Origin of the sequence: Kitasatospora sp. NPDC056184, assembly GCF_042268405.1 — a bacterium.
Taxonomy (GTDB): domain Bacteria; phylum Actinomycetota; class Actinomycetes; order Streptomycetales; family Streptomycetaceae; genus Kitasatospora.
Genome location: NZ_JBHJUI010000006.1, coordinates 97970 through 152516, shown reverse-complemented (window position 1 = coordinate 152516; position 54547 = coordinate 97970). Strand labels below are relative to the sequence as shown.

Here is a 54547-nt window from a genome sequence, read left to right as displayed (position 1 = left end):
GGCGATCCACCCCAGCCCGACCCGCTCCACGGCCTCCGCCGAGGGCTCGGACTCCTGGGCCACCCGCACCGCCCGGGCCAGCGCCTGCACCGTCTCCTTCGAGGCCGGCCACTCCCTGGTCTGCTCCACCGTCTCGCCGACCGCCGCCCAGGGCTCCGTCCCGGCCGCCAGCCGCTCCACCAGCGCCGCGAACGCGCCCGCCGCCAGATAGCCGGTCGGGTGCCCGTGGGTCAGCTGCGCGCACTGCGCGGCCAGGCCGAACGACTGCTCCGCGCCCAGCCGGCCCAGCCCGAACGGCGCCGAGCGCATCACCGTGCCGCAGCCCTTTGAGTGCGCGTTGATCGGCCCGGGCTGCCCCAGCGCCACCGGCGGCTCGAACACCGGGTGGTACTGCACCCCGGTCAGGCAGGCGTTGCCCGGCGCCCGCCGCGCGTACAGGAACGGCTCGCGCAGCAGCCAGCCGTCGTACGGGCGGGCCGGCGGCTCGCGGTCCGGCGCGCCCTGCTGCTGGGTGAGCAGCCACCGCCGGTACGCGCCGTGCACCGCCTCCGGCACCGAACCGCCACCGCCCGACCAGCCGCGGACGAAGCCGCGGATCAGGCCCTCGGCGGTGAACAGCGTCATCTGGGTGTCGTCGGTGACCTCGGCCACCAGTCCGCCGCCCGGCAGGCCGGTCACACCGTCCGGGCCGAAGCGCTCGCGGATCTGGTCCAGCTGGAGGAACTCCACCGGCCAGCCCAGCGCGTCCCCGACCGCCCCGCCGAGCAGCGCCCCGCGCACCCGGTCCCGGTAGCCCGTCTCCGTACTCACATCGCCCACCCCTCGTAGTCCCCGCGACCTGTTCTACCAGGCGTCCGGGCCGCCGCCGCGGACCTCAGCGCCGGATCTCCCCGGAACGTCCGCGCAGCGACGCCCGGTCCGCGGCCGCGCGGCCCGCCGCCCAGCCCTCGCCGTCGCTCACCCGCACGCGCTGGGAGACCAGCTTGGGGAACATCCGGTCCACCTCCTGGTCCACCGCCTCGGTGCGGGCCTTCAGGGCCGGCAGCAGCCGCGTGTCCGGGACCAGCTGCTCCGCCGTGCCGTCCTCGCGCAGGTGCCGGCCGGCGGCGGCTTCGCTGGTCGTCCGCTCGGTCGCCTCGGCCAGCCGCTCGCGGATCCGGGCGGCGTACGCCACCAGGAAGGACTGCCGGAACGCCTTGGTGCGCGAGGCGCCGTCCAGGTGCTGGCGGGCGCCGGCCTGCTGCATCGCGTGGGTCGCCTGCACCAGGAGCGAGGTGTAGAGCAGCTCGACGCCGTCCAGGTCCGCGTCGAAGCCGATCACGGTGCAGAAGCCGAACTCCTTCGCCCAGACCACCCGGCAGCGGTTGGCGGCCGCGACCGCGTCCAGCAGCATCGTCTTCGGGCTCTCGTACGGGTTGTCCACGCCGATCCGCAGCGCGCCCGGCGCGTGCGGGTCGGCGCCGTCGACGGCGAGCAGGGCCTCGTCGATGCTGTGCTGGGCCATCAGCTGCTGGGCCTTGGCGGTCAGCGCCTCGGCCTCCTCGGCGAAGTCGGTGGACTCGGCCTTCGCCAGCAGCGCGCGGATCCGCGACAGCATCCGCGGCTCACCGGCCACCGGGCCGCGCGGCCGGCTCCCGGCGCGCGGTGCCTGGCCCGGGGCGGGGCCCACCGGCGCGATCGGGGGCAGCCGCCCCCAGCTGCGCAGCAGCTCCAGCAGCGCGGTGGCCAGGGCGAAGCGGTCCAGCCGGTGGCGCTCGGCGAACGCGGGCAGGTACGCCTCGTCGGAGGGCCACCAGACGGCGGCCTCCAGTTCACGCAGCTGCTCCTGCCACCGCCGGTCGGGGGCGGAGGCGGGATGGCGGCGGTTCTCGGCGGCGATCAGGTCGACGGCGAGGGCCAGGTGGACCGGCTTCAGGTCGCGGCGCACCACCCGCGCCAGGTCGGCGGGGCGCCAGCCGGCGGACCAGCACCGGCCGACCGCGGTGTCGGCGTACCCGAGGACGGCCCGGCTCACGGCCGGCCACTGCCCGGCGGAGGCGGCCAGCAGCGAGGCGCCGGTGTCCAGCGCGAGGTCGAGGGCCTCCTCGGAGGCGGTCACCGCGCCGCGTACGGCGGTCTCCAGCAGCGGACCGACGTCCCCGCCCCCGCCGCCCTGTTTCTGCCTGCCCACGCCGTGCACCTCCGGTCCCGTACCTCCCACCCATGATGCCGGACCGGCCCGTAGGGGCCGTGCCGGAGCGGAGGGGAGCGGGGACGGGGGACTCCGGTCCCACAGCGCCCGCGGGAAACCCCGCAGGTCGGGGCGGCGGGCGGCCGACAACCCGGTCGCCGTCGTCTGGGCCGTCTTCTGCGGTGAGGGCCGCGACTGGCCGCGCGATCCCGAGCAGTACCGCCGGGACGCGGTCCGCGACCGGGCGGCGAACCCGCTGGCCGGCGACCTCGGGGCCACCGTCACGCCGTGCGCGTTCTGGAAGTCCGCCGCCGGTGAGCCCGCCGCGGTGGTGGACAACGACGGCGGCGCGCTGATCCTGCAGAACGAGTGGGACGCCCAGGCGACGCTGCCGATGGCCCGGGGCATGCACCGGGCGCTGCGCGGCTCGCGGATGGTCACGGTGGCCGGCGGTGAGGGCCACGGCGTGCTGGTCGCCGGCCCGTCCTGCGCCGACGCGACCGCCGCGCGGTACCTGGTCACCGGACGGCTGCCGGCGAGGGACGTGACCTGCGGCGGCTGACGCCCCGTCGGGAGGCCGGAGCGTCCGGCCTCCCGCGCGGCCCCGCGGCCGTCAGCGTTCGACGGCCTTGGCGAGGATCTCGGGGAGGCGCTCCAGCAGCCGGCCGGCCGCCAGGCGCAGGCCCAGGGTGGCGACGAGGGCGCCGTAGAGGGGGCCGGCGAGCAGCAGCGGCCAGGTGGGGGCGTCGGCGGCGAGCGCCCAGGCGAGGTAGCCGATGGCGGGGGACGCCACGACGGCGCTGCCGAACATCGAGCCGAAGCTGTTCAGCATCACCAGCCCGCCCTGGCCGGGGGCGGCGTTGCGCATCGGGTTGTTGTCGGCGGGCATGGTGTACGGCGCGAGCACGCTGAGCACGGCGCCGACGGCGATGCCGCTGCCGAGCAGGGCGAAGGCGGCGCCGAGGGCCGCGGGCAGGCCGGACCACTCGCCGGTGGCGGCGGCGAGCACGAGGGAGAGCACCAGGGTGACCGGGACGGCGTAGGAGAGCAGGGCGAACGCGCGGCCGCGCAGTTCGTCGCGGGCGTCGGCGGGGGTGAGCAGGGTGGCGGCGACCATCCAGAACGCGGAGCCGTCCATGCCGAACAGATTGAGCATCTGCAGGCCGAGGAACATCCCGGTCATCGCCACCAGGTAGACCGTGGACCAGCCCTGGACGATCGACAGCACGCAGACCACCAGCGTCATGCCGATGCTGGTGAAGACGGCGGCCTTGGCCCGCGGCTCGCGCCAGGCGTACCGCAGGTGGCGCTGCATCACGGCGCCGACCCGGCCGTCCGGGAGGAAGCGCCGGCCGCGCCGCGACTCCTGGACACCGCGCACCACCTCCACCGTCGAGGCGTCGGCGGTCACCATCAACTGCTGGAGACTGGCCCGCCACCAGCGCAGCAGCAGGAGGAGCAGCGCGGCGGTCGCGGCCAGCTGGAGCAGCGCGAGCGGGTACCGGCCCTCGCCGGCGGTGCGGACGGCGTCGACGGCGGAGACCGGCGGGATCCAGCGCAGCACGGAGGCGATCGGGGCGAGCGGTTCGAGGTCGAGGCCGTTGGCTCCGGGCTTGCCGAGGACGCTCTGCGAGCCGACGTTGGCGATCTGCACCAGCAGCGCGAAGAACAGGCCGCCGAAGATGGCGAAGTCCTTGCCGCGCCGGCTGGAGAGCAGCCGGGCGTTGCCGGCGGCGACGGCGCGGGAGAGGACGACGACGGTGAGCACGGCGAGCGGCACCCCGACCACCCCGGCCGCCGCCGAGGCGCCGCCGGCGGCACCGGAGAGCGCGGCGCCGGTGAACAGGACCAGGCTGACCAGCGGACCGGGCCCGATCAGGGCGGCCAGCACCGAGCCGCGCAGCAGCGGCGCGGGCCGCAGCGGCAGCATGGTGAGCCGGGTCGGATCGGCGCTCTCGTCGCTGGCGAAGAGGAAGAGCGGGAGCGCGGCCCAGCCGAGGGCCAGCGCGCCGGTGAGGACGACGCCCGCGTCACCGGCGGATCCGCCGTCGGTGGCGTGCTCCAGCATCGCCATGGCGAGCGCGATCCCGGCGGCGAACAGCACTCCGAGCACGGTGCCGAGCGCGTAGAGGGCGGCGCGGCCGCGGCTGCGCCGCAGGCCGTTGCGCAGCAGCCGGACCTTGAGCGAGACGAGGGTGCGCACGACGGTGCGGTCGTCGGGCAGTCCGGTGGGCGTGAGCGCGGCGGGGGAGGAGCTCACCGCTCGCCACCGCCGAGCCAGCCGAGCGCACGGCCGTCGTCCTCGCGGACGCCGATCAGCTCCAGGAACGCCTCGTGCAGGCTGCGCCCGCCGCGGACGGTGTCCAGCGGGCCCCGGGCGACGACCCGGCCGGCGCTGACGACCGCGACCCAGTCGCAGAGCTGCTCGACGAGCTCCATGACGTGGCTGGAGAAGACGACGGTGGAGCCGGCCGCCGCGTACCGCTTGAGCACGCCGCGGATGGTCTGGGCGGAGACCGGGTCGACGCCCTCGAAGGGCTCGTCGAGGAACAGCACGTCGGGGTTGTGCAGCAGCGCCGCGGCGAGGCCGATCTTCTTGCGCATGCCGGTGGAGTAGTCGGCGACCAGCTTGTCGGCGTGGCCGGCGAGGTCGAGGACGTCGAGCAGCTCCTCGGCGCGGCGGTCGACCTCGGCGCCGGGCAGGCCGCGCAGCCGGCCGTTGTACTGGAGCAGTTCGCGCCCGCTGAGCCGCTCGAACATCCGCAGGCCCTCGGGGAGGATGCCGATCCGGGCCTTGGCGGCGACCGGGTCGGCCCAGACGTCGGCGCCGTGGATGAGCACGCTGCCCTGGTCCGGCCGGAGCAGGCCGGTGACCATCGACAGGGTGGTGGTCTTGCCGGCGCCGTTGGGGCCGACCAGTCCGACGAACGCCCCGGCCGGCAGCTCCAGGCTGAGACCGGCGACGGCGGCCTGGGTGCCGAAGTGCTTCCACAGGCCCCGGATGGACACGGCCGAGGGCGCGGGGGCGGGGGACGGCGGCGGCGCTGACGCCTGCATGGCGGCTCTTTCTGCTGGTGGTCGGACCGGTCGGGACCGGTGCAGGTTCCATGATCGACACGGGCCCGACGACAGCCTGCCACCGTCCGGCCGGGCCTGTCTCCTGTGGCGATGCCCCGGGTGTGTCTGCGCCAAACGGGTGAGACCGGCGGCCCGCGGGGCCGGGCGCGGGCCCGGTCGCCGCGGGTTTTCGGGAAAAGACCGAACAGCAGCCGGAATTGGCAACTACTCAGGGCGCCCGTTCGTCCTGCACTATGAGAGTCGAGTGAACGGGGAGGGACCGTGGTCGCGCGGGGGTACCGGGAGGTGGCGGATGGCCGTCCAGCCGTGGGGTGACCAGGGCCACGGGATGGCCAAGCCTCCCGCGTCCGTGCCGCCGGTGCCGGGGATGCCGCCCGCCGCGCCGCCGCACGGCGCGATGCCGCACGCCGCACCGCCGCACGTCGCGATGCCGCAGTCGGCGATGCGCGCGGCGACCGCCGACCGCGAGCGGACGGTGGACGTGCTGAAGGCCGCGTTCGCCGAGGGCCGGCTGAGCGCGGCCGAGTACGGCGACCGGTTCGACGCGGCGAGCACCGCGCAGACCTACGGCCAGCTCGCCCGGCTGGTCGCCGACCTGCCGTCCGGCCCGATGGTGGCGCCGCAGATGATGGCGCCGATGATGGCCGGGCCGGTCGCCGTCCCGGTGCCGCCGACCTTCCTGGCCCCGCCGCCGGCCCGCCGGACCAACGCCCTCGCGGTGACCTCGCTGGTGCTCGGCCTGCTCTGCGTGCCGACCGGCGGCATGCTGGGGGTGCCGGCCGTGATCACCGGCCACATCGGCCGCAGGCAGGCGGCGGAGCGCAACGAGGACGGTGACGGCATGGCCGTCACCGGGATCGTCTTCGGCTGGCTGTCGATCGCCTTCTGGGCGCTGATCCTGACCACGGCGGTCCTGTTCGGCTGACCGCCCGACGCCCGCGCGGAGGCCGCCACCGGGTGGCGGCGGCCTCCCCGGTGTGGTAGGGCGGTAGGAGGGCGGTCGGACACCGGGCGGCCGCGCGCGGGACACCCGGGCGACACCCGGCCGACGGCCCCCACCTGCGGCGTTGCATTTGTTTTGACCGCGCCCGATGCGCTAGGTACGCTCTGACCTTGTGCCTGGGGTGTCCCCGGGTCCTTGTGCGTGCATGCACACCGGTCGCCGCGCCGAGCCGGAGCGCCTCCCAGCGCGCCGCGCGTAGAGCGCCGTCGCTGTACATCAGCCCACGGGATTCCGTGCCGGAAAAAACCCAACACACCCGACCGCGTGGGTCGACCACGGGGCCGTGTGCGAGGGAATCACCGCAGGTTAGTTCCACCAAGCCTTGGCACACAGAAAACGGAGAAACGGTGCCTACGATCCAGCAGCTGGTCCGAAAGGGCCGGCAGGACAAGGTCGAGAAGAACAAGACTCCCGCGCTGAAGGGCTCCCCGCAGCGCCGTGGGGTCTGCACGCGTGTGTACACGACCACCCCGAAGAAGCCGAACTCGGCGCTTCGTAAGGTCGCCCGTGTGCGCCTCACCAGCGGGATCGAGGTCACCGCTTACATTCCGGGCGAGGGCCACAACCTGCAGGAGCACTCCATCGTGCTGGTTCGCGGTGGTCGTGTGAAGGACCTTCCTGGTGTCCGCTACAAGATCATCCGCGGTTCGCTCGACACCCAGGGTGTCAAGAACCGCAAGCAGGCTCGCAGCCGCTACGGCGCCAAGAAGGAGAAGTAAGAATGCCTCGTAAGGGCCCCGCCCCGAAGCGCCCGGTCATCATCGACCCGGTCTACGGCTCCCCGGTCGTCACCCAGCTGGTCAACAAGATCCTGCTGCACGGCAAGCGCTCCACCGCCGAGCGGATCGTCTACGGCGCCCTTGAGGGCGTCCGTGAGAAGAGCGGCGCAGACCCGGTCGTCACGCTGAAGCGTGCGCTGGAGAACGTCAAGCCGGCCCTCGAGGTCAAGTCCCGCCGTGTCGGTGGCGCGACCTACCAGGTTCCGGTCGAGGTCCGTCCGGGCCGCGCCAGCACCCTGGCGCTGCGCTGGATGGTCGGCTACTCGCGCGCCCGTCGCGAGAAGACCATGACCGAGCGCCTGATGAACGAGATCCTCGACGCCAGCAACGGCCTGGGCGCTTCCGTGAAGCGTCGCGAGGACACCCACAAGATGGCCGAGTCCAACAAGGCCTTCGCGCACTACCGCTGGTAGTCCCTACCCCGTCACTAGACAGAGAGAGAACGAGCCACCATGGCTGCAACCTCCCTTGACCTCGCCAGGGTCCGCAACATCGGGATCATGGCGCACATCGACGCGGGCAAGACCACCACCACCGAGCGGATCCTGTTCTACACCGGCGTCTCGTACAAGATCGGTGAGGTCCACGACGGCGCTGCCACGATGGACTGGATGGAGCAGGAGCAGGAGCGCGGCATCACGATCACGTCGGCCGCGACGACCTGTCACTGGACCGTCGACGATGCCGACCACACCATCAACATCATCGACACCCCGGGTCACGTCGACTTCACCGTCGAGGTGGAGCGTTCGCTGCGCGTCCTCGACGGTGCCGTGACGGTGTTCGACGGTGTCGCCGGTGTCGAGCCCCAGTCCGAGACCGTGTGGCGGCAGGCTGACCGCTACGGCGTCCCGCGCATCTGCTTCATCAACAAGCTGGACCGCACGGGCGCCAACTTCTTCTTCTGCGTCCAGACCATCGTGGACCGCCTCGGCGCGACCCCGCTGGTCATGCAGCTGCCGATCGGTGCCGAGGCGGACTTCCAGGGCGTTGTCGACCTGGTCCGCATGAAGGCGCTGGTCTGGTCGGCCGAGGCCGCCAAGGGCGAGATGTACGACATCGTCGACATCCCGGCCGAGCTGCAGGAGCAGGCGGACGAGTACCGCGAGGCCCTGATCGACACCGTGTCGAACGTCAGCGACGAGATCATGGAGCTCGCCCTCGAGGGCGAGGACATCCCGGTCGAGCTGCTGCAGGACGCGATCCGCAAGGGCACGCTGAACTCGGACTTCACCCCGATCTTCTGCGGCACCGCGTTCAAGAACAAGGGCGTCCAGCCCCTGCTCGACGCCGTCGTCAAGTACCTGCCGTCCCCGCTGGACATCGAGTCCATCGAGGGCACCAAGCCGGGCGACGACACCGTCAAGATCTCCCGCAAGGCCTCGGACGACGAGCCGCTCGCCGCGCTCGCGTTCAAGATCATGTCGGACCCGCACCTCGGCAAGCTCACCTTCGTCCGGGTCTACTCGGGCCGCCTGGAGTCCGGCACCTCGGTGCTGAACGCCGTGAAGGGCAAGAAGGAGCGCATCGGCAAGATCTACCGCATGCACGCGAACAAGCGTGAGGAGATCGAGTCGGTGGGCGCCGGCGACATCATCGCCGTCATGGGCCTGAAGCAGACCACCACCGGTGAGACGCTGTCCGACGAGAAGAACCCGGTCATCCTGGAGTCCATGGACTTCCCGGCCCCGGTCATCCGCGTCGCGATCGAGCCCAAGTCCAAGGGCGACCAGGAGAAGCTGGGTGTCGCCATCCAGCGTCTCGCGGAGGAGGACCCCTCCTTCCAGGTCAACACGGACGAGGAGACCGGCCAGACCATCATCGCGGGTATGGGCGAGCTGCACCTCGAGGTGCTCGTCGACCGTATGCGCCGTGAGTTCAAGGTCGAGGCCAACGTCGGCAAGCCGCAGGTCGCGTACCGCGAGACGATCCGTCAGGCCGTCGAGCGCATCGACTACACCCACAAGAAGCAGACCGGTGGTTCCGGTCAGTTCGCCAAGGTGCAGATCGCGATCGAGCCGCTCGAGCAGGCCGAGGGCTACGAGTTCGTCAACCTGGTCACCGGTGGCCGCGTGCCGCGCGAGTACATCCCGTCGGTCGACGCCGGCTGCCAGGAGGCCATGGAGTTCGGCATCCTCGCCGGCTACCCGCTGCAGGGTGTCCGCGTGAAGCTGCTCGACGGTGCCGCGCACGACGTCGACTCCTCCGAGCTCGCGTTCAAGATCGCCGGCTCGATGGCCTTCAAGGAAGGCGCCAGGAAGGCCAAGCCGGTCCTCCTGGAGCCGATGATGGCCGTCGAGGTCACCACGCCCGAGGACTACATGGGCGACGTGATCGGCGACATCAACTCTCGCCGTGGCCAGATCCGGTCCATGGACGAGCGTCACGGTGCCCGCGTCGTCACGGCGCTGGTGCCCCTCTCCGAGATGTTCGGCTACGTCGGTGACCTGCGCAGCAAGACCTCCGGTCGCGCCAGCTACTCGATGCAGTTCGACTCGTACGCCGAGGTTCCCCGGAACGTCGCGGACGACATCATCGCGAAGGCCAAGGGCGAGTGACGTCCCGATTTTCGGGACGATAACCACCCCTTAGGCTATTAGGAGGCAACCCGGGAGGATCCGGTCGGATCCTCCCGGGGCCTCCGGCCCCCCCACCAGCGGGACGGCACGGGATGTCCTCCGGACAACCCGCACCACAACCGATCAAAGACCAACTGACGTCACCACGGCGTACAGAACTGTCCTCAGGAGGACTCAGTGGCGAAGGCGAAGTTCGAGCGGACGAAGCCCCACGTCAACATCGGCACCATCGGTCACATCGACCACGGTAAGACCACGCTGACCGCGGCCATCACCAAGGTGCTGCACGACGCGTACCCGGAGATCAACCCCTTCACGCCGTTCGACCAGATCGACAAGGCGCCGGAGGAGCGGCAGCGCGGTATCACCATCTCCATCGCGCACGTCGAGTACCAGACCGAGGCGCGCCACTACGCCCACGTCGACTGCCCGGGTCACGCGGACTACATCAAGAACATGATCACCGGTGCCGCCCAGATGGACGGCGCCATCCTGGTGGTCGCCGCCACCGACGGCCCGATGCCGCAGACCAAGGAGCACGTCCTCCTGGCCCGCCAGGTCGGCGTTCCGTACATCGTTGTCGCCCTGAACAAGGCCGACATGGTGGACGACGAGGAGATCCTGGAGCTCGTCGAGCTCGAGGTCCGCGAGCTGCTCTCCGAGTACGAGTTCCCGGGCGACGACCTGCCGGTCGTCCGCGTCTCCGCCCTGAAGGCCCTGGAGGGCGACAAGGAGTGGGGCGAGAAGCTCCTCGGCCTCATGCACGCGGTCGACGAGAACATCCCCACCCCGGCCCGCGCCGTGGACCAGCCGTTCCTGATGCCGATCGAGGACGTCTTCACGATCACCGGTCGTGGCACCGTCGTCACCGGTCGTATCGAGCGCGGTATCCTCAAGGTCAACGAGACCGTCGACATCATCGGCATCAAGACCGAGAAGACCACCACCACGGTCACCGGCATCGAGATGTTCCGCAAGCTGCTCGACGAGGGCCAGGCCGGTGAGAACGTCGGTCTGCTGCTCCGTGGCATCAAGCGCGAGGACGTCGAGCGCGGCCAGGTCATCATCAAGCCGGGTTCGGTCACCCCGCACACCGACTTCGAGGCCCAGGCCTACATCCTGTCGAAGGACGAGGGTGGCCGCCACACCCCGTTCTTCAACAACTACCGCCCGCAGTTCTACTTCCGTACCACGGACGTGACCGGCGTCGTGACCCTCCCCGAGGGCACCGAGATGGTCATGCCGGGCGACAACACCGCCATGACGGTCGCGCTGATCCAGCCGATCGCCATGGAGGAGGGCCTGAAGTTCGCCATCCGTGAGGGTGGCCGCACCGTCGGCGCCGGCCAGGTCACCAAGATCATCAAGTAATTGGTGTTCTGACCTGCCTGGACCGCACAGGCGATCCGAAGGGCCCCGTACACCCTGGGTGTGCGGGGCCCTTCGGCGTTCCCGGCCGCGCCGGAGCGGAGCGGTCCAGGACGCCCGCATTCTGGATACACTGAGCGACCCCGCGGCCCTCCGCCGAGCAGGGCCGACCGGGGTTCCCCGAGCCACACTCGCCGAAAGCGCTCCGGAATGCACTCTCCTCCGCTCCTGACGAAGCCCTCGTTGCTCCGGCGCCGTGCCGCGGCTCGTGGGATAGGCGGGGCGGCCGAGGGCGGACCGGCCGGGCGGCCGCGCCTGTACGCCCTCGACGGGATGCGCCTGCTGGCCGCGCTGAGCGTGGTCTCCTTCCACTGGGCGGCGTACGTGGACATCTCCGGGGTGTGGGAGGGGGTGACGCCCCGGGATGCGCTGCCCCGGCTGAACCACGTGGCCTCCTACGGCTGGCTGGGCGTCGAACTCTTCTTCGTCATCAGCGGGTTCGTGATCTGCATGAGCTGCTGGGGCAAGCGGCCCGGCGAGTTCTTCGTCTCCCGGGTGGTCCGCCTCTACCCGGGGTACTGGGTGGCGGTCCTGCTCACCGGCGCCGTGGTGCTCACCTTCGGGCAGTACGCCCGGACCTTCGCGGCGAGGGGTCTGCACGTCGACACCGTCGTCGCCAACCTGACCATGCTTCAGGAGCCGCTCGGCATGAGGCACGTCGACGGCGTCTACTGGACGCTCTGGGTCGAGATGCGGTTCTACCTGCTGTTCGCCCTCGTGGTGGCGGCCGGTCTCAGCTACCGCAGGGTGGTGGCGTTCTGCGGGATCTGGACCGTCCTGGCCGTCCTCGCGCCGCAGGGCGGGTTCCCGCTGCTGGCCACGGTCGCCATGCCCGACGAGGCGCCGTTCTTCATCGCCGGCGTCGGGATGTTCCTGATGCACCGCTTCGGCCGGGACCCGCTGCTGTGGGGGATCGTCGGCTTCTCCTGGATCCTGGCGCTGTCCCGCCTGCGCCATCTGCGGGAGGTCTACGTCGACGTCCTCGGCCACGGGCTGTCCTGGTACGCGATGGCCGCCGGGGTGACCGCCGCCTTCGTCCTGGTGCTCGGCGCCGCGCTCGGCCTGTTCGACCGGATCCGGTGGAAGTGGCTGACCGTGGCGGGGGCGCTCACCTATCCGCTGTACCTGATCCACCAGGAGATCGGCTGGACGGTGATCCACGTCCTGCGGCTGAACCGGGTCGGGGTCGCGGAGGCCCTCGGGATCACGCTCGTCCTGATGCTGCTGACGGCCTGGACCGTTCACCGGGTGGTCGAACGGCCGGTCTCCGCACTGCTCAAGAAGGCGCTGGACCGTTCGATGACGACCCTCCGCAGGGCCTCGGACGAGCCGGCGGTGCTGCGGCCCTGAGGGAGCGGGGCAGGATGAGGACAACGCTCAAGAAGCCTTCATGCGGCGCTGAAAACCTGCTGTTAGCCTGGCCGCGATCACCCGGTCGGCACAGGCGGCTCACGTCATCTCCCACTCGCCGTCTCGATCGGCCGGGACCCGGGCGCGGGCTGCCGATGTCCGATCGATCGCTTTCGAGACCCAAGGGACGAGGCGACACCTGATGTTCAACGCAGCAGCCCACGACGCGGGAAAGGCGGCCGAGGGGCCGGCGCCGCTGTTGTCGGTCGTGATGCCGATCTACAACGAACAGGAGGCCCTGCCCCTGACCGTCGAGCGGTTGCGGCCGATCCTGGACGAGCTGGAGGTCGACTACGAGGTCGTCGGCGTCGACGACGGCAGCACCGACGCCACCCCGGCGATCATGCAGAAGGTGCGCCAGGACTGGCCGCAGTTCCGGGTCGTCCGCTTCGCCCGCAACTCCGGGCACCAGGCCGCGCTGACCGCCGGCATCCACCGCGCCTTCGGCGACTACGTGGTGTCGATCGACGCCGACCTGCAGGACCCGCCGGAGAAGATCCCCGAGATGCTCTCGCTCGCGCGGGAGGGGAACCTCGACGTCGTCTACGGTGTGCGCGGCGACCGCGGTACCGACACCGCCTTCAAGCGCCGCACCGCCGGCGCCTACTACTGGCTGATGCGCAAGCTGGTCGGCAAGAAGATGCCGAACCAGGCCGGCGACTTCCGGCTGCTCAGCCGCGCCGCGGTGAACGCCCTCAAGGCGATGCCCGAGCACCAGCCGGTCTACCGCCTGCTGGTGCCGTGGCTGGGCTTCCCCAGCGGCGAGGTCGTCTACGTGCGCGAGGAACGGGTCGCGGGTTCGACCCACTACCCGCTCTCCAAGATGGTCCGGCTCGCCCTCGACAGCATCACCAACTTCTCCGCCGCCCCGCTGCGGCTCGCCACCTGGCTCGGCATGCTGAGCTTCGTGCTCTGCGTCGCGCTCGGCATCTACACTGCGGTCGAGTACGTGCGCGGCGAGACCGTGCCCGGCTGGTCCTCGCTCTTCGTCGGCATGCTGTTCCTGGGCGCCGTCCAGCTGATCTGCATCGGCCTGCTCGGCGAGTACGTCGGCCGGATCTACTCGGCGGCCCAGGCCCGCCCGGCGTACTTCGTCGGTTACGACTCGGCCGAGGAAACCGACGAGGGGACGCGGAAGGTCTCCGCTTACGCGATGTGACCCCGGACCCGGCCGGGCCCCGGCGCCCCGCCGCGGGCCGAGCCGGCGGCCGGGGCCGGCCCGCCGGGCGACGCAGTGGCGCAGGAGAAGTGGACGATGGGCACGACTGACGGCACCGTACCCGCGCCGGGCGCGCGGGCCGCCGCGCCGGAGCGGTCCGGCGCGAGCGCCGTGTCGGGGACCGGCGCGGCCCCGTACGGACCGGGCACCCGGCTGCTCGGGTTCCTGCCCGCGGCCGCGGCCTACGCCCTGCTGGTCGCCCTGCTGTCGGCCGCCGACACCTCGTTCGGCGACATCGCCCGCTACACGGGCTACCTGCTCTGGGCCGTCCTGCTGCCCGGCACACTCGTCTTCCGCGCGCTCCGCCGCCGGCCGCACACGCTGCTGGAGGACCTCGCCCTCGGCGCGGTGGTCGGGCTGGCCCTGGAACTGCTCGCCTGGGCCGTGCTGGTCGGCCTCGGCCTGCAGGCGGCGGCCGCCGCCTGGCCGCTGGCCGTGGTGGTCCCGTTCCTCGCGGTGCCGGGGCTGCGGCGGCACTGGTTCCCGCGCGGCTACCGCCGGATGCCGGCCGGCTGGTCCTGGTCGGTCGCCGGCACGGTCGCGCTGACCGGCGGCTACCTGTACGCGGTCTTCCTGAGCCGGAACCCGGTGCTGCCGGACACCGAGACCACCCGGCAGTTCATCGACCTGCCGTACCTGCTCTCGCTCGCCGGCAACGCCAAGCACCACATGCCGCCGACCTTCCCGCAGGCCGCCGGGGAGCCGCTGCACTACCACTGGTTCACCTTCGCCCACATGGCCATGGGGGACCTGGTCGGGCGCATCGACCTGACGGTGATCCAGATGCGGCTGATGGTGCCCGCGCTGGCCGCGCTCGCCATGGTGGTCACCACCGCGGTGGCCCACCGGCTGACCGGCCGGGCGTGGGCCGGACCGGCCGCGGCCCTCCTGATCTTCGCGGTGGGCGAGTTCGGCGCGAGCTACCCGAGCGACTCGCCGAGCTGGCCCTTCGGGGCCCCGGCCGTGCCGCTGATGATGTGGGCGAGCCTGTCGCTGACCTACAGCCAGCCGCTGCTGATGGCCCTGGTGGGCGTGGTCGGCGACGCGCTGCGCGGCCGCGGCGGCCGGGAGCCCGGCGGGATCCCCGCGCTCGGCCGGGGCGCCTTCGTCCTGACCGCCCTGTTCGCGCTGGCCTCCAGCGCCGCCAAGGCGAGCTCGCTGCCGGTGACCCTGGCCGGCCTGGCGTTCGCCGGCCTGATGGTGCTGATCGGCACCCGGCGCGTCCCGTGGACCGTCATCGGGCTCGGCGCGATCGTCGGCGGCGCCCAACTCTTCGCCACCGCCGTGCTGTTCCGGTTCGAGAGCTACGGCCTCGACGTGGTGCCCTTCGGCAACATCGCCAGGTACTGGGCCGATCCGCAGCAGAGCCGTACCGCGGTGACGCGGAGCGCGGTGGTCGCCGTCACCCTGGTCGCGTTCCTGCTCAACCACCAGCTCCGGATGGCGGGGACGGTTCCGCTGTTCCTGCGCCGGCGGCTCCGGCCGGAGCCGGCCCAGTGGTTCCTGCTCGGCGGAGCCGTCGCCGGGCCGGCGGCCTATCTGGCGGTCAACGGCTTCAACTCCAGCTACTTCACGCTCGCCGGGCTCTCCTTCGGCGTGCTGCTGTCCGCCTGGGGCTACACCGAGGTCTTCGAGCGCGCCGCACTGCCGGCCCGCGGCAAGGCCGCGCTGGCCGCCGGCACGCTCGCCTTCGTCCTGCTGCTCACCCACGGCATCCACCGCCACGCCGACGACTGGGCGGCCTTCGCCCTGAACGCGGTCGGCGACGCCGGGGGCACGGCGTCCTACGCCGCGCTGGTGCCGGCGCTGGCCGCGGCCGCGGCGCTCGCGGGCATCGCGGCGGTGTGCGGCCTGCTGTGGCGGGCGGCGGGCCGGGCACTGCCCGCCCTGCGCCACCGCGGCGGCCTGGTCCTGCTCACCGCGGCGCTGGCGGCGGGCGCGCCCGCGCTGCTGCTCGACGTGCGGCAGGCGGGGGAGCGGTTGTGGGACGGCACCTGGCCGCTGCCCGCCAGCCAGGTGCAGGCCGCGCGCTGGGTGCGCGCGCACAGCGCACCCGAGGACGTGCTCGCCACCAACACCCACTGCCGCTCGGACACCGACTACGCCCACCCGGGGGCGGCGTGCACCAACGCGCTGTCGTTCTACCTGAGCGCCTACTCGGAACGCTCGGTGCTGGTGGAGGGCTGGGCCTACTCGCCGCGGCTGATGTCGGAGAAGTCCGGCAGCTTCTGGGACCAGCGGCTGCTCGCGCTGAACGACGACGCCGTCTACCGGCCGACCGCGGAGGTCCTCGGCCGGCTGCGCGCCGAGCACCGCGTCCGCTACGTCGTGGTGAACCGCAAGACCGGGCCGGAGTCGCCGGCCCTGAAGACCCTCAGTACGCAGGTCTTCGACAACGGCCGGATGGCCGTGTACGAGCTCTCCTGACCGACTCCGAAGCATTGGGCATCCAGATGGTCTCCACCGAAAAGCCTCCCGCGGCCACGCCGGACCAGCGGCCGGCGGCGCCGCCGGCCGGCACGGTCAAGCGCCAGCTCCCGTCGTTCGCGGTGATCGGCGTGCTGAGCACGCTGTTCTACCTGGGCCTGTACGTGGCCGCGCGGTGGTTCGTCGACGCGCAGGCGGCGAACCTGATCGCGCTCGCGGTGAGCGCGGTCGCCAACACCGCCGCCAACCGGCGCTTCACCTTCGGCATCACCGGCAGCGACGGCGCCGTCAAGCACCAACTGCAGGGCGCGGTGGCGTTCCTGATCGGCCTGGGGCTGAGCTCCGGGATGCTGGCCCTGCTGGACCGGGCCGTGCCGGACGCCTCCAAGGCGGTCGAGGTCGGCGGACTGATCGTGGCCAACGGCCTGGCCACGGTGGTGCGCTTCCTGCTGCTGAAGGTCTGGGTCTTCAAGGACTGAGCCCCGGGGGCCCCGGGGCTCTCAGGCCCCTTCGGGGGCCGCCGCGCGGGCGGAGCAGAGGGTGGCGCTGGGGGCGCGTGCTCATGGCTTCCCGACGGAGGGGGGAGGGAACGCGACGGGGGCGGGCCGCACGGCCCGCCCCCGTCGCGCGGAGAGCCCGGTGTCAGGCGGTCTGCGCCTGCCACAGGGCGCGGACGGACTGGCGCAGCGAGCGCTTCGGCACCCAGCCCAGGTGGTCGCGGGCGGCGAGGACGTCCATCTGCTGCCACTCGGTCTCCGGGCCGGTGCCCTCCGGGGCGGGGACCTCGGTGACCGCGGTCGGCACACCGCTCTCCTCGATCAGGAGGTCGACCAGCTGCCGGGCGGCGGCGGCCGAGCCGCTGCCGATGTTGAGCACCGGCGGGACGCGGCGGCCGGCGGCCAGGAACTCGGCGGCGAGCTGCACGGAGTCCAGGACGTCGATCAGGTCGACGAAGTCGCGCTGGGCGGAGAGCGGCTGGAGCGACAGCTCGGCGGTGGTGCCGGCCAGGCGGGCGGCGTCGAGCTTGCCGGCCATCACGCCGAGCAGGCTGTGGCCGGGCTGGCCGGCGCCGACGACGTTGCCGAGCCGCAGCACGACCGCGTCCAGCCGGCCGCCCTCGGTGGCGCGCACGACGGCCTCGGTGGCGAGGAGCTTGAGCCGGCCGTACTCCATCACCGGGGCCGGGGTGTCCTGCTCGTGCTGGCTGACGCCGACCGGCGCCATGCCGTACTCGTGCACGCTGCCGAGGTGGACCAGCCGGGCCGGGGCGGCCATCGCGGCGACGGCCTCGATCAGCCGCTCGGTGAGCACGACGTTGGCCTCGTGCATCTGCTCGTCGGTGAGGCCCCACATGCCGCCGGCGGCGTTGACGACGGTGTCGATCCGCTCGCGGTCGAGCAGTTCGGCGAGCTCGGCCGGGTCGGCGACGGACAGGTCGAAGGCGGCGAACCGGCCGGGGGCCGGGACCTCGGGGGCCTTGCGGGCGACGCTGAGGACCTCGATGCCCTGCTCCAGGAGCCGGTCGCCGAGCAGTCGGCCGATGAAGCCGGTGCCGCCGAGGACGGCGTAGCGGGCCGGGGCCGGGTGCGGGGTGGTCATGGCAGGGGACTCCCTAGATGGCGGTGCTCGGCGGAGGGACGGGCTCGGCGCGGCCGGTGCGGCGGCCGAGGCTCAGCGGGGCTGGCCCGCGGTGCTGGTGGCGTTGCGCAGCAGGGTCTTGGCGCCGTCCCACTGCCCGGCGCGCACCGCGCCCGGGACCAGGGTGAGCGCGTGGATGCGGGCCGACAGGTGCAGCCGGGAGGCCTTGGCGGCGCGGTGCCAGCCGTGCGCGTCGAGCCGGTCGGCGACGTCCAGGAAGTAGCGGCGGGCCTCGGTGAAGCGCGTGCCGCTGAACGCCGAGGAGGTGGAGGCGGAGACGGCGTGCCGGCGGTACTGGAACGCCTTGGTGTCGTCGACCACCATGTGCTCGCCGGCCTGCAGCAGGTCGATGACCAGCGCGAGGTCCTGGATGATCTCCAGGTTGTCCCGGAAGCCGGCGGTCTTCACGGCGTCGGTGCGCCAGCAGATCGCCGGGAAGTACAGCCAGTTGCCGCGGAGCAGGCTGACCGCGAGCTCCTCGCCGCCCAGCAGCCGGCGGCCCTGGATCTTGGGCGCGTACAGCCGCCGCTTGGCCTCGTCGGCCAGCGTGGAACTCACCTTGCCGGCGCTGTCGATGACGTCGACACCGGGCTGCACCATGGCGACCCGCGGGTACTGCTCCAGGATCGAGCGGACGTTGGCCACGTAGGTGGGCAGCATGATGTCGTCGGTGCCCATGAACACCAGGTGCTCGTACTCGGCCAGACCCAGGCACTTGCGGTAGTTGCCGGTGACGCCGAGGTTCTGCTCGTTGCGGAAGTACCGCACCCGGTCGTCGCCGAGCTGGGCGAACCACTCCGGGACCCCGGGCTCCTTGCCGTCGTCCACGACGGTCAGCCGCCAGTCACCGTCGGTCTGGGCCAGCACGCTGCGCACCGCGGCCTGCATCAGCGCGACGTCGCCGTAGTACGGAAGCAGGATTTCCAGTGTCGTCATGGGGGGCACATCCGCTGGTCGGAGTCGGGGCCGGGACAGGGGGAGACCCTGCGGCGGGCCCATCATACTGAGCCGTCCGGGGCGGTCCGCCCGCCGCTGTCCCGCCTCCCGGTACGGCGGTGCCCGGTCCGCCGCGGGGGCGGACCGGGCACCGGTCGGGGTCGGGAGACGCGCAGGCCCGCGGTGTGCTCCCGGCAGGCCGCGCGGTCCGGGAGCGGGCCGGTCGCGATCGCCCTGGACGGCGACGGGGCGACCGCGACCCGGGCGGAGAGCCGCGGCTCGTCCACCGGCCACGCGATCCCGGGGTCCGGGTCGAGCGGGTGGACGCCGTGCTCACCGGCCGGGTCGCCGGCCTCCGAGCAGGTGTACGACAGCGCGGCGCTCCCGCTCAGCGCGCAGAACCCGTGGCCGAGGCCCGCGCAGGCGCGGGGGCACTCGCGCTCCGCCTCGTCGAGGCGGACGAGCTCCCACGTGCCGGAGGTCGGGGAGCCGACACGCGGGTCGAAGCGGGACCACTCCGTGAACCCGCCGCGCGGGTCCCCGAGTCGCTCGGGGTGATCTCCGGGGCACCCGGCACGGACAGCTCGCGGAGCCTCAGTGCCGGACCTCTTCGTCGAGCAGCGCGATCAGGTAGTCGCCGTAGCCGCTCTTGCGCAGCGGCTCGGCCAGCTCGCGCAGCTGCGCGGCGGAGATCAGGCCGGCCCGCCAGGCGGCCTCCTCGATGCAGCCGATCTTGAAGCCCTGGCGCTCCTCGATGACCCGGACGAACTCGGAGGCCTGGACCATCGAGACGAAGGTGCCGGTGTCCAGCCAGGCGGTGCCGCGGTCGAGGATGGTGACGTGCAGCTCGCCGGTCTTGAGGTACTCCTCGTTGACGGCGGTGATCTCCAGCTCGCCGCGGGCGCTCGGCTGCAGGCCGGCCGCGATCTTGACCACGCGGTTGTCGTAGAAGTACAGGCCGGGGACGGCGTAGCGGGACTTGGGCTGCGTGGGCTTCTCCTCGATGGAGATGACCTGGCCCTTGTCGTCGAACTCGACCACGCCGTAGGCGGTCGGGTCGGCGACGGGGTACGCGAAGACGCGGCCGCCGACCGGCTCGGTGTGCTGCGAGAGACGGGTGCCGAGGCCGCTGCCGTGGAAGATGTTGTCGCCGAGGATCAGCGCGACGGGCTCGTCGCCGATGAAGTCGGCGGCCAGGACGAACGCCTGGGCGATGCCCTCGGGCTTCTCCTGGACGGCGTACTCCAGCTTCAGGCCGAACTGGGAGCCGTCGCCGAGCAGCCGCTGGAACTGCTCCTGGTCCTGGGGGGTCGTTATGATCAGGATCTCGCTGATCCCCGCCATGACCAGGGTCGACAGCGGGTAGTAGATCATCGGCTTGTCGAAGACGGGGAGGAGCTGCTTCGAGACTGCTCGGGTCAGCGGCCACAGTCGTGAACCGGTGCCACCCGCCAAGAGGATTCCACGCATGGCGCGAAGCTTATGTGACCCGGGAGGCGGCCAGCTCGGGCGAGGTCGGCGAGGGGCCTCGCCCCCGGGCGGGGGGCCGTCGGGGCACGGGTAGACTGCCCGCACTATGCGCATCCTCGTGACCGGCGGTGCCGGCTTCATCGGTTCAGAGTTCGTCCGGCAGCTGCTCGGCGCCGGGGCAACGGATCAGATCACCGTCTTCGACAAGCTCACCTATTCGGGTGTCGAGGCCAACCTGGCGCCCGTCGCCGACCACAGCGGCTACACCTTCGTCCGCGGCGACATCTGCGACGCGGAGGCCGTCGACGCGGTCATGCCCGGCCACGACGTGGTCGTCCACTTCGCGGCGGAGTCGCACGTGGACCGCTCGATCGAGGGCGCCGGTCCGTTCGTCGTCACCAACGTCCTGGGCACCCAGGTGCTGCTGGACGCGGCGAAGAAGCACGGCGTGGGCCGCTTCGTGCACGTGTCCACCGACGAGGTGTACGGCTCCATCTCCGAGGGCTCGTGGACCGAGGAGTGGCCGCTGGCCCCGAACTCCCCGTACTCCGCCTCGAAGGCCGGCTCCGACCTGCTGGCGCTCGCCTACCACCGCACCCACGGCATGGACGTGGTGGTCACCCGCTGCTCCAACAACTACGGGCACTACCAGTTCCCGGAGAAGGTCATCCCGCTGTTCACCACCAACCTGCTGGACGGCAGGAAGGTGCCGCTGTACGGCACCGGTGGCAACATCCGCGACTGGCTGCACGTCTCCGACCACTGCCGCGGCATCGAGCTGGCCATGCGCAAGGGCCGGGCCGGCGAGGTCTACAACATCGGCGGCGGCACCGAGATCACCAACAAGGAGCTGACCGGCCTGCTGCTGGAGGCCGCCGGCGCCGACTGGTCGATGGTCGAGCCGGTCGCCGACCGCAAGGGCCACGACCTGCGCTACTCGCTGGACATCACCAAGATCGGCGAGGAGCTCGGCTACGCGCCGCAGGTCCGCTTCGAGGACGGTCTCGCCGCCACCATCGCGTGGTACCGGGACAACCGCGCCTGGTGGGAGCCGCTGAAGGCCAAGGCCGCCCTGCGATGACCAACCCGGTGTCCAAGCTGCTCGGGGCACTGCCCCCGGGTGTCCGGCTCGTTCTCGGCGGCACCGTCGTGCTCGGTGCCTCGTCGTACATCTTCCTGGCGCTGGCCGGGCACAGCTTGGACACCGACCAGGTCGCGGGCGTCAACGTCCTGTGGACCCTGGTGATGTCCGTCGGGTACGGCCTGTTCACGCCGGTCGAACTCGAGCTGAACCGCCTGGTCTCCGCCCGGGACGTGGCCGGCAACGGCCCGGGCCCGGCGATCCGGCGGATCCTGCTGGCCACCGTGGCGGTGCTGGTCGTGGTCCTGGCCGGCGTCGCCGTCGCGGCCCGGCCGATCGCCGACCGGTTCTTCGACGGCAGCCTCGGACTCGTCGCCGGGCTGGGCGGCGCGATGGTGGGCCTGGCGATCAGCTCGGTGGCCCGCGGCGCGCTGGCCGGGCTCGGCCACTTCGGCGCCTACGGCCTGCAGCTCGCCGTCGACGGCGGGCTGCGGATCGGCCTGGCCGCGCTGATCCCGCTGTTCGGCGTGCACTCGCCGACGGCGTTCGCGCTGATCCTGGTGGTCGCCCCGCTGTCGGCCTCGCTGATCGGCATGCGCAAGGTGATCGCCGACCGGCGCGGCGGCCCGGCCCCGGCCTGGCGGGACGTCACCGCGGGCCTGGGGCTGCTGACGGCCTCGATGCTGCTCTCCCAGCTGATGGTCAACGCCGTGGTGGTGAGCGTCAGCGGGCTCTCGCCGTCGTCGAAGGCGCTGATCGCCGCGCTGGCCAACGCGGTGGTGCTGGCCCGCGTCCCGCTGTTCGCCTACGCGGCGATCCAGGCCTCGCTGGTCTCCTCGCTCTCCGGCGCGGCGGCCGCCGGCAACCAGGCGGAGTTCCGCCGGATGCTGCTGCGCACCGGCGGGATCGTGGTCGCGATGTGCACGGCGGCCGGCGTGCCGACGGTCCTGCTCGGCCCGTGGGCCGTCCAGGTGCTCTTCAAGGCGCAGGACGTGCTGGGCGCGACGGACTTCCTCTGGCTGGTGCTGGGCACCCTCTGCTTCATGCTGGCGACCGTGTTCGGCCAGGCCCTGCTCTCGCTGGGCCGCCACCAGCGCCAGCTGTTCGCCTGGCTGGCGGGCACCGCGGTGCTGGTCGCCGTCGTCCTGGTGCCCGGGGACATCGCCACCCGGGCCGAACTCTCCTACCTGGCTGGTGCCGGAGTGAGCGCTGCTGCCATGCTATGGGCGCTGGCGCGTTCGATGGCCGCCCCCGCAGCCGCGGTGGCGGAGCAGCGGGCACCTCTGGCGGCGCGTTAGCACACGGGGCGTCGGCCACGGGGCATCGCCACGCCTTTTAAGATGTCCATACCATTTGTTGGCCACGCCACTGCCGCTGAAAGGCGCTCCCAGTCGTGCAACTCTCCGTCATTACCTCGATCACCGGCGTGCTGGTGCTCGTCTACATCCTGGAGTTGCTGCGCCGGCAGCAACTCCGGGAGAAGTACGCGGCGATCTGGCTCGCGATCGGTGTCGTCGTGGCGCCGCTCGGATTCTTCCCCACGATCCTGGACTCAACCGCCCGCCGGGTCGGTATCGCGTCCGGTGTCAGCCTCGTCCTGTTCGCGGGCTTCGTGCTCGTCCTGCTGGTCTCGCTGCACCTCAGCTGGGAGGCCTCCCGGCTGGAGGCGGAGACCCGCACCCTGGCCGAGGACGTCGCCATGATGCGGGCGCACCTGGCCGAGCACACCGGCTACCCGGTCGCGGGGACGAACCACGACGCGCGCGGCACCAATGACCCCGAGGTGAGGGCATGATCGACGGCAAGAAGGTTCTGATCATCCTTCCCGCCTGGAACGAGTCGGAGGGTCTGCCCAAGATCCTGCGCGAGATCCAGCAGAAGCTGCCCGGGGTGGACACCCTGGTGGTGGACGACGGCTCGGTGGACAACACCGCGGCCGTCGCGGCGGCGCACGGCTCCAAGGTCGCGCAGCTCCCGTACAACCTGGGCGTCGGCGGCGCCATGCGGCTCGGCTACCGCTACGCGCACCTGCACGACTACGACATCGCGCTGCAGTGCGACGCCGACGGCCAGCACGACCCCTCGTACGTCCCGACGCTGATCGCCAAGCTCGACGATGCCGACCTGGTCATCGGCGCGCGGTTCGCCGGCGAGGGCTCCTACAAGGTGCGCGGCCCGCGCGCCTGGGCGATGAAGCTGCTGTCGGTGGTGCTGTCCCGCGTGGCGCGCACCAAGCTCACCGACACCACCTCGGGCTTCAAGGCCTGCAACAAGCCGATGATCGAGTTCTTCTCGCAGTGGTACCCGGTCGAGTACCTCGGCGACACGATCGAGAGCATGGTCGGCGCCGCCCGCTGCGGCTTCGTGATCCGGCAGGTGCCGGTCGCGATGCGCGAGCGGACCACCGGCACCCCCAGCGCCTCCCCGATCAAGGCCACGGTCTACCTGGCCCGGGCCGGCCTGGTGCTGCTGCTCGCGATGATCCGCCGGATGCCGCCGCACCTGCGGCTGATCCAGCCGGCCACCCGGTCGGCCGCCCGCCACCGCGAGCTGGTCGGCAAGGCCTGATCCGGTCCCGGGACCGGCGCGAGGCCCGGAGCGCGTGCGCCAGGCGCACACGCTCCGGGCCTCGCGCCTCATCGGCCGCGAGCGCCGGGCCGAACGGGCACCCCGCGGCGGCCCGGCGGCGCGGCCCCCGCGGTACTTGCTAGCGTGTCGGTGGCCGCCGGGTCGTTCGTGCCCGGTGGCCCGAGCCGAGGACGACCGCGTACCGGTGCCCGTCTGGCCCGTACCCACGGCGCCTCCGCCGGTTGTCGGCGTGACCTTCACAATCGGAGCGGCCGCAGCGGCTGCCGGGTCCTGCGCAGCGCCGGACCATTCAGGGAAGAGTCGGAGTTCAGTGCAGACTTCAGCAGAGACCGTCGAGGAGCACCCGGACGGCGCCGTCGGGAGCAGACCGCAGAGCGATGGGGAACGGCCGTTCGGCGTGACCACCCGGGTGGCGGCGTGGTTCGAGCGGGCCCAGGGCCGGCGCTGGTTCTGGCCGGGCGCACTGGCCGCCGGATACCTCGGCGAGGTGCTCTTCCGGCTCGTCCTCGTCCGCCATCTGTACTACCCGTCGGTGCACGCCGACGAGGACTCCTACCTCGTCCTCGCCCGCGTGCTGGCCGGCCGCGGCAGCACCGAGATGCCGGTCGGCTCGGTCATCCCCGGCGGCTACCCGCTGCTGATCTCCCCGGCCTTCCGGATCGCGGACGACCCGAACACCGCGTACCACATGATCATGGGGATCAACGCGCTGCTCAACGCGCTGGTCCTCCCGCTGGCCTTCCTGGCGCTGCGCCGCTTCGGCCTGCAGCGGCCGCTGGCCTTCGTCTTCGCCGCGGCCACCGCGCTGCTGCCGCCGGTGGTCTTCTACTCGCAGTACGTCCTGTCGGACACCGTGCTCCCGGTGCTGATCCTGTCCTGGCTGCTCTGCATGCACGGCTGGCTCAGCGAGGGCTCGCTCAAGCGCCGCACCTGGTTCGCGGCGGGCACGGCCGCGGCCGCCGCCTACACGATGGCCACCCACGACCGCGGCGGCGTGGTGATGGCCCTGACCGCCGTGGTGTTCCTCGGCGTCCTGGTCCTGCGCTGGGCCCCGTGGAAGAGCACGGTGACCGGCCTGGGCGTGATGGCGGTCGGCCTGGGCTTCGTCAAGGCGCTGTCGACGTGGCTCAACAACCAGTTCGACGTGGACGCGAGCAAGACCGGCACCTACCTGATCGAGGGCATCACCAACCCCGACATCCTGCAGCGCACGCTGACCAGGACCATCGGCCAGATCTGGTACTTCATGATCTCCACCTGGGGCATCGGCGGCCTGGCGGTCGTCGTCTGCCTCTTCGCGCTCTTCAGCAAGCGCTTCCCGCGTCCGTTCCGGATCGTCGGCGGCGTGGCGGTGGCGCTGCTCTTCGGCACCGCGCTGGCCGCCGCGGCCACGCTCCCGGAGGACTGGCGCATCGACAACTGGGTGTACGCCCGGTACTGCTCCTACCTGGTCCCGGTCTCCTTCGTCACGGGTGTCGCGGTGCTCCACCGGGCCGGCCGGCGCAGCCTCGCCTACGCCGTGGCCGGCACGATGGCGCTCACCGTGCTGATCGCCCAAGTGGTGATCTGGTCCGCGGGCCCGCTGCTGGTCAAGCAGGTCTTCATCGGCTGGGGCATGCCGGACGCGCTGTTCCTGGCCAGCGACTGGGGCCGGCTGAACATGTGGCGGACGACCGCCGCGGCGTTCATCATCCTGGGCGCGATCGTGATGTTCCGGTACGCCGGCGGCCGCCGGGTCCTCTGGGCCGCCGGCATCTCGCTCGGGCTGTTCGCGGCCTTCGCCACGACCACCATCACCGAGCAGATCACCGACCCCTACACGGCCTGGCGCAAGACCTACGCGACCGACTTCACCAAGGCCGCCGGGATCAAGTCCACCGACAACGCGGTGCTCGCCTGGGACATCGAGGGCAACATCCGGATGGCCCAGGCCTTCGAGGTCTACAAGGGCCGGGTCTGGTACCGGGACCCGCGCTGGCAGCCGGTGCCCGCGGAGGCGACCCTGATCGCCACCCCGCTGCCCGAGGCGGGCAAGGCCCCGGAGTCCTACTGGAAGGACCACCCGGCCGAGTGGTACGTCGAGCGGGTCGACCAGAAGCGCGGCTTCATGGTCTGGCGCAAGCGCTGAGCGGCGCCGCGCCCGCCGAAAGCGGGTGCTGACCCCGCGCACCGCCCGTCGGGGCCGGTGAGGTTCGCCTCACCGGCCCCGATTGGCGTTTCGGAGCCCGCCTGTGGCAGTATGTCCAAGTTGCTCGGTTGAGTTGCCGATGCTGCGCGCCTCCCGCCGGGAGGACCGGAAGCGAGTCCCACGTACTCGTCGTTCCCGTGATGGCCGTCAAGCGTGAGTGTTACGCCACGGCAGCTGCGGGGCGGACGTACGGGAATCTTCCGGGAAGCGTGTGCGGGGCCTCGACCCGGCCCCCCCACCCCGAAAGTTTGAGACCGACGAATTCATCGCCGGTTTTTTGCAAGCGCGAGTGCGACACGCCCGAGCGCGGGGGTCGGAGCAGGGGTCGTGCAGTGACTAGGACAGAAGGACTACAAGGTAGCCATGGCGGGACAGAAGATCCGCATCCGGCTCAAGGCCTACGACCACGAGGTCATCGACTCCTCGGCGAAGAAGATCGTCGAGACGGTGATCCGTACTGGTGCGCAGGTCGCGGGCCCGGTGCCGCTGCCCACTGAGAAGAACGTGTACTGCGTCATCCGCTCGCCGCACAAGTACAAGGACTCGCGCGAGCACTTCGAGATGCGCACTCACAAGCGTCTGATCGACATCCTCGACCCCACGCCGAAGACGGTTGACTCGCTGATGCGTCTCGACCTGCCGGCGGGCGTCGACATCGAGATCAAGCTCTGAGAGGCGCACCGAAGATGGCTAAGCAGATTAAGGGCATCCTGGGCGAGAAGCTCGGCATGACCCAGGTCTGGGACGAGAACAACCGGGTCGTTCCGGTGACCGTCGTCAAGGCTGGGCCGAATGTCGTGACCCAGGTCCACACCGCCGACAGCCCGGCCGGCTACGACGCCGTCCAGATCGGCTTCGGCGAGATCGACCCCCGCAAGGTGAACAAGCCCCTCGCGGGCCACTTCGCCAAGGCCGGTGTCACCCCGCGTCGCCACCTGGTCGAGCTCCGGACCTCGGACGCGTCCGAGTACACCCTGGGCCAGGAGATCACCGCCGAGCTGTTCGAGGCGGGTGTCAAGGTCGACGTGACCGGCACCTCCAAGGGCAAGGGCTTCGCCGGTGTCATGAAGCGCCACAACTTCCGGGGCCTCGGCGCCGGTCACGGCGTGCAGCGCAAGCACCGTTCGCCCGGTTCCATCGGTGGCTGCGCCACCCCGGGCCGCGTGTTCAAGGGCCTGAAGATGGCCGGCCGGATGGGTCACGAGCGTGTGACCACCCAGAACCTGACCGTGCACGCGGTTGACGCGGAGAAGGGTCTGCTCCTGATCAAGGGCGCGATCCCGGGCCCGAACGGCGGCCTCGTCCTCGTCCGCACCGCGGCGAAGGGGCTGTGAAGGATATGAGCACCATTGACATCCTGTCGCCCTCGGGTGACAAGACCGGCAGCCTCGAGCTGCCGGCCGAGATCTTCGACGCGAAGGTCAGCGTTCCGCTGATGCACCAGGTCGTCGTGGCGCAGCTCGCTGCGGCCCGTCAGGGCACCCACAAGACCAAGACCCGCGGCGAGGTCCGTGGTGGCGGCAAGAAGCCGTACCGCCAGAAGGGCACCGGCCGCGCCCGTCAGGGCTCGACCCGTGCGCCGCAGTTCGCCGGCGGTGGCGTCGTGCACGGTCCCGTGCCGCGCGACTACTCGCAGCGGACCCCGAAGAAGATGATCGCCGCCGCCCTGCGCGGTGCGCTCACCGACCGGGCCCGCCACAACCGCATCCACGTCGTCACCGACGTGACCGCGACCGAGGCGCCGTCGACCAAGGCCGCCAAGAGCCTGTTCGGCAAGATCACCGAGCGCAAGAACGTCCTCCTGGTCGTCGAGCGTGCGGACGAGCTGGGCCTCAAGTCCGCTCGCAACCTGCCGAACGTCCACATCCTGGACGCCGGTCAGCTGAACACCTACGACGTGCTCGTCTCCGACGATGTGGTCTTCACCCAGGCCGCCTTCGAGCGTTTCGTGGCCGGTCCGGCCGCGTCCGCCAAGGCCGTTGCCGCTGAGGGCGAGCTCGAAGGGAGCGCCGCCTGATGAGCGACGTTACGAGCAAGACGTTCACGGACCCCCGCGACGTCCTGGTGAAGCCGGTCATCTCCGAGAAGAGCTACAGCCTTCTCGACGAGAACAAGTACACGTTCATCGTGTCGCCGGGCGCCAACAAGACCCAGATCAAGCAGGCCGTCGAGGCGGTCTTCTCGGTCAAGGTCGAGGCTGTCAACACGATCAACCGTCAGGGCAAGCGCAAGCGCTCCAAGACGGGTTTTGGCAAGCGCAAGGACACCAAGCGCGCCATCGTGACGCTGGCCGAGGGCAACCGCATCGACATCTTCGGTGGTCCGACCTCCTGACGGAGGCCGTGATCGTCGATCAAGACGAGGACGAAAATGGGTATCCGCAAGTACAAGCCGACTACGCCGGGCCGTCGTGGCTCCAGCGTGGCCGACTTCGTCGAAATCACGCGGTCCACGCCGGAGAAGTCGCTGGTTCGCCCCCTGCACAGCAAGGGCGGCCGTAACAACGCCGGTCGGATCACCGTTCGCCACCAGGGTGGCGGACACAAGCGCGCCTACCGCGTGATCGACTTCCGTCGTCACGACAAGGACGGCGTGCCGGCCAAGGTCGCGCACATCGAGTACGACCCGAACCGCACCGCGCGCATCGCGCTCCTGCACTACGCGGACGGCGAGAAGCGCTACATCATCGCGCCGCGCGGCATCGCGCAGGGTGACCGGGTCGAGAACGGCGCGGGCGCCGACATCAAGCCGGGCAACAACCTGCCGCTGCGCAACATCCCGGTCGGTACCACCATCCACGCGGTGGAGCTGCGTCCCGGCGGCGGTGCCAAGCTGGCCCGCTCGGCCGGCTCCGGCATCCAGCTGCTGGCGCGTGAGGGCAAGATGGCGCACCTGCGCATGCCCTCCGGTGAGATCCGCCTGGTGGACGCGCGCTGCCGCGCGACCGTCGGCGAGGTCGGCAACGCCGAGCAGTCGAACATCAACTGGGGCAAGGCCGGCCGTATGCGCTGGAAGGGCGTCCGCCCGACCGTGCGTGGTGTGGCCATGAACCCGATCGACCACCCGCACGGTGGTGGTGAGGGTAAGACCTCCGGTGGTCGCCACCCGGTTTCGCCGTGGGGCCAGAAGGAGGGTCGCACTCGTAGCCCGAAGAAGGCTTCGAACGCTCTCATCGTGCGCCGCCGCAAGACCAACAAGAAGCGCTAGGAGCAGGTCAGATGCCGCGCAGTCTCAAGAAGGGCCCCTTCATTGACGGCCACCTTCTCAAGAAGGTGGACGCGCAGAACGAGGCGGGTACCCAGAACGTCATCAAGACCTGGTCCCGTCGCTCCGTGATCTTCCCGGCCATGCTCGGCCACACGATCGCGGTGCACGATGGCCGCAAGCACGTCCCGGTGTTCGTCACCGAGTCGATGGTCGGCCACAAGCTCGGCGAGTTCGCGCCGACGCGTACCTTCCGCGGTCACGTCAAGGACGACCGCAAGTCGAAGCGTCGCTAGTCGCCAGCGAGATTACCGACTCAATGACTTACACCAGCAAGGGGACAACCATGGAAGCCAGGGCCCAGGCGCGGTACATCCGCGTCACGCCCATGAAGGCCCGCCGCGTGGTGGACCTCATCCGTGGCCTGAACGCCACGGAGGCCCAGGCGGTCCTGCGTTTCGCTCCGCAGGCCGCGACCGTGCCGGTCGGCAAGGTGCTCGACAGCGCCATCGCCAACGCCGCGCACAACTACAACCACTCCAACGTGGACGACCTCGTCATCAGCGAGGCGTACGTTGACGAGGGCCCGACCCTGAAGCGGTTCCGTCCGCGCGCCCAGGGCCGTGCCTACCGGATCCGCAAGCGGACCAGCCACATCACCGTGGTCGTCAGCAGCAAGGAAGGGACCCGGTAATGGGCCAGAAGGTTAACCCGCACGGGTTCCGCCTCGGCATCAGCACGGACTTCAAGTCCCGCTGGTACGCCGACAAGCTGTACAAGGACTACGTCAAGGAAGACGTTGCCATTCGTCGCATGATGACGAAGGGCATGGAGCGCGCCGGCATCTCCAAGGTCGAGATCGAGCGCACCCGCGACCGCGTCCGTGTGGACATCCACACCGCTCGCCCCGGCATCGTCATCGGTCGCCGCGGCACCGAGGCCGACCGCATCCGCGGCGACCTGGAGAAGCTGACCGGCAAGCAGGTCCAGCTGAACATCCTTGAGGTCAAGAACCCCGAGCTGGACGCCCAGCTCGTGGCTCAGGGCGTCGCGGAGCAGCTGTCCTCCCGCGTCTCCTTCCGCCGTGCCATGCGCAAGTCGATGCAGGGCACCATGAAGTCCGGCGCCAAGGGCATCAAGGTCCAGTGCTCCGGTCGTCTCGGCGGCGCCGAGATGAGCCGTTCGGAGTTCTACCGCGAGGGCCGTGTGCCGCTGCACACCCTGCGCGCGAACGTCGACTACGGCTTCTTCGAGGCCAAGACCACCTTCGGCCGCATCGGCGTGAAGGTCTGGATCTACAAGGGCGACGTCAAGAACATCGCCGAGGTCCGCGCTGAGAACGCCGCTGCCCGCTCGGGCAACCGCCCGGCCCGTCCCGAGGGTGGTCGTCCCGCCCGCGGTGGCGAGCGCCGTGGTGGCGAGCGCGGTGGCCGCGGCCGTCGTCCCGCCGCTGCCGAGGCCCCCGCGGCCCCGGCCGCCGAGGCTCCGGCTGCCGAGAACACCGGAACGGAGGCCTGACCGCAATGCTGATCCCCCGTCGGGTCAAGCACCGCAAGCAGCACCACCCGAAGCGCCGCGGCGCCTCCAAGGGTGGCACCGAGCTGGCGTTCGGCCAGTTCGGCATCCAGGCCGTGACCCCGGCCTACGTGACGAACCGCCAGATCGAGTCCGCTCGTATCGCGATCACCCGTCACATCCGCCGTGGCGGCAAGGTCTGGATCAACATCTACCCGGACCGTCCGCTGACCAAGAAGCCGGCCGAGACCCGCATGGGTTCCGGTAAGGGTTCGCCGGAGTGGTGGATCGCGAACGTGCACCCGGGTCGGGTCATGTTCGAGCTGTCGTACCCGAACGAGAAGGTTGCTCGTGAGGCGCTGACCCGCGCCGCCCACAAGCTGCCGATGAAGTGCCGGATCGTCCGGCGCGAGGACGGTGAGAGCTGATGTCGGCCGCTACCAAGGCTGCTGACCTCCGCCAGCTGGACAACGAGGGTCTCGTTGCCAAGCTGCGCGAGGCCAAGGAGGAGCTGTTCAACCTCCGCTTCCAGGCGGCGACCGGGCAGCTCGACAACCACGGACGGCTCAAGCTCGTCCGTAAGGACATCGCGCGGATCTACACCCTGATGCGCGAGCGCGAGCTGGGCATCGAGACGGTGGAGAACGCCTGATGACTGAGAACACCAACGAGACGCGCGGTTTCCGCAAGACCCGTGAGGGTCTCGTCGTCAGCGACAAGATGGACAAGACCGTCGTCGTCGCCGTCGAGGACCGCGTCAAGCACGCGCTGTACGGCAAGGTCATCCGCCGTACGAACAAGCTGAAGGCGCACGACGAGGCGAACGCCTGCGGCATCGGCGACCGGGTCCTCCTCGCGGAGACCCGCCCGCTGTCCGCGACGAAGCGCTGGCGCGTCGTCGAGATCCTCGAGAAGGCCAAGTAACGAAGTTGATGCGGTACGGCCGTATGTGCACCAGGTCCCTCGCGGGCGCTGGTGTGAGCAGCGGCCGGCCCGTCAGCTCTCGTTGACGATCAGGAGAAAGCTGTGATCCAGCAGGAGTCGCGACTGCGTGTCGCCGACAACACGGGCGCGAAGGAAATCCTTTGCATCCGCGTTCTCGGTGGTTCCGGTCGCCGCTACGCCGGTATCGGGGACGTCATCGTCGCCACCGTCAAGGACGCGATCCCCGGTGGTTCGGTGAAGAAGGGTGACGTCGTCAAGTGCGTCGTCGTCCGCACCGTGAAGTCGCGCCGTCGTCCCGACGGTTCGTACATCCGGTTCGACGAGAACGCCGCTGTCGTTCTCAAGAACACCGACGGTGACCCCCGTGGTACCCGCATCTTCGGCCCGGTGGGCCGCGAGCTGCGCGACAAGAAGTTCATGAAGATCATCTCGCTGGCGCCGGAGGTGCTCTGACCCATGGCGAACAGCATGAAGATCAAGAAGGGTGACCTGGTCCAGGTCATCACCGGCAAGGACCGCGGCAAGCAGGGCAAGGTCATCCAGGCCATGCCCGCCGAGAACAAGGTCCTGGTCGAGGGTGTGAACCGGGTCAAGAAGCACACCAAGCCGGGTCCGGGCACTCAGGGTGGCATCGTCACCGTCGAGGCCCCGGTGCACGTCTCCAACGTCCAGCTGGTCGTGGAGAAGGACGGCAAGAAGGTCGTCACCCGCGTTGGCTACCGCTTCGACGACGAGGGCAACAAGATCCGCGTTGCCAAGCGAACCGGTGAGGACATCTGATGTCTGAGACGTCTGTTGAGAAGGTGACCCCCCGCCTCAAGGAGCGTTACAACTCCGAGATCAAGGGGCAGCTGCAGGAGCAGTTCTCGTACGAGAACGTCATGCTGACGCCGGGCCTGGTCAAGGTCGTCGTCAACATGGGCGTCGGCGAGGCCGCCCGTGACAGCAAGCTGATCGAGGGCGCGATCCGCGACCTGACCGCGATCACCGGTCAGAAGCCGGCCGTGACCAAGGCTCGCAAGTCCATCGCGCAGTTCAAGCTGCGCGAGGGCCAGCCGATCGGCACCCACGTCACCCTCCGTGGTGACCGCATGTGGGAGTTCCTGGACCGTCTGGTGTCGCTGGCCCTGCCGCGTATCCGTGACTTCCGCGGTCTCTCCCCCAAGCAGTTCGACGGCCGTGGCAACTACACCTTCGGTCTGACCGAGCAGGTTATGTTCCACGAGATCGACCAGGACAAGGTCGACCGTCAGCGCGGTATGGACATCACCGTCGTGACCACCGCGCAGACCGACGACGAGGGCCGGGCGCTCCTGCGTGCTCTGGGCTTCCCGTTCAAGGAGGCGTGAGCAAATGGCGAAGAAGTCCCTCATCGCGAAGGCCGAGCGGAAGCCGAAGTTCGGCGTCCGGGCCTACACCCGGTGCCAGCGGTGCGGCCGTCCGCACTCGGTGTACCGCAAGTTCGGCCTCTGCCGTGTGTGCCTCCGTGAGATGGCGCACCGTGGCGAGCTGCCGGGCGTGACCAAGAGCTCCTGGTAATCCAGGTACTCCGGGCACACAGCGAAGCAGAGGTGCCCGATCCCACACCGGCCCGTTTTGGGCCTGCCGTACGGATTCCCGTAAGGTAGTGGGGTCGGGCCCCCTGCCACGGCTTCCCCATGGACGCCTGTGGCCCTCTTGCGGGAGGGCTCGCACCCAGTCTTACGACGTCGCAGGTCCCCTGCGCTTGTGCCCCTGACGAACTCGAAAGAGTGCGGAAGGGGGACCTGGCGCGGAGAAACCGCGGCGAGAGAGGCCTGAGGCCATCATGACCATGACCGACCCCATCGCAGACATGCTCACGCGTCTGCGTAACGCGAACTCGGCGTACCACGACTCCGTGGCGATGCCGGCCAGCAAGATCAAGGCGCACGTCGCCGAGATCCTGCAGCAGGAGGGGTACATCTCCTCCTACAAGGTTGAGGAGCCCGTCGAGGGCGAGGTCGGCAAGAAGCTGACCATCGAGCTCAAGTTCGGCCCCAACCGTGAGCGCTCCATCGCCGGCATCAAGCGCATCAGCAAGCCGGGTCTGCGCGTTTACGCAAAGTCCACCAACCTGCCGAAGGTTCTCGGCGGCCTGGGCGTGGCGATCATCTCCACGTCCTCCGGCCTCCTGACCGACAAGCAGGCCGCCAAGAAGGGCGTAGGCGGAGAAGTTCTCGCCTACGTCTGGTAATTCGGGAAACGGAGGTACAGCAATGTCGCGCATTGGACGGCTGCCCATCCAGGTCCCCGCTGGCGTGGACGTCACCATCGATGGCCAGACGGTCTCGGTGAAGGGCCCGAAGGGCTCCCTCACCCACGTCGTCGCCGCGCCGATCGAGATCGGCAAGGGCGAGGACGGCATTCTGGCTGTCACCCGCCCCAACGACGAGCGTCAGTCGAAGGCCCTGCACGGCCTGACCCGCACGCTGGTGGCGAACATGATCACCGGCGTGACCGCGGGCTACCGCAAGTCGCTGGAGATCAGCGGTGTCGGCTACCGAGTTCTGGCGAAGGGCTCCGACATGGAGTTCCAGCTGGGCTACAGCCACCCGATCCTCGTCGAGGCGCCGGAGGGCATCTCCTTCGTCGTCGAGTCGGCCACCAAGTTCCACGTGGACGGCATCGACAAGCAGAAGGTCGGCGAGGTCGCCGCGAAGATCCGCAAGCTGCGCAAGCCCGACCCGTACAAGGCCAAGGGCGTCAAGTACGCGGGCGAGGTTATCCGCCGCAAGGTCGGAAAGAGTGGTAAGTAAGCGATGAGTGTCTCTGTCAAGATCGGCAAGGGCAACGCCTACAAGAGCGCCGCTCGCAAGCGCCGCGCGATCCGCGTTCGCAAGCGCATCGTCGGCAGCGAGGTGCGTCCGCGCCTCGTCGTGACGCGCTCGAACCGTCACATGGTCGCCCAGGTCATCGACGACGCCAAGGGTCACACCCTGGCGTCGGCGTCCACCCTCGACGTGTCCATCAAGGGCGCCGAGGGCGACAAGACCGAGCTGGCCAAGAAGGTCGGGAGCCTGGTCGCCGAGCGCGCCAAGGCCGCCGGCATCGAGTCGGTCGTCTTCGACCGCGCGGGCAACCGGTACGCCGGCCGCATCGCCGCCCTGGCGGACGCGGCCCGCGAGGCCGGGCTCGACTTCTAAGCCGCTCGTCGACTCTGTCGGCGGACGTAATCGAGAGAGGTAATTCCAATGGCTGGACCCCAGCGCCGCGGTAGCGGCGCCGGCGGCGGCACCGGTGGCGAGCGGCGCGACCGTAAGCGTGACGACCGGGGCAACGCCCCCGCCGTCGAGAAGACCGCTTACGTCGAGCGCGTCGTCGCGATCAACCGCGTCGCCAAGGTTGTCAAGGGTGGTCGTCGTTTCAGCTTCACCGCGCTGGTCGTGGTGGGCGACGGTGACGGCACCGTGGGTGTCGGTTACGGGAAGGCGAAGGAGGTTCCGGCCGCCATCGCCAAGGGCGTTGAGGAGGCCAAGAAGAACTTCTTCAAGGTTCCCCGTATCCAGGGCACCATCGCGCACCCCGTTCAGGGCGAGAAGGCCGCCGGCGTCGTGCTGCTGAAGCCCGCCGCCCCCGGTACCGGTGTTATCGCCGGTGGCCCGGTGCGTGCCGTCCTGGAGTGCGCCGGCGTTCACGACATCCTGTCGAAGTCGCTCGGCTCGGACAACGCGATCAACATCGTGCACGCCACGGTTGCCGCGCTGAAGCAGATCCAGCGTCCCGAGGAGGTCGCGGCCCGCCGTGGCCTGCCGCTCGAGGACGTGGCTCCGGCCGGTCTTCTGCGGGCTCGGGCTGCTGCCGGGGTGAGTGCCTGATGGCTCGCCTGAAGATCACGCAGACCAAGTCGTACATCGGCAGCAAGCAGAACCACCGTGACACCCTGCGCTCGCTTGGCCTCAAGCGCATGCACGACGTCGTGGTGAAGGAGGACCGTCCCGAGATCCGCGGGATGGCCCACACGGTCCGTCACCTGGTGACGGTTGAGGAGGTGGACTGATCATGGGCGACAACCCGATCAAGATCCACAACCTGCGGCCCGCCCCGGGTGCCAAGACCGACAAGATCCGCGTGGGTCGTGGTGAGGCGTCCAAGGGTAAGACCGCTGGTCGTGGTACCAAGGGCACCAAGGCCCGCTACCAGGTTCCGCAGCGCTTCGAGGGTGGCCAGATGCCGCTCCACATGCGTCTGCCGAAGCTGAAGGGCTTCAAGAACCCGTTCAAGATCACGTTCCAGGTCGTCAACCTCGACAAGCTGGCCGAGCTCTACCCGCAGGGTGGAGAGGTCACGGTCGAGGACCTGGTCGCCAAGGGCGCGGTTCGCAAGAACTCCCTCGTCAAGGTGCTCGGCACCGGCGAGATCTCGGTTGCCCTGCAGGTGACGGTGGACGCCGTCTCCGGCTCGGCCGCCGAGAAGATCACCGCCGCCGGCGGCACCGTCACCGAGCTCGTCTGAGCCCGCTGACATCCCGCGAGCCCCGCGTCTCCTTCTGGGAGGCGCGGGGCTCGCGCCATTTCCGGCCCTTTCCGGGGCACGGGTGTCCGCGTGGTGATGACCGTGCCCTCGTTCTTTTGTGTGGCAAAACCGGGCATCCCGTACCCCGTGAGTGGGGGAGCGGCGGTACGCGCTTCTTTCGAGCGGCCGTGCACTGTTAGAGTCCGTGGAGTTCCCTTGTAGGCTGCGCATAGGCTCGCCTGTGCCGTCTGTATCGGAGCCCGAACCGCAAACTCCCCATTCAGGACCGACCCTCCCGCCGACGACGTGCGGGAGGCGCAGGAGGCACCGTGCTCAGTGCGTTCGCGCGGGCGTTCCAGACGCCCGACCTGCGCAAGAAGCTGCTGTTCACGCTGGGCATCATGGTGCTGTTCCGGCTGGGCTCGCACGTTCCCGTACCAGGGGTCGACTTCGAGGCGGTTCACGCCTGCATCAAGGAGACCAAGAACAACGGCCTGTTCGGGCTGGTGAACCTGTTCTCCGGCGGGGCGCTGCTCCAGCTGACGATCTTCGCCCTCGGCATCATGCCGTACATCACGGCGAGCATCATCCTCCAGCTCCTCACCGTCGTGATCCCGCGACTCGAGGCGCTCAAGAAGGAGGGGCAGTCCGGCCAGGCGAAGATCACGCAGTACACCCGGTACCTGACGATCGCGCTGGCGGTGCTCCAGGGCACCGGCATCGTGGCGACCGCGTCCAGCGGCGCCCTGTTCTCGGGCTGCGTCTACGCCAACCAGATCGTGCCGGACACCGGCGTGTTCCGGATCGCCGTGATGGTCCTGACCATGACCGCCGGCACCACGGTGATCATGTGGCTGGGTGAGCTGATCACCGACCGCGGCATCGGCAACGGCATGTCGCTGCTGATCTTCACCTCGATCGCCGCCCAGTTCCCCACCTCGATGTGGGCGATCAAGCAGTCGGGCACCATCGGCGGCGGCTGGGTCGAGTTCCTCTCGGTCATCGCGATCGGCGTCATCGTTGTGATGCTCGTCATCTTCGTCGAGCAGGCCCAGCGCCGGATCCCGGTCCAGTACGCGAAGCGGATGATCGGACGGCGGGCCTTCGGCGGCACCTCGACCTACATCCCGCTCAAGGTGAACCAGGCCGGTGTCATCCCGGTCATCTTCGCCTCGTCGCTGCTGTACATCCCGGCCCTGGTGGTCCAGCTGACCAACAGCCAGGCCGGCTGGGCGGTGTGGATCAACCAGCACTTCGTGCGCGGTGACCACCCCATCTACATGGCCACCTACTTCCTGCTGATCGTCTTCTTCGCGTTCTTCTACGTCGCCATCTCCTTCAACCCCGAAGAAGTTGCCGACAACATGAAGAAGTATGGTGGGTTCATCCCGGGTATCCGGGCCGGCCGCCCGACGGCCGAGTACCTGAACTACGTGCTCACCCGCATCACGTGGCCGGGTTCGCTCTACCTGGGCCTGATCGCGTTGATCCCGATGATCGCCCTGGTCGCCTTCGGACAGCAGACCAACTTCCCGTTCGGCGGCACCAGCGTGCTCATCGTCGTCGGCGTCGGACTCGAAACTGTGAAGCAGATCGAGAGCCAGCTCCAGCAGCGCAATTACGAAGGGTTCCTCCGCTGATGCGTATCGTCCTCGTCGGACCCCCCGGGGCCGGGAAGGGTACTCAGGCGCACCTCCTCGCCAAGACCCTGTCCATCCCCCACATCTCCACCGGCGACCTGTTCCGCGCCAACATCGGCCAGGGCACCCCGCTGGGTGTCGAGGCCAAGAGCTACATGGACGCGGGCCGCCTGGTGCCCGACGAGGTCACGATCGGGATGGCCAAGGACCGGATGCTCCAGGAGGACGCCGCCAACGGCTTCCTGCTGGACGGCTTCCCGCGCAACCTGGGCCAGGCCAAGGCGCTGGACGAGTTCCTCGCCGAGCAGGGCATCAAGCTCGACGGCGTGCTCGACCTGGAGGTCCCCGAGGACGAGGTCGTCCGCCGGATCGCCGGCCGACGGCTCTGCCGCAACGACGGCGGCCACGTGTTCCACGTGGACTACAACCCGCCGAAGGCCGAGGGCGTCTGCGACGAGTGCGGCGGCGAGCTGTACCAGCGCTCGGACGACACCGAGGACAAGGTGCGGACCCGGCTGGAGGTCTACCACACGGAGACCGAGCCGATCATCGACTACTACCGCCAGCAGGGCCTGATCGCGACGATCCCGGCCCTCGGCAAGGTCGACGAGGTCACCCGGCGCGCGATCGAGGCGCTGAAGCAGGACGGCTGATTTTTCGGCGACGGACGTACGGTGGAACGAGTGCACGGCCGCGCGGCAAGGACCGGGCGGGAACCCAAGGAAGGCGTGACCAGATGGTGGAGATCAAGACCCCCGAGCAGATCGCGAAGATGCGAGCGGCCGGGCTGGTCGTCGCCGAGGCGCTCAAGGCGTGCCGCGAGGCGGTCGCCCCGGGAATCACCACCCAGGAGCTCAACGACATCGCCGACAAGGTCATCACCGACCACGGCGCCACCTCGAACTTCCGGGCCCACCACGGCGGCCTCTGGTTCCCGGGCGTGATCTGCGCCTCGGTGAACAACGAGGTCGTGCACGGCATCCCCGGGGAGCGGGTGCTGCAGGAGGGCGACCTCATCTCGATCGACTGCGGCGCGATCCTGGACGGCTGGCACGGCGACGCGGCGATCACCGTCGCGGTCGGCGAGGTGGCCCCCGAGGTGGAGATGCTGAGCCGGGTCACCGAGGGCTCGATGTGGGCCGGCATCGCCCAGATGAAGAAGGGCAACCGCCTGGTCGACGTCTCCAAGGCGATCGAGGGCTTCATCCGCCGCCAGCCGCTGCCGCCCAAGGGCAAGTGGGGCATCACCGAGGGCTACGGCGGCCACGGCATCGGCACCGCGATGCACATGGAGCCGCACGTGCTGAACTACGTCGAGCGCGGCCGCGGCAAGGGCCCGAAGCTGATCCCGGGCACCGTCCTGGCGATCGAGCCGATGGTCTCGCTGGGCACCCCGCACACCGCCGTGCTGGAGGACGACTGGACCGTCGTCACCAACGACGGCACCTGGGCCTCGCACTGGGAGCACTCGGTGGCCGTCACCGAGCAGGGCCCGGTGGTGCTGACGGCCTTCGACGGCGGCAAGGAGATGCTCGCCAAGCTGGGTGTGACGGCCGCGCCGGACCCGCTGGCGTGATTCCGCCACAACCGCTCGGAGCAGCCAACTTCCGCTGCTGACAAGGGATCAGGGCCCTGGGGGTTTGGACTTCCAGGGCTTTTGTCCTATTTTTATGCGCCGGCAGTGGCTTCGAGCGAGGAGAAGAAGTGTTCAAGGGATTCCGCGACTTCATGATGCGCGGCAACGTCGTCGACATGGCGGTCGGTGTGGTGATCGGCGCCGCGTTCACCGCGGTGGTCACCGGCTTCGTCTCCGCCTTCCTCACCCCGCTGGTGGGCGTGGTGGTCGGCGCCGCGGGCGACTTCGGCTCCTACAAGGCGACGATCGCCGGCGTGACCTTCCCGTACGGGCAGTTCCTCAACGTGCTGATCGCGTTCCTGATGACCGCGGCCGTGCTGTACTTCTGCGTCGTGCTGCCGGTGACCAAGGCCACCGCGCGCTACATGCCGAAGAAGCCGAAGACCCCGAAGCGCCCCTGCCCCGAGTGCCTGACCGAGATCCCCGAGGCCGCCCGGCGCTGCTCGGCCTGCACCGCGCACGTCGATCCGCTGGCCGCCCCGGCGGCCCGCTGATCGGGTGCCCCCCGTTTTGGTCCATCCTGCGCGCTGGCGTAGGATGGACCGTCGGCTCACTCGTAGCGTGCTCCAGCACGCCCTCTTCCCCCTCGTCGGGGTCGGGGTGGACCCAGGTTCGCACGAGCGTTCCGCATACGGTAGCCGGTCCCGGAAGGTGGATCTCGCAGTTCATGGCTAAGAAGCAAGGCGCCATTGAGATCGAGGGCACCGTGATCGAGTCTCTTCCGAACGCGATGTTCAAGGTCGAGCTGCAGAACGGTCACAAGGTCCTCGCGCACATCAGTGGCAAGATGCGCATGCACTACATCCGTATCCTGCCGGACGACCGGGTCGTGGTGGAGCTCAGCCCCTACGACCTCACGCGCGGCCGGATCGTCTACCGCTACAAGTAAGAACGTCAGATCTAGACCCGGAGAACCTGAACATGAAGGTCAAGCCGAGCGTCAAGAAGATCTGCGACAAGTGCAAGGTGATCCGCCGTCACGGCCGGGTCATGGTGATCTGCGACAACCTGCGCCACAAGCAGCGCCAGGGCTGATCTCTCCCCAGCATTTCTCGTAGTACTTCGCGCGACGCGACAACGTCATAAGCGGGCCACCCGATCCGTCCCAGGGACGGACTGCCGCCCCCGGTCAGAGGCCGGGGCTCCCTCACCGTGAGGTGTCGGAGTAGGTGGCACGCCAGACCTCTGAAGAACCACAGGAGCCATGAATGGCACGCCTCGCCGGCGTTGATCTCCCCCGTGAGAAGCGGATCGAGATCGCCCTCACCTACGTGTACGGCATCGGCCGTACCCGCGCCCAGCAGACCCTCGCCGAGACCGGCGTCAACCCGGATGTCCGCGTTCGCGACATCGCCGAGGACGACCTGGTCAAGCTGAGCCAGTACATCGACGCCAACTTCACGGTCGAGGGTGACCTCCGCCGCGAGGTGGCCGCCGACATCCGCCGCAAGGTCGAGATCGGCTGCTACGAGGGTCTGCGTCACCGCCGGGGCCTGCCGGTCCGCGGCCAGCGCACCCACACCAACGCGCGTACCCGCAAGGGCCCGCGTCGCGCGATCGCCGGTAAGAAGAAGCCGGGCAAGAAGTAGTCCGTCCCGTAACCGGACATCCCTCCGGCCCGCGGGTCAGCGGACCGACCACCTCAGTAGGAGAACAGACTTATGCCCCCCAAGGGTCGTCAGGCTGCCGGCGCGAAGAAGATCCGCCGCAAGGAAAAGAAGAACGTCGCTCACGGCCACGCGCACATCAAGAGCACGTTCAACAACACCATCGTTTCGATCACCGACCCGTCGGGCAACGTGATCTCCTGGGCCTCCGCCGGCCACGTCGGCTTCAAGGGCTCGCGCAAGTCCACCCCGTTCGCCGCGCAGATGGCCGCCGAGGCCGCTGCCCGTCGCGCGCAGGAGCACGGCATGCGCAAGGTCGACGTCTTCGTGAAGGGTCCGGGCTCCGGCCGCGAGACCGCGATCCGCTCGCTCCAGGCCACCGGCCTGGAGGTCGGCTCGATCCAGGACGTCACCCCCACCCCGCACAACGGCTGCCGTCCGCCGAAGCGCCGCCGCGTCTGACCCGTAGCCTCCTTCCGGGGAGGCCGTCGGGCACGCTGGTTCTGCTGTAAACCTCGTACGGGGTCCCGCTCGGTTGATTCGTCGCTGCGCGCGGGACCCCGTACGCTGGTTCTGTTCGGCATCAAATAGTGGGTGCCGAAGATCACTGGAGGATCTGAAAACATGCTGATCGCTCAGCGTCCCTCGCTGACCGAAGAGGTCGTCGACGAGTTCCGCTCGCGGTTCGTGATCGAGCCGCTGGAGCCGGGCTTCGGCTACACCCTCGGCAACTCTCTGCGTCGCACGCTCCTGTCGTCGATCCCGGGTGCCGCTGTCACCAGCATCCGCATCGACGGCGTCCTGCACGAGTTCACCACCGTGCCGGGCGTCAAGGAGGACGTCACCGACCTCATCCTCAACATCAAGCAGCTGGTCGTCTCCTCGGAGCACGACGAGCCGGTCGTGATGTACCTGCGCAAGCAGGGCCCGGGTGTGGTCACCGCCGCCGACATCGCGCCGCCGGCCGGTGTCGAGGTGCACAACCCCGAGCTGGTCCTCGCCACGCTGAACGGCAAGGGCAAGCTGGAGATGGAGCTGACCGTCGAGCGCGGTCGCGGCTACGTCTCCGCCGTGCAGAACAAGGCCTCCGGCCAGGAGATCGGCCGCATCCCGGTCGACTCGATCTACAGCCCCGTGCTGAAGGTCACCTACAAGGTCGAGGCCACCCGTGTCGAGCAGCGGACCGACTTCGACAAGCTGATCGTCGACGTCGAGACCAAGCCCGCCATGCGTCCGCGCGACGCCATGGCCTCGGCCGGCAAGACCCTGGTGGAGCTGTTCGGCCTCGCCCGCGAGCTGAACATCGACGCCGAGGGCATCGACATGGGCCCGTCCCCGACGGACGCCGCCCTGGCCGCCGACCTGGCGCTGCCGATCGAGGAGCTGGAGCTCACCGTCCGCTCCTACAACTGCCTCAAGCGCGAGGGCATCCACACCGTGGGTGAGCTCGTCGCCCGCTCCGAGGCCGACCTGCTCGACATCCGCAACTTCGGTGCGAAGTCGATCGACGAGGTCAAGGCGAAGCTGGCCGGCATGGGCCTGGCCCTCAAGGACAGCCCGCCCGGGTTCGACCCGACCGCCGCCGCCGACGCCTTCGGCGCCGACGACCTGGACGACGCGGGTTACGCGGAGACCGAGCAGTACTGAAAGACTTGACCGCGGGGGCGGTTCCCCGGAACCGCCCCCGCCGTCGTGAAAGCCGTGCGGGCACCGTGCCCGTACGCCCGCTGCGGTACCTGGTACGGCCGCAGTCGGAGATACGAGGAGTCATTCCATGCCGCGTCCCACCAAGGGTGCCCGCCTCGGCGGCGGCCCGCACCACGAGCCCCTGCTGCTCGCCGGTCTGGCCCGTGAGCTGTTCCAGTACGGCCGCATCACCACCACCGAGGCCAAGGCCCGCCGCCTGCGCCCGCTGGCGGAGAAGCTGATCACCAAGGCGAAGAAGGGCGACATCCACAACCGTCGCCTGGTGCGCAAGACCATCACCGACATCTCGGTGCTGCACACCCTCTTCACCGAGATCGCGCCGCGCTACGAGAACCGCCCGGGTGGCTACACCCGCATCACCAAGATCGGTCCCCGTCGTGGCGACAACGCCCCGATGGCCGTGATCGAGCTGGTCGAGGCGCTGACCGTCGCGCAGACCGCCGTCGGCGAGGCCGAGGCCGCCACCAAGCGTGCCGTCAAGGAGGCCGACGCCAAGGTCGAGGCCACCGAGGCCAAGGCCGACGAGGCCGAGGCCGCCGAGCAGGCCTGACACCGTTAGGTGTGCCGCGGGCCCGCTTCCCCATCCGTGGGGGAGCGGGCCCGTTCCTCATGTCCAGGGAGTGGAGAGCAGTGGTCAACGATTGCGCCGAGCGGCCGCCGGTCAAGGACGGCCCGGCGGACGGGTACGTCCGGATCCGGCTCGACCTCGCCTACCACGGCGCCGACTTCTCGGGCTGGGCCCGCCAGAAGGGCGGCCGGCGGACGGTCCAGGAGGAGATCGAGACCGCCCTGCAGGTCGTCACCCGCAGCTCCGAGCTCTTCCCGCTCACCGTGGCCGGGCGCACCGACGCCGGCGTGCACGCCCGCGGCCAGGTCGCCCACGTCGACCTGCCGGCCGAGCTCTGGGCCCAGCACGGCGAGAAGCTGCTCCGCCGGCTGGCCGGGCGGCTGCCCGGCGACGTCCGGATCTACCGGGCGGCCGAGGCCCCGGCCGGCTTCGACGCCCGCTTCTCGGCGATCTGGCGCCGGTACGCCTACCGGGTCGCCGACCACCCCGGCGGCGTCGACCCGCTGCTGCGCGGCCACGTGCTCTGGCACGACCGGCCGCTCGACCTGGAGAGGATGAACGCCGCCGCGCGGCTGCTGCTCGGCGAGCACGACTTCGCCGCGTACTGCAAGAAGCGCGAGGGCGCGACCACCATCCGCACCCTGCTGGAGCTGCGCTGGGACCGCGTCCCGGTCGACGCCTACGCCGCCCAGGAGGGCTCGCTCGCGGTCGCCACCGTCCGGGCCGACGCCTTCTGCCACAACATGGTGCGGGCGCTGGTCGGCGCGATGCTGCTGGTCGGCGACGGCCACCGGCCGGTGGAGTTCCCCGGCGAGGTGCTGGCCGGCGGCGTGCGCAACTCCGCCGTCAACGTGATCCGGCCGTACGGGCTGACGCTGGAGGAGGTCGGCTACCCGGCGGACGACCGGCTCGCCGAGCGCAGCCGGGCCGCCCGCCGGATGCGCACCCTGCCGGGCGCCGCCCCCGTCGGCGGTCCCGCCGCCGCCCCCGTCGGCGGTCCGGAGCCGGCCGTCGATTAATCGGTTTTGGTCCGGGGCGGCGGCTTGGGACAATCGCCCCCATGGGACACGTCGAGATTTCGCACCTGGAGTACTACCTGCCGGACGGGCGGGTGCTGTTCGACGACGCGTCCTTCCGGGTGGGGGAGGGCGCGGCGGTCGCGCTGGTGGGCGCCAACGGCGCCGGCAAGACCACCCTGCTGCGCATGATCGCGGGCGACCTCCAGCCGCACGGCGGCTCGGTGACGATCAGCGGCGGGCTCGGCGTGATGCGCCAGTTCGTCGGCACCACCGGCCGCGAGGGCAAGCAGCCGGACGAGGACCGGCAGGGCCCGGCCCCGCTGCCCGCCGACGCCTCGGTGCGCGACCTGCTGGTCTCGGTCGCCCCCGAGCGGATCGCCAAGGCCGCCCGCGCGGTCGACGCCGCCGAGCTGGCGATGATCGCCCAGGACGACGAGAAGACCCAGATGGCGTACGCCCAGGCGCTCTCCGACTGGGCCGACGTCGGCGGCTACGACTACGAGACCGACTGGGACGTCTGCACCGTGGCGGCCCTCGGCGTGGCCTTCGACAAGGCCCAGTGGCGCGGTCTGAACACGCTCTCCGGCGGCGAGCAGAAGCGGCTCGTCCTGGAGGCGCTGCTGCGCGGCCCCGAGGAGGTGCTGCTCCTCGACGAGCCGGACAACTACCTGGACGTCCCGGGCAAGCGCTGGCTGGAGGAGGCCATCAAGGCCACCCCGAAGACCGTGCTGTTCATCTCGCACGACCGCGAGCTGCTCTCCCGCACCGCCGAGAAGATCATCAGCGTCGAGTCCGGCGCGGCCGGTTCCAGCGTCTGGGTGCACGGCGGCGGCTTCGACTCCTTCCACGAGGCCCGCAAGGCCCGCTTCGAGCGGTTCGAGGAGCTGCGCCGCCGCTGGGACGAGGAGCACGCCAAGCTCAAGAAGCTGGTCGTCACCCTGCGCCAGGCCGCCTCGGTCAGCCACGACATGGCCTCCCGCTACTCGGCCGCGCAGACCAGGCTCAAGAAGTTCGAGGACGCCGGCCCGCCGGAGGCGCCGCCGCGCGAGCAGAGCATCACCATGCGGCTCAAGGGCGGGCGCACCGGCGTACGGGCGTTCACCATGGAGCGGCTGGAGCTCACCGGCCTGATGCAGCCCTTCGACCTGGAGGTCTTCTACGGCGAGCGGATCGGCGTGCTCGGGGCGAACGGCGCCGGCAAGTCGCACCTGCTGCGGCTGCTCGCCGGCGACGACACGGTCGCCCACACCGGCGGCTGGAAGCTCGGCGCCCGGGTGGTTCCCGGCCACTTCCGGCAGACCCACGCCCACCCGGAGCTGCTCGGCCGCACGGTCCGCTCGATCATCGAGGAGGAGCACGCGCTCAGCCGCGGCGCCGCGATGGGCGCGCTGCGCCGCTACGAGCTGGACCGGCAGGAGGAGCAGAAGTTCGAGTCGCTCTCCGGCGGGCAGCAGGCCCGGCTGATGATCCTCAAGCTGGAGCTGTCCGGCGTCACCGCGCTGCTGCTCGACGAGCCGACCGACAACCTGGACCTGGAGAGCGCCGAGGCGCTGCAGGCCGGCCTGGAGGCCTTCGACGGCACCGTGATGTGCGTGACGCACGACCGCTGGTTCGCGAAGACCTTCGACCGCTTCCTGGTGTTCGGGGCCGACGGCCGGGTCTACGAGTCCGCCGAGCCGGTCTGGGACGTCACCCGGGTCGAACGGGACCGCTGAGGGCGGATCGTCGGGCGATTTTGACCGTCCCCCCGCCTCCCGGTAACCTGGGCGCTTGATGTGCGTATTGGCTCGCTCTATCTCACGTGAGAGGTCGGTACGCCGGAGACATCGGGTCGATGACCAGCGGCTCCCCCTTGAATTGCGTCCAAGGCGGCCAGGCTGATCCCTCCTCCAGGTGCTCCTGTCAGGACTCACTCACTGAAAAGCGAAGGCTACGACCGTGCGTACGTACAGCCCCAAGCCCGGCGACGTCCAGCGTCAGTGGCACGTCATCGACGCGACCGACGTCGTGCTCGGCCGCCTGGCCTCCCAGGCCGCCAACCTCCTCCGGGGCAAGCACAAGGCGATCTACGCGCCGCACGTTGACACTGGTGACTTCGTCATCATCATCAACGCGGACAAGGTGCACCTGTCGGGTAACAAGAAGACCCAGAAGCTGGCGTACCGCCACAGCGGCTTCCCGGGCGGTCTCCGCTCGGTCCGCTACGACGACCTCCTGGCCAACAACCCGGAGAAGGCCGTCGAGAAGGCCATCAAGGGCATGATCCCCAAGAACAGCCTGGGCCGTCAGATGCTCTCCAAGCTGAAGGTCTACTCGGGCGACCAGCACCCGCACGCTGCCCAGCAGCCGGTGCCGTTCGAGATCACCCAGGTCGCGCAGTAATTCCGGCCACCAAGCCCCCCATCACTGAAAAGAGCTGAGGAACACCGTGGCCGAGACCACCGAAACCCTTGAGGTCGACTTCGACGAGAACGTCGTCGAGGGCGAGTACACCTCCGAGGAGAGCTACACCTCCGAGTCCCTGGCCGGCCGCTTCGGCGAGGCCGTCCCCGGCGCCGGCCTCGGCCGTCGCAAGGAGGCGATCGCCCGCGTGCGCATCGTCCCGGGCACCGGGCAGTGGAAGATCAACGGTCGCACCCTGGAGAACTACTTCCCCAACAAGGTGCACCAGCAGACCGTCAACGAGCCCTTCAAGCTCCTGGAGCTTGACGGCCGTTACGACGTCGTCGCCCGCATCACCGGCGGCGGCGTGTCCGGCCAGGCCTACGCGCTGCGCCTCGGCGTGGCCCGTGCCCTGAACGAGGCCGACGTGGACAACAACCGCGGCGCCCTCAAGAAGGCCGGCTTCCTGACCCGTGACGCCCGCGCCGTCGAGCGCAAGAAGGCCGGTCTGAAGAAGGCCCGCAAGGCGCCGCAGTACAGCAAGCGCTAATTGTGCCCCCGGGGGTGCGTACCGCCCTGGTGGTGCACGCCCCCGGATGCGCTCTACACGCCCCGGAGTACCCCGTGTACTCCGGGGCGTTGTGTTCCCCGGCCATTGTGCGGAGCCCGGGGATTCGATCGGATTCACTGCAAGGCATTGCGGCGATGGAGGACGGGACAGTGGGACGACTCTTCGGTACGGACGGCGTGCGCGGTGTGGCCAACGAGGGACTGACGGCGGAGCTGGCGCTCGGCCTGTCGGTCGCGGCGGCGCACGTGCTCGGTGAGGCGGGGGCCTTCGACGGCCACCGGCCGGTCGCGGTGGTCGGCCGCGATCCGCGTGCCTCGGGCGAGTTCCTGGAGGCCGCGGTCATCGCCGGCCTGGCCAGCGCGGGTGTCGACGTCCTGAGGGTCGGCGTGCTGCCCACCCCCGCGGTGGCGTACCTCACCGGCGCGCTCGGCGCCGACTTCGGCGTGATGCTCTCCGCCAGCCACAACGCCATGCCGGACAACGGCATCAAGTTCCTCGCCCGCGGCGGCCACAAGCTGGACGACCGGATCGAGGACGCCGTCGAGGCCCACTACCGCAAGCACGCGGCGGGCGGCGAGGACTGGAACCGTCCGACCGGCGCGGCCGTCGGCCGGGTCCGCGAGTACACCGAGGGCTTCGACAAGTACGTCGCCCACCTCATCGGCGTGCTGCCCAACCGCCTGGACGGCATCCGCGTCGTCATCGACGGCGCGCACGGCGCGGCCGCCTACGTCGCCCCCGAGGCCTTCGCCCGGGCCGGCGCCGAGGTCGTGCACACCCTGGGCGCCGAGCCCACCGGCCTCAACATCAACGACGGCGTCGGCTCCACCCACCTGGACCGGCTGCGCGTCGCCATGCGCGAGCACGCGGCCGACCTCGGCATCGCCCTGGACGGCGACGCCGACCGCTGCCTGGCCGCCGACGCGGAGGGCAACGAGGTCGACGGCGACCAGATCATCGCGATCCTGGCCGTCGCCATGAAGGAGGCCGGCACGCTGCGCCGGAACACCGCGGTCGCCACCGTGATGTCCAACCTGGGCTTCAAGCTCGCCATGGAGCGCGAGGGCGTCGACCTCGTCGAGACCGCCGTCGGCGACCGCTACGTGCTGGAGGCGATGAAGGAGCACGGCTTCGCGCTGGGCGGCGAGCAGTCCGGCCACGTCATCCTGCTGGACCACGCGACCACCGGCGACGGCACGCTGACCGGCCTGATGCTGGGCGCCCGGCTGGCGGCGACCAAGCAGCCGCTGGCCGACCTGGCCGCCGTGATGACCCGGCTGCCGCAGGTGCTGATCAACGTCAAGGGCGTCGACAAGGCCCGGGTCGGGACCTGCGAGGAGCTGTCCGCCGCGGTCGCCGCGGCCGAGGCCGAGCTGGGTGCCACCGGCCGGGTCCTGCTGCGCCCGTCGGGCACCGAGCCGCTCGTCCGGGTGATGGTCGAGGCGGCCGACGAGGTGCAGGCGCAGTCCGTCGCGGAGACGCTGGCCGCGGCGGTCCGCACCTACCTGGGCTGACCGGTCCCGCAACGGTCGGGCCCCCGCCGCGCACGCGCGGCGGGGGCCTTCCCGTCGTCCGCTCAGAGCTTGCGCAGCAGCGCCCGGCGGACCTTGTGGTCCGCGCCCTTCTGCAGGATCAGGGTGGCCCGGCCGCGGGTCGGCAGCACGTTCTCCAGCAGGTTGGGCCGGTTGATGGTGCGCCAGACCTGGCGGCCGTACTCCATCGCCTCCTCCTCCGGCACCTCGGTGAAGCGGCGGAAGTACGAGTTCGGGTCCTGGAAGGCGGTCCGGCGCAGCTTGCGGAACCGGTCCAGGTACCAGCTCTCGATGTCGTCGGTGCGGGCGTCGACGTAGATGGAGAAGTCGAAGTAGTCGGCCACCGCCAGGCGGGTGCGGCCGTCGGTGCCGGGCAGGGCCGGCTGGAGCACGTTCAGGCCCTCGACGATGAGGATGTCCGGGCGCTCCACGGTGAGCCGCTGCTCCGGCACGATGTCGTACACCAGGTGCGAGTAGACCGGCGCGGTGACCCGGTCCTTGCCGGCCTTCACGTCGGCGACGAAGCGCATCAGCGCCCGGCGGTCGTAGGACTCGGGGAAGCCCTTGCGCGCCATCAGGCCGCGCCGGCGCAGTTCGGCGTTGGGCAGCAGGAAGCCGTCGGTGGTGACCAGCTCGACCCGGGGGTGCTCCGGCCAGCGGGCCAGCAGCGCCTGCAGCAGGCGGGCGGTGGTGGACTTGCCGACCGCGACCGAGCCGGCCACGCCGATGATGAACGGCGTGCGGGTGCGCTCGGTGTCCGGGGTGTCCAGGAAGGTGCCCAGGGCGCCGCGCAGCTCGTGCGTGGCGTGGATGTAGAGGTTCAGCAGCCGGGAGAGCGGCAGGTAGACGTCCCGGACCTCGTCGAGGTCGAGGGCGGTGCCGAGACCGCGCAGCCGTTCCACCTCCTCGGCGGTCAGCGGCAGCGGCGTACGCTCGCGCAGCGCGCTCCACTCGGCACGGCTCAGGTCAACGTAAGGGGACGGTGACGGGCCGGGCGTGGTGTCGCCCCGCGTACAGAGTTCGGTCAGCACATGCTCCATTGTGAGCCGTAGCGCCGTTCGGGGTGGTTGTGGTGTCGGTCACGGCCTGCGGGCGAACCGTGCGAATGGGGTGTTCGGAGCGCCCTTATGCTGGCACGCATGTGCGGAATTGTTGGATACGTGGGCGCCCAGCCCGCCCTTGACGTAGTAATCGCAGGCCTGCAGCGACTGGAGTACCGGGGTTACGACTCGGCCGGTGTCGCGGTGCAGGTGCAGGGCTCCGACGGGCAGTGGAGCCTGGCCACCGACAAGCGGGCCGGCAAGCTCGCGAACCTGGAGAAGTCGCTCGCCGAGACCCCTCTTCCCGGCGGCACCACCGGCATCGGCCACACCCGCTGGGCCACCCACGGCGGCCCGACGGACGCCAATGCCCACCCCCATCTGGACGACGCCGCCCGGGTGGCGGTCGTCCACAACGGCATCATCGAGAACTTCGCCCAGCTCCGGGCCGAGCTGGCCGAGCGCGGCCACACGCTGCGCTCGGAGACCGACACCGAGGTCGTCGCGCACCTGCTCGGCGAGGTGTACGAGGGCGACCTGGCCGAGGCCATGCGCGTCGTCTGCCGCCGCCTCGACGGTGCGTTCACCCTCGTCGCGGTGCACGCCGACGCGCCCGACGTGGTGGTCGGCGCCCGCCGCAACTCGCCGCTGGTGGTCGGGCGCGGCGAGGGCGAGAACTTCCTCGCCTCCGACGTGGCCGCGTTCATCGCGCACACCCGCGAGGCGATCGAGCTGGGCCAGGACCAGGTCGTCGAGCTGCGCCGGGACGGGGTGACCGTCACCAACTTCGACGGCACCGAGGCCGACGTGCGCGAGTACCACGTCGACTGGGACGCCTCGGCCGCCGAGAAGGGCGGCTACGACTACTTCATGCTCAAGGAGATCGCCGAGCAGCCGAAGGCCGTCGCCGACACCCTCCTCGGCCGGATCGGCACCGACGGCCGGCTCACCCTCGACGAGCTGCGGATCTCCGACGCAGACCTGCGCTCGGTCGACAAGGTCGTCATCGTCGCCTGCGGCACCGCGTTCCACGCCGGCATGATCGCCAAGTACGCGATCGAGCACTGGACCCGGATCCCGTGCGAGGTGGAGGTCGCCTCCGAGTTCCGCTACCGCGACCCGATCATGGGGCCGGGCACGCTGGTCATCGCCATCTCGCAGTCCGGCGAGACCATGGACACCCTGATGGCGCTGCGGCACGCGCGCGAGCAGGGCGCCAAGGTGCTGGCGATCTGCAACACCAACGGCTCGACCATCCCGCGCGAGTCGGACGCGGTGCTGTACACCCACGCCGGCCCGGAGGTGGCCGTCGCCTCCACCAAGGCGTTCCTGACCCAGCTGGTCGCCTGCTACCTGGTGGCGCTGTACCTGGGCCAGGTGCGCGGCACCAAGTGGGGCGACGAGATCCTCGCCGTCATCAAGGAGCTCGGCGACGCGCCGAAGCAGGTCGAGCAGGTGCTGGAGACCATGGAGCCGGTGCGCGAGCTGGCCCGCTCCCTGGCGGACGCGCGCTCGGTGCTGTTCCTGGGCCGGCACGTCGGCTTCCCGGTGGCCCTGGAGGGCGCGCTCAAGCTCAAGGAGCTCGCCTACATGCACGCCGAGGGCTTCGCGGCCGGCGAGCTCAAGCACGGGCCGATCGCGCTGATCGAGGAGGGTCTGCCGGTCGTGGTCGTCGTGCCGTCGCCGCGCGGGCGCTCGATCCTGCACGACAAGATCGTCTCCAACATCCAGGAGATCCGGGCCCGCGGTGCGCGGACCATCGTGATCGCGGAGGAGGGCGACGAGGCGGTCGTCCCCTACGCCGACCACCTGATCCGCATCCCGGTCACGCCGACCCTGCTCCAGCCGCTGGTCTCCACCGTGCCGCTCCAGGTCTTCGCCTGCGAGCTCGCCACGGCCAAGGGCCACGAGGTCGACCAGCCCCGCAACCTCGCGAAGTCGGTCACCGTCGAGTAGTCCCGTCCCGCTCCGTCCCGGTGCCCCTGCGGTGGCTGCGTCCTACCGCAGGGGCGCCGTGTCGAGCGTGAACGAGAACGGCGCGGGCAGGTCGATCGACTTGCCGAACTCGACCTTGCTCTGGGTGATGTAGTCGTCCTCCTCGGGGTTGGTGAACAGGGTGACCGTGCCTTCGCTGCGGTCGATCAGCAGATAGCAGGGGATTCCCGCAGCGGCGTAGCCCCTGCGCTTGGGCTCGCGGTCCTTGTGCGGGTTGATGGAGGTGACCTCGAAGACGAGTAGGACGTCTCCCGCCGAGGCCCAGGAATCCATATGGTCGAATTGGTCGGCCGGGACGACTGTGCCATCAGGGATGAACCGGCCGTTGGGAGTGATCAGGCCCTTGACGCCTGCGACATCCAGATCGATCGCAGCACTCCGAAAGAACTGTTTGGCGAGCTTCGAGACGGCGCCCTCGTGCTGTCCGTCCGGTGGCGGCGTCACGACGATCTCTCCTTCGATGAATTCGGCCTTGCTACCCAACGGGGTGTCCAGCTCCAGGAACGCCTGGAGGAGGCTGTCCTCGCCCAACGGGTGCTCGACTGCCGGCATGGCGACCATGGCCCTTCTCCCTCCTGTGGGTCCGTGCCGAGCCACACGGTAGGCATCCGGACCGACACCGGCGGGGGATCGAAGTGGTTGTCACTCGAAAGTGTGCCGCAGGCCAGGCTCCCGCGGGCCGGTGACGCGGGCTAGCGTCGGCGGTAGCCGACCGCTGAAGGAGTCCCCGCATGCGCCACGCCCATCGCGTCGAAGTCGTTCGTGCCGCCGAGGCCGCGCTGATGGCCCGGCTCCCCGAGGGGACGCTGATGCAGCGGGCCGCCGTCGGGCTCGCCGCGACCTGTGCGCGGCTGCTGACCCGCCGTCGTGGGCGGGTGTACGGCGGCCGGGTGGTGGTGCTGGCGGGCAGCGGGGACAACGGGGGCGACGCGCTGTACGCCGGTGCGGCGCTGGCGCGGCGCGGGGCGCGGGTGTCGGCGGTGCTGCTCGCCCCCTCGCGGGCGCACGCCGCGGGGCTGGCGGCGCTGCGGGCGGCCGGCGGGCGGGTGGTGCTGGAGCAGGAAGTCGGGCTGGCCGACTTCTCGCGCGCGGACCTGGTGCTGGACGGCATCGTCGGCATCGGCGGGAAGGGCGGACTGCGGCCGGAGGCGCAGCCGTACGCGCGTGCGGGGCGTGCGGGGGTGGTGGTGGCCGTCGACGTGCCCAGCGGGGTGGACGCGGACACCGGTGAGGTCGCGGGTGCGGCGCTGCGGGCGGATGTGACGGTCTGCTTCGGCACGTACAAGCCCGGGCTGCTGATCGATCCGGGTGCCTCGTACGCCGGGGCGGTGCAGTTGGTGGGGATCGGGCTGGAGCTGCCGGAGGCCGAGGTCGCGGCGCTGCAGCACGCGGACGTGGCCGGGCTGCTGCCGGTGCCGGGGGCGGAGAGCGACAAGTACCGGCGCGGGGTGGTCGGGGTGGCGGCCGGGTCGGCCCGCTACCCGGGGGCGGCGCTGCTCGCGGTCGCCGGGGCGCTGCGCGGTGGCGCGGGCGCGGTGCGGTACGTCGGGACGGCGGCCGAGGAGGTGGTGCGGCGGTTCCCGGAGGCGCTGGTCACCGAGGGCGGGCCGGCCGGGGCGGGGCGGGTGCAGGCGTGGGTGGTCGGGCCGGGCGGCGGCGAGGGGGCCGAGCGGGCGCTCGCCGAGGCGCTGGCCGCCGATGTGCCGGTGCTGGTCGACGCGGACGGGCTGACCGAGCTGGCCCGGCTCGGGCCGGGTGCGCTGGCGGGGCGGACGGCGCCGACGCTGCTCACCCCGCACACGGGGGAGGCGGCCCGGCTGCTCGCCGGGGCGGCGGACGGCAAGGACGGTGCGGACGCCCGGCCGCCGGCCGCCGACGAGCTGGCGGCCGCCCGGCTGGGCACGGCGCGGCGGCTCGCGGCGGCGTACCGGGCGACGGTGCTGCTGAAGGGCTCGACCACGGTGGTCGCCGATCCGGGCGGCGCCGTACGGGTGAATCCGACCGGCACCTCCTGGCTGGCGACGGCGGGCAGCGGGGACGTCCTGGCCGGCCTGGCGGGCTCGCTGCTCGCCGCGGGCCGCTCCCCGCTGGACGCGGCCTCGGTGGCCGCCTACCTGCACGGTCTCGCCGCCCGCCACGTCGCCGGCGCGCCCGGCGCGCCCGTCACCGCCCTGGAGGTGGCGGCCGCCCTCTCCGCCGCCTGGAACGACGTCCGCTCCGCCGCGGCGGAGCCGGAGCCGGGCGCCTAGGAATATGCAGACCGGTCTACAGACTCCCGGGAGCAGGAAGTCGGCCCGGCCGACTTCCTGCTCCCGCGCGGGCGGCGCGCCCCGGGCTGAATCGGTAGACCGGTCTGCATATTCCGCCGCGCGCCGCCATCGCGGGCGGCGTGCGGCCGCGGCTGTGTGGAGTGGGAAGTCGGACCCGCCGACTTTCCGCTCCGGCCGGGGCGCTGCCCGGGGCGGGAGGGTGACCGGGGCGGCACGGAGCGGCTTGGGGCGGCTTGGGGCGGCATGGGGCCGCGCGGCACCCGAGGACGGTGAGCGGTGGCGGGCCCTGTGGAGTGGGGAGTGGGCCAGGGCCGCATACCACACCCGGGGGGCCGATAGTGTCCCGGGGGGATATTTAGGGTGGTGCCGGGGGGGGGGGTGTTTTAAAAAAAAAAAATACCCACACACCACACAAAAAAAGGGTTTTAGGAGGGAGGGGGTTTGATGG

At 70.6% G+C, this 54547-nt stretch carries 62 protein-coding genes and 1 pseudogene (1 of these 63 only partly in view); 53 read left to right on the top strand and 10 right to left on the bottom strand.

Features of this window, described 5'->3' with window-relative positions; genetic code table 11:
- Both ACFC0B_RS14685 and ACFC0B_RS14680 read right to left on the bottom strand, forming a co-directional pair.
- Positions 1-810: the 5' portion of an ADP-ribosylglycohydrolase family protein gene (locus ACFC0B_RS14685; protein ID WP_376086175.1), read on the bottom strand. It extends 294 nt beyond the left edge of the window; only the first 810 of its 1104 coding nucleotides appear in the window; it begins with the start codon at positions 808-810; the stop codon falls past the left edge of the window.
- A gap of 64 nt (positions 811-874) precedes the next feature.
- Positions 875-2170, bottom strand: a complete 1296-nt coding sequence (locus ACFC0B_RS14680) for a DUF2786 domain-containing protein (RefSeq protein WP_376086174.1) — start codon at positions 2168-2170, stop codon at positions 875-877.
- Positions 2171-2498: 328 nt separating this feature from the next.
- Between ACFC0B_RS14680 and ACFC0B_RS14675 the strand changes: the two genes are divergently transcribed.
- Positions 2499-2732 (top strand): alpha/beta hydrolase, encoded by a 234-nt coding sequence (locus ACFC0B_RS14675; protein ID WP_376086173.1) that lies wholly within the window; start codon positions 2499-2501, stop codon positions 2730-2732.
- Positions 2733-2783: 51 nt separating this feature from the next.
- On the opposite strand, the gene ACFC0B_RS14670 is transcribed toward ACFC0B_RS14675, so the two are convergent.
- Positions 2784-4430: a transporter gene (locus ACFC0B_RS14670; protein ID WP_376086172.1), complete on the bottom strand. Its 1647-nt coding sequence runs from the start codon at positions 4428-4430 to the stop codon at positions 2784-2786.
- The gene (locus ACFC0B_RS14665; protein ID WP_376086171.1) at positions 4427-5227 is read right to left on the bottom strand and encodes an ABC transporter ATP-binding protein; all 801 of its coding nucleotides are present in this window, start codon (positions 5225-5227) and stop codon (positions 4427-4429) included. The genes ACFC0B_RS14670 and ACFC0B_RS14665 overlap by 4 nt, the downstream gene beginning before the upstream one ends.
- Before the next feature lie 313 nt (positions 5228-5540).
- On the opposite strand from ACFC0B_RS14665, the gene ACFC0B_RS14660 reads away from it, so the two are divergent.
- The 9 genes from ACFC0B_RS14660 (at position 5541) to ACFC0B_RS14620 (ending at position 16572) form a co-directional block, all read left to right on the top strand.
- Complete coding sequence (locus tag ACFC0B_RS14660) at positions 5541-6173, top strand: DUF4190 domain-containing protein (protein WP_376086170.1); 633 nt, start codon at positions 5541-5543, stop codon at positions 6171-6173.
- Between the two features lie 425 nt (positions 6174-6598).
- Positions 6599-6970, top strand: coding sequence for a 30S ribosomal protein S12 (gene rpsL, locus ACFC0B_RS14655; protein WP_014144289.1), 372 nt, complete (start codon positions 6599-6601; stop codon positions 6968-6970).
- A gap of 2 nt (positions 6971-6972) precedes the next feature.
- Positions 6973-7443 carry a 30S ribosomal protein S7 gene (rpsG, locus tag ACFC0B_RS14650; protein WP_030393278.1) on the top strand — a complete coding sequence of 157 codons (471 nt, stop codon included), beginning with the start codon at positions 6973-6975 and terminating at the stop codon, positions 7441-7443.
- A gap of 39 nt (positions 7444-7482) precedes the next feature.
- Positions 7483-9588 (top strand): elongation factor G, encoded by a 2106-nt coding sequence (fusA, locus tag ACFC0B_RS14645; RefSeq protein ID WP_376086169.1) that lies wholly within the window; start codon positions 7483-7485, stop codon positions 9586-9588.
- 198 nt (positions 9589-9786) lie between these two features.
- Positions 9787-10980: an elongation factor Tu gene (gene tuf, locus ACFC0B_RS14640; RefSeq protein WP_376086168.1), complete on the top strand. Its 1194-nt coding sequence runs from the start codon at positions 9787-9789 to the stop codon at positions 10978-10980.
- Positions 10981-11220: 240 nt separating this feature from the next.
- The gene (locus tag ACFC0B_RS14635; RefSeq protein ID WP_376086167.1) at positions 11221-12387 is read left to right on the top strand and encodes an acyltransferase family protein; all 1167 of its coding nucleotides are present in this window, start codon (positions 11221-11223) and stop codon (positions 12385-12387) included.
- A gap of 202 nt (positions 12388-12589) precedes the next feature.
- Positions 12590-13606 (top strand): glycosyltransferase family 2 protein, encoded by a 1017-nt coding sequence (locus ACFC0B_RS14630; RefSeq protein WP_376086166.1) that lies wholly within the window; start codon positions 12590-12592, stop codon positions 13604-13606.
- 96 nt (positions 13607-13702) lie between these two features.
- A complete protein-coding gene (locus ACFC0B_RS14625; RefSeq protein WP_376086165.1) occupies positions 13703-16093 on the top strand; it encodes a hypothetical protein in 2391 nt (796 codons plus the stop codon).
- A 26-nt stretch (positions 16094-16119) separates the two neighbouring features.
- Positions 16120-16572: a GtrA family protein gene (locus tag ACFC0B_RS14620; protein ID WP_376086164.1), complete on the top strand. Its 453-nt coding sequence runs from the start codon at positions 16120-16122 to the stop codon at positions 16570-16572.
- A gap of 163 nt (positions 16573-16735) precedes the next feature.
- Here ACFC0B_RS14620 and ACFC0B_RS14615 read toward each other — a convergent pair whose 3' ends face one another.
- The 4 genes and pseudogenes from ACFC0B_RS14615 to rfbA form a co-directional block, all read right to left on the bottom strand.
- Positions 16736-17692 carry an NAD-dependent epimerase/dehydratase family protein gene (locus ACFC0B_RS14615; RefSeq protein ID WP_376086163.1) on the bottom strand — a complete coding sequence of 319 codons (957 nt, stop codon included), beginning with the start codon at positions 17690-17692 and terminating at the stop codon, positions 16736-16738.
- A gap of 72 nt (positions 17693-17764) precedes the next feature.
- Positions 17765-18667 (bottom strand): glycosyltransferase family 2 protein, encoded by a 903-nt coding sequence (locus ACFC0B_RS14610; RefSeq protein ID WP_376086162.1) that lies wholly within the window; start codon positions 18665-18667, stop codon positions 17765-17767.
- Positions 18668-18729: 62 nt separating this feature from the next.
- A pseudogene (locus ACFC0B_RS14605) lies at positions 18730-19110 on the bottom strand (dTDP-4-dehydrorhamnose 3,5-epimerase family protein); the annotation flags it as partial.
- Positions 19111-19261: 151 nt separating this feature from the next.
- Complete coding sequence (gene rfbA, locus ACFC0B_RS14600) at positions 19262-20137, bottom strand: glucose-1-phosphate thymidylyltransferase RfbA (RefSeq protein ID WP_376086161.1); 876 nt, start codon at positions 20135-20137, stop codon at positions 19262-19264.
- A gap of 106 nt (positions 20138-20243) precedes the next feature.
- Between rfbA and rfbB the strand changes: the two genes are divergently transcribed.
- The 41 genes from rfbB to glmM all read left to right on the top strand — a co-directional run bounded on the left by rfbB (position 20244) and on the right by glmM (position 48776).
- Positions 20244-21218 (top strand): dTDP-glucose 4,6-dehydratase, encoded by a 975-nt coding sequence (rfbB, locus tag ACFC0B_RS14595; RefSeq protein ID WP_376086160.1) that lies wholly within the window; start codon positions 20244-20246, stop codon positions 21216-21218.
- Positions 21215-22516 (top strand): hypothetical protein, encoded by a 1302-nt coding sequence (locus ACFC0B_RS14590; protein ID WP_376086159.1) that lies wholly within the window; start codon positions 21215-21217, stop codon positions 22514-22516. Before rfbB ends, ACFC0B_RS14590 begins: the two co-directional genes overlap by 4 nt.
- Before the next feature lie 95 nt (positions 22517-22611).
- Positions 22612-23013: a DUF2304 family protein gene (locus tag ACFC0B_RS14585; RefSeq protein WP_376086158.1), complete on the top strand. Its 402-nt coding sequence runs from the start codon at positions 22612-22614 to the stop codon at positions 23011-23013.
- A complete protein-coding gene (locus ACFC0B_RS14580; protein WP_376086157.1) occupies positions 23010-23786 on the top strand; it encodes a glycosyltransferase family 2 protein in 777 nt (258 codons plus the stop codon). The genes ACFC0B_RS14585 and ACFC0B_RS14580 overlap by 4 nt, the downstream gene beginning before the upstream one ends.
- A 331-nt stretch (positions 23787-24117) precedes the next feature.
- On the top strand, positions 24118-25935 hold the full coding sequence (locus tag ACFC0B_RS14575; RefSeq protein WP_376086156.1) for a hypothetical protein: 1818 nt from the start codon (positions 24118-24120) through the stop codon (positions 25933-25935).
- Positions 25936-26358: 423 nt separating this feature from the next.
- Complete coding sequence (gene rpsJ / locus ACFC0B_RS14570; RefSeq protein ID WP_012785157.1) at positions 26359-26667, top strand: 30S ribosomal protein S10; 309 nt, start codon at positions 26359-26361, stop codon at positions 26665-26667.
- 14 nt (positions 26668-26681) lie between these two features.
- Positions 26682-27329, top strand: coding sequence for a 50S ribosomal protein L3 (gene rplC / locus ACFC0B_RS14565; RefSeq protein ID WP_189916064.1), 648 nt, complete (start codon positions 26682-26684; stop codon positions 27327-27329).
- A gap of 5 nt (positions 27330-27334) precedes the next feature.
- Positions 27335-28012: a 50S ribosomal protein L4 gene (rplD, locus tag ACFC0B_RS14560; RefSeq protein ID WP_344338031.1), complete on the top strand. Its 678-nt coding sequence runs from the start codon at positions 27335-27337 to the stop codon at positions 28010-28012.
- On the top strand, positions 28012-28329 hold the full coding sequence (rplW, locus tag ACFC0B_RS14555) for a 50S ribosomal protein L23 (protein WP_030300381.1): 318 nt from the start codon (positions 28012-28014) through the stop codon (positions 28327-28329). Before rplD ends, rplW begins: the two co-directional genes overlap by 1 nt.
- 36 nt (positions 28330-28365) lie before the next feature.
- Positions 28366-29202, top strand: coding sequence for a 50S ribosomal protein L2 (gene rplB / locus ACFC0B_RS14550; RefSeq protein ID WP_376086155.1), 837 nt, complete (start codon positions 28366-28368; stop codon positions 29200-29202).
- 11 nt (positions 29203-29213) lie between these two features.
- A complete protein-coding gene (rpsS, locus tag ACFC0B_RS14545; protein WP_030055821.1) occupies positions 29214-29495 on the top strand; it encodes a 30S ribosomal protein S19 in 282 nt (93 codons plus the stop codon).
- A gap of 50 nt (positions 29496-29545) precedes the next feature.
- The gene (rplV, locus tag ACFC0B_RS14540) at positions 29546-29893 is read left to right on the top strand and encodes a 50S ribosomal protein L22 (RefSeq protein WP_045304593.1); all 348 of its coding nucleotides are present in this window, start codon (positions 29546-29548) and stop codon (positions 29891-29893) included.
- Positions 29893-30717, top strand: coding sequence for a 30S ribosomal protein S3 (gene rpsC / locus ACFC0B_RS14535; protein WP_030263494.1), 825 nt, complete (start codon positions 29893-29895; stop codon positions 30715-30717). The genes rplV and rpsC overlap by 1 nt, the downstream gene beginning before the upstream one ends.
- Before the next feature lie 5 nt (positions 30718-30722).
- Positions 30723-31142: a 50S ribosomal protein L16 gene (gene rplP, locus ACFC0B_RS14530; RefSeq protein WP_030300385.1), complete on the top strand. Its 420-nt coding sequence runs from the start codon at positions 30723-30725 to the stop codon at positions 31140-31142.
- Entirely contained in the window at positions 31142-31366 is a 225-nt protein-coding gene (rpmC, locus tag ACFC0B_RS14525; RefSeq protein WP_030300387.1) for a 50S ribosomal protein L29, read from the top strand. The genes rplP and rpmC overlap by 1 nt, the downstream gene beginning before the upstream one ends.
- Positions 31366-31638: a 30S ribosomal protein S17 gene (gene rpsQ, locus ACFC0B_RS14520; RefSeq protein WP_030055826.1), complete on the top strand. Its 273-nt coding sequence runs from the start codon at positions 31366-31368 to the stop codon at positions 31636-31638. The genes rpmC and rpsQ overlap by 1 nt, the downstream gene beginning before the upstream one ends.
- A gap of 102 nt (positions 31639-31740) precedes the next feature.
- Positions 31741-32112, top strand: a complete 372-nt coding sequence (rplN, locus tag ACFC0B_RS14515; RefSeq protein ID WP_030393301.1) for a 50S ribosomal protein L14 — start codon at positions 31741-31743, stop codon at positions 32110-32112.
- A gap of 15 nt (positions 32113-32127) precedes the next feature.
- Positions 32128-32439: a 50S ribosomal protein L24 gene (rplX, locus tag ACFC0B_RS14510; protein WP_030055828.1), complete on the top strand. Its 312-nt coding sequence runs from the start codon at positions 32128-32130 to the stop codon at positions 32437-32439.
- A complete protein-coding gene (gene rplE, locus ACFC0B_RS14505) occupies positions 32439-33008 on the top strand; it encodes a 50S ribosomal protein L5 (RefSeq protein ID WP_030300393.1) in 570 nt (189 codons plus the stop codon). The genes rplX and rplE overlap by 1 nt, the downstream gene beginning before the upstream one ends.
- 4 nt (positions 33009-33012) lie before the next feature.
- The gene (locus ACFC0B_RS14500; RefSeq protein ID WP_030393303.1) at positions 33013-33198 is read left to right on the top strand and encodes a type Z 30S ribosomal protein S14; all 186 of its coding nucleotides are present in this window, start codon (positions 33013-33015) and stop codon (positions 33196-33198) included.
- A gap of 268 nt (positions 33199-33466) precedes the next feature.
- Positions 33467-33874 carry a 30S ribosomal protein S8 gene (rpsH, locus tag ACFC0B_RS14495; protein WP_030055831.1) on the top strand — a complete coding sequence of 136 codons (408 nt, stop codon included), beginning with the start codon at positions 33467-33469 and terminating at the stop codon, positions 33872-33874.
- Between the two features lie 22 nt (positions 33875-33896).
- Positions 33897-34436 (top strand): 50S ribosomal protein L6, encoded by a 540-nt coding sequence (gene rplF, locus ACFC0B_RS14490; protein ID WP_030393304.1) that lies wholly within the window; start codon positions 33897-33899, stop codon positions 34434-34436.
- Between the two features lie 3 nt (positions 34437-34439).
- Complete coding sequence (gene rplR, locus ACFC0B_RS14485) at positions 34440-34823, top strand: 50S ribosomal protein L18 (RefSeq protein WP_344338019.1); 384 nt, start codon at positions 34440-34442, stop codon at positions 34821-34823.
- Between the two features lie 48 nt (positions 34824-34871).
- Positions 34872-35495 (top strand): 30S ribosomal protein S5, encoded by a 624-nt coding sequence (gene rpsE / locus ACFC0B_RS14480; RefSeq protein ID WP_344338017.1) that lies wholly within the window; start codon positions 34872-34874, stop codon positions 35493-35495.
- Entirely contained in the window at positions 35495-35677 is a 183-nt protein-coding gene (gene rpmD / locus ACFC0B_RS14475) for a 50S ribosomal protein L30 (RefSeq protein WP_030055835.1), read from the top strand. The genes rpsE and rpmD overlap by 1 nt, the downstream gene beginning before the upstream one ends.
- Before the next feature lie 2 nt (positions 35678-35679).
- Complete coding sequence (rplO, locus tag ACFC0B_RS14470) at positions 35680-36132, top strand: 50S ribosomal protein L15 (RefSeq protein WP_376086152.1); 453 nt, start codon at positions 35680-35682, stop codon at positions 36130-36132.
- 329 nt (positions 36133-36461) lie between these two features.
- Positions 36462-37772 (top strand): preprotein translocase subunit SecY, encoded by a 1311-nt coding sequence (secY, locus tag ACFC0B_RS14465; RefSeq protein ID WP_376086151.1) that lies wholly within the window; start codon positions 36462-36464, stop codon positions 37770-37772.
- Positions 37772-38425 carry an adenylate kinase gene (locus ACFC0B_RS14460; RefSeq protein ID WP_376086149.1) on the top strand — a complete coding sequence of 218 codons (654 nt, stop codon included), beginning with the start codon at positions 37772-37774 and terminating at the stop codon, positions 38423-38425. Before secY ends, ACFC0B_RS14460 begins: the two co-directional genes overlap by 1 nt.
- A gap of 83 nt (positions 38426-38508) precedes the next feature.
- Entirely contained in the window at positions 38509-39348 is an 840-nt protein-coding gene (gene map, locus ACFC0B_RS14455; protein ID WP_376086147.1) for a type I methionyl aminopeptidase, read from the top strand.
- Between the two features lie 128 nt (positions 39349-39476).
- Complete coding sequence (gene mscL, locus ACFC0B_RS14450; RefSeq protein ID WP_376086145.1) at positions 39477-39902, top strand: large conductance mechanosensitive channel protein MscL; 426 nt, start codon at positions 39477-39479, stop codon at positions 39900-39902.
- A 173-nt stretch (positions 39903-40075) separates the two neighbouring features.
- Positions 40076-40297, top strand: a complete 222-nt coding sequence (gene infA, locus ACFC0B_RS14445) for a translation initiation factor IF-1 (RefSeq protein ID WP_003956442.1) — start codon at positions 40076-40078, stop codon at positions 40295-40297.
- A gap of 32 nt (positions 40298-40329) precedes the next feature.
- Entirely contained in the window at positions 40330-40443 is a 114-nt protein-coding gene (gene rpmJ / locus ACFC0B_RS14440; RefSeq protein WP_003956441.1) for a 50S ribosomal protein L36, read from the top strand.
- A gap of 173 nt (positions 40444-40616) precedes the next feature.
- Positions 40617-40997: a 30S ribosomal protein S13 gene (gene rpsM, locus ACFC0B_RS14435; protein ID WP_030300422.1), complete on the top strand. Its 381-nt coding sequence runs from the start codon at positions 40617-40619 to the stop codon at positions 40995-40997.
- A gap of 72 nt (positions 40998-41069) precedes the next feature.
- A complete protein-coding gene (gene rpsK / locus ACFC0B_RS14430) occupies positions 41070-41477 on the top strand; it encodes a 30S ribosomal protein S11 (RefSeq protein WP_014136257.1) in 408 nt (135 codons plus the stop codon).
- A gap of 162 nt (positions 41478-41639) precedes the next feature.
- Positions 41640-42662, top strand: a complete 1023-nt coding sequence (locus ACFC0B_RS14425; protein ID WP_030055844.1) for a DNA-directed RNA polymerase subunit alpha — start codon at positions 41640-41642, stop codon at positions 42660-42662.
- 127 nt (positions 42663-42789) lie between these two features.
- A complete protein-coding gene (gene rplQ, locus ACFC0B_RS14420; protein WP_376086143.1) occupies positions 42790-43272 on the top strand; it encodes a 50S ribosomal protein L17 in 483 nt (160 codons plus the stop codon).
- Positions 43273-43352: 80 nt separating this feature from the next.
- Positions 43353-44309, top strand: coding sequence for a tRNA pseudouridine(38-40) synthase TruA (truA, locus tag ACFC0B_RS14415; RefSeq protein WP_376086141.1), 957 nt, complete (start codon positions 43353-43355; stop codon positions 44307-44309).
- Positions 44310-44350: 41 nt separating this feature from the next.
- On the top strand, positions 44351-46024 hold the full coding sequence (locus ACFC0B_RS14410; RefSeq protein WP_376086139.1) for an ABC-F family ATP-binding cassette domain-containing protein: 1674 nt from the start codon (positions 44351-44353) through the stop codon (positions 46022-46024).
- 223 nt (positions 46025-46247) lie between these two features.
- Positions 46248-46691 (top strand): 50S ribosomal protein L13, encoded by a 444-nt coding sequence (gene rplM / locus ACFC0B_RS14405; RefSeq protein ID WP_030055846.1) that lies wholly within the window; start codon positions 46248-46250, stop codon positions 46689-46691.
- Positions 46692-46737: 46 nt separating this feature from the next.
- The gene (gene rpsI, locus ACFC0B_RS14400; protein WP_376086137.1) at positions 46738-47241 is read left to right on the top strand and encodes a 30S ribosomal protein S9; all 504 of its coding nucleotides are present in this window, start codon (positions 46738-46740) and stop codon (positions 47239-47241) included.
- A 170-nt stretch (positions 47242-47411) separates the two neighbouring features.
- A complete protein-coding gene (gene glmM / locus ACFC0B_RS14395) occupies positions 47412-48776 on the top strand; it encodes a phosphoglucosamine mutase (protein ID WP_376086135.1) in 1365 nt (454 codons plus the stop codon).
- A gap of 62 nt (positions 48777-48838) precedes the next feature.
- On the opposite strand, the gene coaA is transcribed toward glmM, so the two are convergent.
- Positions 48839-49834, bottom strand: coding sequence for a type I pantothenate kinase (gene coaA / locus ACFC0B_RS14390; RefSeq protein WP_376086134.1), 996 nt, complete (start codon positions 49832-49834; stop codon positions 48839-48841).
- 99 nt (positions 49835-49933) lie between these two features.
- On the opposite strand from coaA, the gene glmS reads away from it, so the two are divergent.
- Complete coding sequence (glmS, locus tag ACFC0B_RS14385; RefSeq protein WP_376086133.1) at positions 49934-51790, top strand: glutamine--fructose-6-phosphate transaminase (isomerizing); 1857 nt, start codon at positions 49934-49936, stop codon at positions 51788-51790.
- Between the two features lie 42 nt (positions 51791-51832).
- On the opposite strand, the gene ACFC0B_RS14380 is transcribed toward glmS, so the two are convergent.
- Entirely contained in the window at positions 51833-52390 is a 558-nt protein-coding gene (locus ACFC0B_RS14380; protein WP_376086132.1) for a Uma2 family endonuclease, read from the bottom strand.
- A 170-nt stretch (positions 52391-52560) separates the two neighbouring features.
- On the opposite strand from ACFC0B_RS14380, the gene ACFC0B_RS14375 reads away from it, so the two are divergent.
- Positions 52561-54078 (top strand): NAD(P)H-hydrate dehydratase, encoded by a 1518-nt coding sequence (locus ACFC0B_RS14375; RefSeq protein WP_376086131.1) that lies wholly within the window; start codon positions 52561-52563, stop codon positions 54076-54078.
- The last annotated feature ends 469 nt before the right edge of the window (positions 54079-54547 follow it).

Coding starts and splice junctions, on each gene's coding strand:
- ACFC0B_RS14665 (WP_376086171.1), bottom strand. CDS start 5,227: ATGCAGGCGTCAGCGCCGCCGCCGTCCCCCGCCCCCGCGCCCTCGGCC.
- ACFC0B_RS14660 (WP_376086170.1), top strand. CDS start 5,541: ATGGCCGTCCAGCCGTGGGGTGACCAGGGCCACGGGATGGCCAAGCCT.
- rpsG (WP_030393278.1), top strand. CDS start 6,973: ATGCCTCGTAAGGGCCCCGCCCCGAAGCGCCCGGTCATCATCGACCCG.
- fusA (WP_376086169.1), top strand. CDS start 7,483: ATGGCTGCAACCTCCCTTGACCTCGCCAGGGTCCGCAACATCGGGATC.
- ACFC0B_RS14630 (WP_376086166.1), top strand. CDS start 12,590: ATGTTCAACGCAGCAGCCCACGACGCGGGAAAGGCGGCCGAGGGGCCG.
- ACFC0B_RS14625 (WP_376086165.1), top strand. CDS start 13,703: ATGGGCACGACTGACGGCACCGTACCCGCGCCGGGCGCGCGGGCCGCC.
- ACFC0B_RS14620 (WP_376086164.1), top strand. CDS start 16,120: ATGGTCTCCACCGAAAAGCCTCCCGCGGCCACGCCGGACCAGCGGCCG.
- ACFC0B_RS14615 (WP_376086163.1), bottom strand. CDS start 17,692: ATGACCACCCCGCACCCGGCCCCGGCCCGCTACGCCGTCCTCGGCGGC.
- ACFC0B_RS14610 (WP_376086162.1), bottom strand. CDS start 18,667: ATGACGACACTGGAAATCCTGCTTCCGTACTACGGCGACGTCGCGCTG.
- rfbA (WP_376086161.1), bottom strand. CDS start 20,137: ATGCGTGGAATCCTCTTGGCGGGTGGCACCGGTTCACGACTGTGGCCG.
- rfbB (WP_376086160.1), top strand. CDS start 20,244: ATGCGCATCCTCGTGACCGGCGGTGCCGGCTTCATCGGTTCAGAGTTC.
- ACFC0B_RS14590 (WP_376086159.1), top strand. CDS start 21,215: ATGACCAACCCGGTGTCCAAGCTGCTCGGGGCACTGCCCCCGGGTGTC.
- ACFC0B_RS14580 (WP_376086157.1), top strand. CDS start 23,010: ATGATCGACGGCAAGAAGGTTCTGATCATCCTTCCCGCCTGGAACGAG.
- rpsJ (WP_012785157.1), top strand. CDS start 26,359: ATGGCGGGACAGAAGATCCGCATCCGGCTCAAGGCCTACGACCACGAG.
- rplC (WP_189916064.1), top strand. CDS start 26,682: ATGGCTAAGCAGATTAAGGGCATCCTGGGCGAGAAGCTCGGCATGACC.
- rplD (WP_344338031.1), top strand. CDS start 27,335: ATGAGCACCATTGACATCCTGTCGCCCTCGGGTGACAAGACCGGCAGC.
- rplW (WP_030300381.1), top strand. CDS start 28,012: ATGAGCGACGTTACGAGCAAGACGTTCACGGACCCCCGCGACGTCCTG.
- rplB (WP_376086155.1), top strand. CDS start 28,366: ATGGGTATCCGCAAGTACAAGCCGACTACGCCGGGCCGTCGTGGCTCC.
- rpsS (WP_030055821.1), top strand. CDS start 29,214: ATGCCGCGCAGTCTCAAGAAGGGCCCCTTCATTGACGGCCACCTTCTC.
- rplV (WP_045304593.1), top strand. CDS start 29,546: ATGGAAGCCAGGGCCCAGGCGCGGTACATCCGCGTCACGCCCATGAAG.
- rpsC (WP_030263494.1), top strand. CDS start 29,893: ATGGGCCAGAAGGTTAACCCGCACGGGTTCCGCCTCGGCATCAGCACG.
- rplP (WP_030300385.1), top strand. CDS start 30,723: ATGCTGATCCCCCGTCGGGTCAAGCACCGCAAGCAGCACCACCCGAAG.
- rpmC (WP_030300387.1), top strand. CDS start 31,142: ATGTCGGCCGCTACCAAGGCTGCTGACCTCCGCCAGCTGGACAACGAG.
- rpsQ (WP_030055826.1), top strand. CDS start 31,366: ATGACTGAGAACACCAACGAGACGCGCGGTTTCCGCAAGACCCGTGAG.
- rplX (WP_030055828.1), top strand. CDS start 32,128: ATGAAGATCAAGAAGGGTGACCTGGTCCAGGTCATCACCGGCAAGGAC.
- rplE (WP_030300393.1), top strand. CDS start 32,439: ATGTCTGAGACGTCTGTTGAGAAGGTGACCCCCCGCCTCAAGGAGCGT.
- ACFC0B_RS14500 (WP_030393303.1), top strand. CDS start 33,013: ATGGCGAAGAAGTCCCTCATCGCGAAGGCCGAGCGGAAGCCGAAGTTC.
- rpsH (WP_030055831.1), top strand. CDS start 33,467: ATGACCATGACCGACCCCATCGCAGACATGCTCACGCGTCTGCGTAAC.
- rplF (WP_030393304.1), top strand. CDS start 33,897: ATGTCGCGCATTGGACGGCTGCCCATCCAGGTCCCCGCTGGCGTGGAC.
- rplR (WP_344338019.1), top strand. CDS start 34,440: ATGAGTGTCTCTGTCAAGATCGGCAAGGGCAACGCCTACAAGAGCGCC.
- rpsE (WP_344338017.1), top strand. CDS start 34,872: ATGGCTGGACCCCAGCGCCGCGGTAGCGGCGCCGGCGGCGGCACCGGT.
- rpmD (WP_030055835.1), top strand. CDS start 35,495: ATGGCTCGCCTGAAGATCACGCAGACCAAGTCGTACATCGGCAGCAAG.
- rplO (WP_376086152.1), top strand. CDS start 35,680: ATGGGCGACAACCCGATCAAGATCCACAACCTGCGGCCCGCCCCGGGT.
- ACFC0B_RS14460 (WP_376086149.1), top strand. CDS start 37,772: ATGCGTATCGTCCTCGTCGGACCCCCCGGGGCCGGGAAGGGTACTCAG.
- map (WP_376086147.1), top strand. CDS start 38,509: ATGGTGGAGATCAAGACCCCCGAGCAGATCGCGAAGATGCGAGCGGCC.
- infA (WP_003956442.1), top strand. CDS start 40,076: ATGGCTAAGAAGCAAGGCGCCATTGAGATCGAGGGCACCGTGATCGAG.
- rpmJ (WP_003956441.1), top strand. CDS start 40,330: ATGAAGGTCAAGCCGAGCGTCAAGAAGATCTGCGACAAGTGCAAGGTG.
- rpsM (WP_030300422.1), top strand. CDS start 40,617: ATGGCACGCCTCGCCGGCGTTGATCTCCCCCGTGAGAAGCGGATCGAG.
- rpsK (WP_014136257.1), top strand. CDS start 41,070: ATGCCCCCCAAGGGTCGTCAGGCTGCCGGCGCGAAGAAGATCCGCCGC.
- ACFC0B_RS14425 (WP_030055844.1), top strand. CDS start 41,640: ATGCTGATCGCTCAGCGTCCCTCGCTGACCGAAGAGGTCGTCGACGAG.
- rplQ (WP_376086143.1), top strand. CDS start 42,790: ATGCCGCGTCCCACCAAGGGTGCCCGCCTCGGCGGCGGCCCGCACCAC.
- ACFC0B_RS14410 (WP_376086139.1), top strand. CDS start 44,351: ATGGGACACGTCGAGATTTCGCACCTGGAGTACTACCTGCCGGACGGG.
- coaA (WP_376086134.1), bottom strand. CDS start 49,834: ATGGAGCATGTGCTGACCGAACTCTGTACGCGGGGCGACACCACGCCC.
- glmS (WP_376086133.1), top strand. CDS start 49,934: ATGTGCGGAATTGTTGGATACGTGGGCGCCCAGCCCGCCCTTGACGTA.
- ACFC0B_RS14380 (WP_376086132.1), bottom strand. CDS start 52,390: ATGGTCGCCATGCCGGCAGTCGAGCACCCGTTGGGCGAGGACAGCCTC.
- ACFC0B_RS14375 (WP_376086131.1), top strand. CDS start 52,561: ATGCGCCACGCCCATCGCGTCGAAGTCGTTCGTGCCGCCGAGGCCGCG.